Source organism: Hydrogenophaga sp. GW823-FHT04C09, from assembly GCF_058796355.1.
In genome coordinates this window covers 493775-547117 of the sequence record NZ_JBXAIO010000003.1, presented here as the reverse complement: position 1 = coordinate 547117, position 53343 = coordinate 493775, and the positions used below count along the sequence as shown (strand labels likewise).

Below are 53343 nucleotides of genomic sequence, written 5' to 3'. Positions count from 1 at the left end.
GCGTCCGTGTGGTACGCGGTCTTCGCCCCGGCCGGTGTGCCCGCGCCGATCGTGACGCAACTGCAGAACGCGTTCACGCACGCGCTGCGCCAGCCGTCGGTGACGACGCAGCTCGCGCAACTCGGCCTGACCACGCTGGCCTCGGACGCGGCGGCCACCAAGGCCTTCGTGCAGGCCGATGCCACCAAGTGGGGTGGCATCATCCGCTCGGCCGGCATCACGGCGGATTGAAGACTCAGCAGCATCAGCATCAGGAGCGGACCTCATGAATGACAAGGAACAGGCCGGCGGTCGCCTGGCGGGGCGCACCGCGCTGGTCACCGGCGCGGGCAAGGGGCTGGGCCGCGCGATCGCGCTGGGCTTTGCCGGCGCGGGGGCCGACGTGGTGCTGATGGCGCGCACGCGCGCCGACCTGGAGGCCGTGGCCCGCGAGGTCGAGGCGCTGGGCCGCCAAGCCCTGGTGGCCGTGGCCGACGCCACCGATTCGCGCCAGGTCGATGCGGTGGTGGAGCAGGCGGTGGCGCGCTTCGGCCGCATCGATGTGCTGGCCCACGCGGCCGGCGGCAGCCTGCGCAAGCCCAGCGTGGACGTGACCGACGAGGAGTGGGACGGCGTCATTTCGGCCAACCTCTCGTCCACCTTCAAGGTTTGCCGTGCCGTGGGCCGGCACATGCTGGCACAGGGCGGCGGCTCCATCATCAACCTCTCGTCCACCGCCGGCATGCGCGGCCGGGCCGGCAACGCGCCGTACTCGGCGGCCAAGGCGGCGGTCATCAACCTCTCGCGCGCGCTGGCGATGGAGTGGGCGCCGAAAGGGGTTCGCGTCAACGTGCTCGCGCCGGGGCGTTTCCTCACGCCGCTGACCGAGGCCGAGATGTCGGTGCCCGAGAAGTACGCGGCCTTCGTGCGCCAGGTGCCGCTGGGCCGCATCGGCCGGCCCGAGGAAATCCAGGACATCGCCGTGTGGCTGGCCTCGGACGCCTCGGCCTACGTGACCGGCAGCACCATCACGCTGGACGGCGGGCAGACGCTCGCCTGACCCCCGGCTTTTCCTTTTCGAATCCCGCGCCCCGGCGACCTGGCCGGGGCGGGAGCCTTCCTGTCGCTTCACCATGCCCTCCGCCCTCTCGAACATCCTCGCGCTCAAGGACTTCGCGCCGCTCGCGCAGCGCCGCCTGCCCCGGCCCATCCACGGTTATGTGGCGGGCGCGGCGGAGGACAACGTCTCGCTGCGCCGCAACCAGGACGCGATGAACGCCCATGGCTTCGTGCCGCGCGTGCTGGTGGACGTGTCGCGCCGCACGCAGCAGCAGCCGCTGTTCGGCACCACTTACGCGAGCCCCTTCGGCATCGCACCCATGGGCCTGGCCGCGCTTTCGGCCTACCGCGGCGACATCGCGCTGGCCCAGGCCGCGCGCGAGGCCGGCATTCCCGCGATCCTGAGCGGTTCGTCGCTCACGCCGCTGGAGGACGTGGCCCAGGCCGCGCCGGGCACCTGGTTCCAGGCCTACCTGCCGGGCGACGAGGCGCGCATCCTCGCGTTGCTGCAGCGCGTGCGCCACGCGGGCTACGAGACGCTGGTGGTCACGGTGGACATTCCCGTGAGCGCCAACCGCGAGAACAACGTGCGCAACGGTTTCTCCACGCCGCTGCGGCCCAGCCTGCGGCTGGCGTGGGAAGGGGTGTCACACCCGCGCTGGCTGCTCGGCACCTTCGCGAAGACGCTGTGGCGCCACGGCATGCCGCATTTCGAGAACTCGTTCGCCGAGCGCGGCGCCCCCATTCTGTCGAGCAATGTGCTGCGCGACTTCTCGCACCGCGACCACCTGGACTGGTCGTTCGTCGAGCGCATCCGCGCCTTCTGGCCCGGCCCACTGGTGATCAAGGGCATCCTCAGCGTGGCCGATGCGGTGAAGGCCAAGGCGCTCGGGGCCGACGGCATCGTGGTCTCCAACCACGGCGGGCGCCAGCTCGACGGCGCGGTGGCGCCCATGCAGGTGCTGGCGCGCATCGTGGACGGCGTGGGCGGCATGCCGGTGATGGTGGACGGAGGCTTCCACCGGGGCTCGGACGTGCTCAAGGCGCTCGCGCTTGGGGCGCGCTTCGTCTTCGTGGGTCGGCCGTTCAACCACGCGCTGGCGGTGGCGGGCCAGCGCGGCGTGGCGCACGCCATCGAACTGTTGCGCGCCGAGATCGACCGCAACATGGCCATGCTGGGCGTCACCGGCTGCGGGCAGCTCGACCGCGATCTGCTGCTGCCCACGCCGCCCTGAACGCGCTCACTTCGTCGAGGCAGGGCGCTGGTCCACCGAGACCTTGAGGTCCTGCGCGGCCTGCAGCTGCTCGCGCAGGGCCGGCAGGTGTTTGGAGGCGAAGGCCTTGACCTCCGGGTCGCGCGATTCGAGCGCGGTTTTTTCGTACAGGGGAATCGCGCTCTTGTACGCCTCCACACCCATCTGGTTGAGGTAGCGGCGGTCGAAGGTTTCGTCGCCCAGGCCGGCGATGATCATCTCCTTGCCTTTCTGCAGCATCGAGGGTTCGGTGGGCAGCTCCTGCTGCTTGGCGGCGGCGAGCGTGCGCAGCTCTTCGCCGACTTTGCTGTGTTCGTCGACCATGCGCTGCGCGAAGTCGCGCACCTTGGGGTTGCGCGCCTTGGTCAGGGCCAGGCGGCCGGCCGAGACCTCGGCGTGGCCGTTTTCGGCGGCCTGCTGCAGAAAGCTCTTGTCGATGGGCGCGAGGCCTTGCGCGAAGGCCGTGGTGCTCCACAGCAGGGCGGTGGTGAACGCCAGGGCGGTCAGGGGGCTTGCTCGGTGGTTCATGCGGGGGCTCCTTGAATCCGTTGGGGAGCCCGTCCACCGGCAAGTGGCATGCCCGTGCGGGCGCTGGCGGGGAGCGGGAGCGCCGTTTGCCCCTGGGAACGACCATGAGCCGCACCATTCGATTGCCACCATCCCCCCCGCCGCCGTCCGACGGCAGGAAGGCCGATGCCAGCGAGCTGCTGGCCTCGGTGGCGGGCGAGGAAGACCCGGGCGCGGCGCTGGACGCGCCGGTGCCGCCGCCGCGCGCCCCGCTCAGCGGGCCTGCTGCCGGCGGCTCACCAGGCGGGCCGCCGCCAGGTCCCAGCCGCCCCAGCCGCAGTTCTTGAAGAACACCGGGCCGCGCACCGGCCGGGGCGATGCGAGCCAGTCGGCCAGGGTGGGCACGGCGGTGACATCGATGCCGGCCTGCAGCAGGTCGCCGGCCTCGTGGTCGGCGTCGCGCGTGTCCACCACCAGCGTGCCGCGCGCGGCGAGGTCGCGGCAGACCTCGGGCGCCCACTCCACCATCTGTGGCGTGTAGGCGCCCACCGCGCTCACGAAGGCGTCGTCGCGCGGCGTGCCGCGCAGCGCCACCTGCCGGGCCGGCGTGGTGCTCACCACCAGCGGGCACTCGGCCAGCGCGGCGACGGCATCGTCCACGCGGCGCGCGTCCAGGCCCAGCGTGCGCGCGTGGGCCACCAGCGCGTCGGCGCTGGCCGGATTGCGCGAGGCAATGCGCACCTCGCGCACGCCCAGGCCGGCGGCAAAGGCTTCCAGGTGCGCGCGGCCCTGCACGCCCGCGCCGACGATGAGCAGCGGGCCGTCGCGGCGGGGCGCGAGCAGGCGCGCGCCCAGCAGCGACACGGCGGCGGTGCGGCGCGAGGTCACGGTGGGGCCGTCGAGCAGGGCGGTGCGCTGGCCGGTGGCGACATCGAACACCACGATGTCGCCCTGGATGCTGGGCAGGCCGCGCGCGGCGTTGTCCGGGATCAGGGTGATGAGTTTGGTGATGGCCACGCGCGCGTCGACGGCGGGCATCGCGAACAGGGTGCCGCCACCGGGCAGGGCCTGCACGATGCGCGCGGGGACCGCCACCGTGGGGTCGCTCAGCAGCGCCTCGATCTCGTCGGCCAGCTCGGGGTAGGGCAGCGCGGCGGCGGTGGCGCTGGGGTTCAGGGAGGACGTCATGCCCCACATCATCGGGTATCCGACGTCCCCCGGTTCAGATCACCCGCACGCGCAGTTCGCCCAGGCCATCGAAGCGCCCGCTCATCACGTCGCCGCGCCGCACCTCGCCCACGCCCTCGGGCGTGCCCGAGAAGATCAGGTCGCCGGGCTGAAGCTCGAACAGGCGCGAGAGCGTCGCGATGGTCTCGTCGACGTTCCAGATCAGTTGCGAGAGGTCGGCCCGCTGGCGCGTTTCGCCGTTGACGTGCAGCGAGAGCGCGCCGGTGTCGAGGTAGCCGGTGTCCTGCACCGCGTGGATGGGGCCCATGGGCGCCGAGGCGTCGAAGGCCTTGCCGGTCTCCCACGGCTGGCCGGCCTTGGCGGCGGCGCGCTGCAGGTCGCGGCGCGTCATGTCCAGGCCGATGGCGTAGCCGAAGATGTGGCGGCGCGCCTGGTCCTGCGGGATGTCGCGCCCGCCCTCGCCGATGGCGACCACGAGTTCGATCTCATGGTGGCAGTTGCTGGTTTCGCCGGGGTAGGGGAAGCGGCCTTCCTCGCCGTCGGCGACCTCGACCACCGCGTCCGCCGGCTTGCAGAAGAAGATCGGTGGCGAGCGGTCGGGGTCGTGGCCCATTTCGCGCACATGGGCTTCGTAGTTGCGGCCGACGCAGTACACGCGGCGCACCGGAAAGCGCTCGGCGCGCCCCTGGATGGCCACCGAGGTGGCGGGTGCGGGTTCGAAGGCGTATCGGGTCATCGGTTGTTCACTCCACCACGATGTTGCGTTCGCGCACGAGGGCGCCCCATTTCTCGCGGTCGGCCGCGACGACCTTGCGCATCTCGTCGGGCGTGCTCGTGGTGATGGCCGCGCCCCGGCCCACCATGGCCTTGCTCACCTCGTCGGAGCGGATGGCCTTGATGAGCTCTTCGTTCAGGCGTTTCTCGGTGGCGGGGGGCAGGCCGGCGGGCGCGATGAAGCCGAACCAGATGTTGTCCTCGAAACCCGGGATGGTCTTGCCGATGGGCGGGATGTCGGGCGCCTGCGAGGAACTGCTGGTGCTGGTCACGCCCAGGGCGCGCAGCTTGCCGGACTGGATCATGGGCAGGGCCACGGGCAGGTTCTCGAAAGCCATCTGGATGTTGCCGGCCACGAGGTCCTGCATGGCGGGCGCGCTGCCCTTGTAGGGGATGTGCATGATCTGCAGCTGCGCCGAGCGCGAGAGCAGCTCGCCGTTGAGGTGCGCGCTCGAACCGGTGCCCATGGAGCCATACGACACCTTGTTGCCCGCCCCCTTGAGGTAGGTGATCAGTTCCTGCATGTTCTGCGCCGGCACCGAGGGGTTGACCACCAGCACGTTGGGCAGGGTGATGGCCAGGGTGAGCGGCGTGATGTCGCGCAGGGTGTCGACGTTCATGTTCTTGTACAGCGCGGGGTTCACCGTCATCACGCTGGCGGGCACCATGCCGATGACCGAGCCGTCGGGCTTGGCGCGCGCGATGCCCTGCAGGCCCAGCACGCCGTTGGCGCCGGGCCGGTTCTCGACGATCACGGGCACGCCCATGTTCTGTCCCATCACCTTGCCGGTGAGGCGGGCCAGCGTGTCCGACAGGCCGCCCGGGGGGTAGGGCACGATGATGGTGATGGGGTCGGCGGCCTGCGCCGTGCAGGTGAGGGCCGCGGCGGCCAGCGCGACGAAGTGCCGGCGGGACAAGGGCAGTTTCATGGTGTTGTCTCCTGTGGTGTCGTGGGTCGGTGAGAGGTCAGGCGGCGGCGAGCGCGGTGGCCACCGTGTGCTGGTACAGCTCGCGCTCCGAGATCTGCAGGCTGCGCTCCCAGGGCCAGCGCTGCATCGGGGGCTGGGGCGTGCGGTCCACCGCCTGCCCGCCAAGGTAGATGGCCGAGAGCTTGCTGCGGTCCTGCAGGATGCGGATGTCGGCCAGGGGATCGCCGTCGACCACCAGCAGGTCGGCGAACTTGCCGGTCTGCAGCGTGCCGGTGTTTTCGCCGTCCACGGTGATGGACGCGTTGCGCGTGCCGCAGGTGATCGCCTCCAGCGGGCTCATGCCCAGCAGGGTCACGAACAGCTCGAGCTCGCGCGCATGCCATTCGCCGTACGGCGTGACGGCAAAGCCGCTGTCCGTGCCGCACATCATGGTCACGCCGTTGCGGTGCGCGTAGGTGAGGTTGGTGACGGCCTTTTCGAGGTCGCGCTTGAAGCGGTCGATGCGCGCCTGCGAGCAGCCGGCGATGTGGCCCCAGTCGGCCACGTTGGCGGTGAAGGTGAGGGCCGGACAGCAGGGGATGCCGCTCTCGGCCAGGCGGTCGGCCTGCTGCGGGTTCATGAAGTCGGCGTGCATGATCCAGTCGATGCCGGCGTCCACGCAGTCCATCACCGATTGCCCGCTGCGGGCGTGGGCGGTCACGCGGCGGCCCAGGCGATGGGCCTCCTGCACGATCACCTTGAGCTCGGCGGCGTTGAACGCCGGCACGCTGCCACCCCCTGGCGTGAGGATGGACGACTCGCCGCTGGCCGCGATCTTGATGAAGTCCACGCCGTTCTTCACCTGGTCGCGCACCTCGTTGACCATCTGGCTTTCGCCTTCGGTGAGGGCGCCCACGCCGGAGCGCGGCGTGCCCACCCACGAGGGGAAGTAGTCGGTCAGCGCCGCGTGTGTGCTGAGGTAGCGCGCGGCGGCCGAGATGCGCGGCCCGGGGAACAGACCCGCCTTGATCGCGTTGCGCACCGCGACCGCCACGAACCAGCTGCCGCCGGGATCGCTGAACGAGGTGACGCCCGATTGCAGCACCGTGCGCGCGTGGTACACGCCACGGATCGCGCGGTACTCGGCCGAGGCGAACAGGTCCTGCTCCTCGATGCCGCGCGCCACGCCGTAGCTGATGTGGCAGTGCGCGTCGACCAGGCCGGGCATCACGGTCTTGCCGGCCGCGTTCTCGACCACCTCGGCGTCGGGGGGCAGCGGGGCGCCCGGGCCTTCGCCGGCTTCGATGTGGACGATGCGCCCGCCCTCCATCGCCAGCCAGTGCAGCGGGCGCGGCGGGGCGCCGGTGCCGTCGATCAGGGTGCCGCCCACCAGGCAGTGCCGCGCCACCATCAGCTCCAGCGCACGCCGTCGCGTGGGGTCTGGCCCGCGCGCTCGGCGAGGAAGTCGACCAGCACGGCGTTGAAGTCGTCCGCGCGTTCGTAGTAGGCGGTGTGCGCGGCGTCGGCCAGCAGGGCCAGGCGGCTGTGGGGCAGCAGGGCCCGCACCTTCTCGCCCACGGCCGGGGGCACGGTCTTGTCCTGCTCTCCCCAGACCAGCAGCACGGGGAATGGGGCGCGCGCGAGCTGCTCGCCCACGACTTCCTTGTCCAGGTCGGTGGCGATGTACTGGCCGAGCGTGGCGAACGATTCGAGCGCGCCGGGCGAGTTGTTGATGCGCCATTCCTCTTCGAGCATCTCGGGCGTGACGAGCGCCGGGTCGAAGATCACGCGCTGCATCTTGGTGGCCACGCCGTCGCGGGTCTGGTTGTTGGCGCCGGCCTGGATGCGGCCGCGCGCCTCGTCGCCGATGGGCACCAGGCCCATGCTGCCCACCAGGGCGATGGCGCGCACGCGCTCGGGCTGTTCGCAGGCGTAGGACGCGACCACGTGCCCGCCGAGCGAGGTGCCCACGATGACGGGTTTCGCCGCGCCGATGGCGTCGATGAACCCGGCCAGGAAGGCGCGGTACGCCGGCACGGAGCACGCGACGCCCGGCCCCTTGGAGGCAAACCCATGGCCGGGCAGGTCCATGGCGTACACGTGGAAACCGGCGGCGGCGAGCGCGTCGACATTGCGGACCCAGCGGTCGGCGCGGCCGCCGGTGCCGTGCACGAGCACCACGACCTGGTCGCCGCTGCCGGCCTCGAGAACGCGGGTGGTGACGGCCCCCACGGCCATCGGATAGCTGATCATTCAAAACTCCTTTTATTCATAGGATGAATTACATATTCATTCCATGAGCGCCATTCTGTCGCGGGTGTCGGCGCCCGTGATTAGGGCATGTACGGAAGTTGAATGAATAGCCACCGGCGCGCTGCCGGGGCCGGGCGGATCACTCGCGCTCGAGCCGCTCGATCACCGGGCGCAGCTGCTGCGCGGCCTGCATCAGGGCCTGCCCGGCCTCGGCGCGCACCGAGAGGTCGGCGAACACCGGGGTGGCCGAGGTGCAGATCAGCACGAAGGGCGTGGTGCTGGCCGGCGAGGAGAGCGGGATGGACACGGTGGTCAGGCCGGGGAAGAACACGTCGACGTTGGTGACGTAGCCCTGCCTGGGGTATTCCGCGATGGCGGCGAGCGCCTGCTTCTCCACGCGGCGGTGCAGCGCGGGGTCGGCCTTGCGGCATTCCTGCATCACCTGCTTGCGCAGCTCCGGCTGCAGGCCGGCGAGGTAGCCCCAGCCGGTGCCCGAGCTGATGATGGGCACCTGCGAACCGGCGCGCACGTTGAGCTTGAGGAAGGCCTGCGGCGACTCCGTGCGCTGCACGTAGAGCATCGAGGTGCCTTCGCGCGTGGAGAGGCTGGCCGCGGCGTTGAAGCGCGCGGCGATTTCCTCCAGCATGGGGCGCGCGAGTTCGGCCAGTTCGAGCGTGTCGAGCGCGGAGTAGCCCAGGGTGAGGATGGCCAGGCCGGGCCGGAAGCGGGCGCCTTCCTGGTCGGCCGTGAGGTAGCCGCCGTGCTCCAGCGTCTTGCACAGGCGCCACACGGTGGGCTGCGGCAGGCCGGTCATGCGCGCGATCTCGCTGCTGCCCAGGCGTTCGCGCCCGTGGTCGAAGCAGCGCAGCACCGCCAGCCCGCGCAGCAGCGCGGTCACCAGGGGTTGCCCCGGCTTCTTGTCGCTCATCGCGTCATTTCATGCGGTAGCGGTACACCCCGTCCGCACCGGTTTCGCGCACGGCCTCGTCGCGCGCGAGCAGGTGGTTGAGGTGGGCCACGCCTTCGCCGGTGGCCATGCCCAGCAGTTCGCCGTTGCTGTCGATGGCGCGCGCGAACAGCGCGCCGAACACGTCCACCGTGCGCTTGGGTGATTCGCCCAGGCTGCGGCGCAGGCGCTGCAGGCCGCGCTCGTGGCCTTGCGCCAGGCGGTCCAGCCGCGCGTGCAGGCCGCGGAAGGGCTCGCCGTGCGCGGGCAGCACCAGCAGTTCGTCGCCCAGCGTGCGGCGCAGGTGCTCGATGCTGGCGATCCAGTCGCCCAGCGGGTCGGCATCGGGTTCGGTGGGGAACACGCTCACGTTGGACGAGATGCGGGGCAGCACCTGGTCGCCCGAGACCAGCACGCCGAGGTCGTCGCTGACCAGGCAGGCGTGCTCGGGCGAGTGGCCGCGGCCGACGATGACGCGCCAGCCGTGCGCGCCGATGCGCACGGTTTCGCCATCGCTCAGGCGGCGGAAGCTGTCGGGCAGCGTGTGCATGTACTTGCTGTAGCCGCCGAAGCGGGTGCGGTAGATGTCCAGCGCCTCTTCGTTCCAGCCCATCTGGCGGTAGAAGTCGATGGCGTCCTGCGGCGCTTCGCGCCCGGTGTCGGCCACCAGCGTGCGGCAGGTGAGGTACTCGAGCCGGGTCATCCACAGCCGGCACTGGAACTTGCGCGTGAGCCAGCCCGCCATGCCGACGTGGTCCGGGTGCATGTGGGTGCAGAACACGCGCGTGATGCGCGCGCCCTGCGGCGTGGCGGCCAGCGGGCCTTCGGGCGCGGTCAGCTGGCGCCAGGCGGCCAGCGCTTCGGGCGTCTTGGTGCCGGTGTCGATGACGGCCCAGCCCGTGCCCTGTTCGTCCTCGTCGGCCACGGCCCAGAGGTTGATGTGGTTGAGGGCGAACGGCAGCGGCATGCGCAGCCACAGCACACCGGGCGCGACCTCGCGCACCTGGCCGGGCGCGGGCGGCTCACCACACGGGTATTGCAGGGCGTAGGGGGTGTCGGGGGCGGTGGCCGGATCGTCCGGGCGGCCGTCGGAGGTGGGGGCTTCGGGCATCGGGGGATTATTTCAGAAGGCCCCCCGGCGCGCTGTCACCCCGGGTTTCAGACTTCGCGCGCGCCGGCCCACCAGCCGCTCATGAGGCTGGCGGGCTTGGTGCAGGCGCACACGCGCGCGCTGCATTCCCAGGCCTCCACCTGCACGTTCAGGCCGGCGAACACGCCGTAGCCGGCGCCGGCGCGGATGACCTCGTGGGCGCTGAGGCTCTCGCCCGCGCGGATCGCGCCCTCGGCCACGATGGAGCGGCCGGCCTTGATGCCCCAGCCGGCCTCCAGGTGCATGGCGCATTCGATGGTGCCGCCGGCCTGGATGCCGTCGCCCGCGCGGATGCTGTCGCGCGCCGTGAGCCGGCCGCCCACCACCAGGCTCTTGCCGCACTCGATCGGGCCCTGGGTGATCAGGTCCTGGCCCACGTGGGCGTTGCCGGCCACATGCAGCGGGCCGCCGCACCACAGGTCCCAGGCCGCGCGGATGTCGCCGCCGCAGCGCAACTGCTCGCGCGCGTCGATGCCCCAGGCGGCCTTGATGTGCCCGGTGGCCTCCAGCGAGCCGTCGCTGCGCACGCTGCCGCCGGCCTTGATGTCGTCGCCCGAGACCAGCGACTGGCCGACCACGATGCTGCCGCCGGCCTGGATGCCGCGCCCGGTGCGGATCAGGGTGTCGACCTCGATGTTGCCGCGCACCACCAGCGAGCCCGCGAACACCAGGGCCTCGGCGGCCACGGCGTCCACCTCCATCACGGCGTTGGTGGGGCCGAACTGCGAGAGCAGCCAGCAGGCGTCGCTCACGCGGCCGGCCTCCACCAGGGCGTCGAGCAGGTCCTGGTAGTTGCTGCCGTTCTCGTGGTGGCGCAGGAACCAGCGGAAACCGTCGGCGCAGGGTTGTTTGGTCTTGATGAACTGTTTGGTGAGGTCCATGGCCGGCGTCATCCCTGGCTCGCCATCACGGGCACGGGTTCGGCCAGGCCGTCGAAGGGCACCACCAGCACATCGCTCTCGGCCCATTTGGCCAGCCGCTGGGCCACGCTGCCGGTGAGAAAGCGCGCGAACGCGGAGGCGCGGCGCTTGCCGACCACCACCAGTTCGGCGCGGGTGGCCTGCTGCTGCACGGCGGTCTGGTACGCGGGGTCGCCGTTGCCCACGTCGAAGGCCATGGCGCTGCCGGCCATGCCCAGCGCGCGGGTGAGCTGCATCAGCCGCTCCTTGGCGTGCTGGCGCGAGTCGAGGCGATTCGCGCGGATGGCCTCGAAGGACACGTCGGCCGAGCGCAGCTTGGATTCCTCGATCGTGTCGATGGCGTGGAACAGCTGGAGCGCCGAGGGGCTGGCGAAGCGGCGCGCGTAGGCGATCAGGTCGCGCGAGCGCGGCGTGAGGTCCACCGCCACCAGCACCTGCTCGTAGGTGCGGCCGGCCGCCTGCTTGACCACCAGCACCGGGCAGGGGCTGTCGTGCACGAACTGGTCGAGCGTGGTGCCGCGGTAGAAGGTTTTCCAGCTGCGTTGCCACAGGGGGCCCATCACCAGCAGGCTGGCGTTGCGGCATTCCTGCATGACGTCGTCCAGGGTCACGGGGTTGCGCTCCAGGGCCACGGCCCGGATGCCATGGCGCCGGGTCAGCTGGCGCGCGCGCTGCGACAGGCGCGCGATCGGGTCGGAGAAGAAGCGGTGGGGTTCTTCCGCGAAATGGATGAGCCGCAAGGGCGTGTTGTGTTGGCCGGCGAGGAGCGCGGCCCGATCCAGTGCGTGCTCGGACTGTGTCGTGAAGTCGGTGAGGGCGAGAATGGAATCGAAGGTCATGGGACATCCTGGACGTGCGGGGGCCAACCCCATGGCGTGGGCCGATGGGAGCGTGACGAAGGGGGCGCGGCGCGGGCGCGAGGGAACTACGTGGTGTAGTCGCCGCTGGCCTCGGGCTGGAACAGCAGCTCGACGACCTCGGCCTCGCAGGCATCGCCGTTGGGCGTGCGCCAGCGCGCGATGGCGCCCACGCGCTGGCCGAGCAGGCTGGCGCCGACGGGCGAGAGCACGGAGATGAAGCCCAGGTGCGGCTCCGCATCGGCCGGGTAGCAGAGCGTGAGCTTCTGGCGTTTGCCCGTGGCGACGTCTTCGAGGATGACCTGCGAGTACATCGTGACGACATTGGCCGGCACCTCGCGCGAGGGCACGAGGTCCAGCGAGTCCAGCGTGTCCGCCAGCTCGGGCGGCATCTTGCCGCCGCGCAGGTTGTTCAGGCGCGTGAAATCGAGTTCGGTGAGCAGGCGTTCACCGGTCAGGGTCTTGTGCATGGAGCACTCCATCTGGTGCGGCCATGCTGCGGATGTGCAGCGGCCACGATCGCGCTGGGCTGGGGCCCGGCGATAGATGGTTTGCGCAAAAAGGAGGAGGGGGTATCGCCGGGCTTAGGAATGTGCGGCCGGCTGGCGCAGTCCCGCCGTGCCCATCAGCTTGCGACCGGCCACGGCCGAACCTGCCATCAGGGGCAGGCGCGTGTGCAGGTGGAAAGTGAGGGTGGACCGGGATGCCATGGGGGGTATTGTAGGCGCGGCGCCCATTCTGGCAAGGCTTGTGCGGTTGTTCTTCAGCGGCGCGGGTCCTTGCGCGGGGCGGTGGGCGAGGAGGGCGGCGCCTTCTGCGACGGGGACTTGCCGCCCGCGCCGGGCACGTAGCCGGCGCGCCGGCCCGCGTCCAGGCCGGGTGTGGCGCGCATGTCCGTGTCCACCTGGCCGTCCTGCAGGTCCTGGTGCGCCTGTTGCATGTCGGGGTCCGGCGCGCTGGCCGTGCTGTCGGTGGACTGGTCGCGTTCGTGCGGCAGCTCCAGGTGGTCGTCGGTTGCCTTGGCCGGTGTCGAGCCGGGGGCGTCGGGCGTGCGGCTCACCGGGTTCGAAGGGTCGCGTTGCGGCGCGCCGGAGGGTCGGTTGGGCGCATCTGCGCGGGGCTTGCTCATCTCGAATCTCCTGCTGCGTGGAGGTGTCCACCCGGCAGCAGCGGCAAGGCATGTGCCCGCGGACTGACGCGCGGCCGAGGCACAGGCACTCGACTTGCCCCCGTTTTCAGGCGCACGCCATCCTGCGTGCCTTCAGGAGATCACCATGAAACCTTTCACTTCATCCCGCATGGCGCTGGGCGTGGCGGCCGCCGCCGCCTCGCTGGTGCTGCTGGCCGGCTGCGACCGGCGCCCGACCGATGTGCCACCGCCCACGACGAACGAGACGCAGCGCGACCGCACCAACCCGCCCATGCCACCGAGCACGCCCGCGGTGCCCACGCCCGAGACCAGCCCGGCACCGCCGGCTGCCTCGCCCGCGACACCGGCGCCGGGCGGCACCACCCAGTAGATCCGGTTCGCCCTGCCTCAGTGGCGCTGGCGCTCCTTCGGAGCGGGCGGCGCCTTGCCGCCCGCTTGGCGCGCCTCCGACAGGCCAATGGCGATGGCCTGCTTGCGGCTGCGCACCTTGTCGCCTGAGCTGCTTTCCAGCTCACCTTCCTTGAACTCGTGCATCACCTTTTTCATCTTGCGCTCGGTGATGGCTTCGGATCGGCTTTTGGTGGAGGTGTTTGCCATGGTGAACTCCTGGTTGACGAACGGGGTGTGTGCCCGGGGCGAACGGCGTTCCCGATTCTTCTTGCGGCAAGACAGGCACACGCCTTGCCATACAGGGGCTTCTTTCTTCAGACACCCACAGACAGGAGTCCCCGAATGACCATGGTTCACGCTCATGTGCCCGACGTGCCCAAGCCCACGCCCCCGGTGCCGCCCCCGCCGCCACCGGGACAGCCCGACGTGCCGCCTGAAACGCCCACGCAGTTGCCGCCGGACATCCGCGAACCCGAGGTGCCGGACGAGCAGACGCCCCCGGCGGGCGACCCGCCGCGGCAGCCCACGCCCATCGTGTCCCTGCACTGACCAGGCCGGCCCGGAAAACCGGCGCGCGGCCGTGCGTGGGCCGGGCAAACGGTGGCATCATGGGCGCCGCTTCGATGCACGAACACGCCCGTGGGCGGGCGCAGACCAAGGAACCGCAAGAGATGACCCATGTCCTGATCGTGGACGACGACGTTGACGCTTCCGCGATGCTCGGCGAGCTGATCGCCATGCAGGGCCTGACCGTGGCCACCGCGAACACGCTGCGCGATGCGCGCAAACAGCTGGCCTTGCAGGCCCCCGATCTGGTGCTGCTGGACCTGCGCCTGCCCGATGGCAGCGGCATGGACCTGTTCGCCGACCCCGAGCTGCTCGCCAACTCCGAGGTGGTGCTGGTCACCGGGCACGCCAGCCTGGAGACCTCCATCCTCGCGCTGCGCCTGGGCGCGGTGGACTACATCGTCAAGCCGATCACGCCCAAACAATTGCAGGGCGTGCTCTCGCGCGTGAGCAAACCTTCCGTGTTCAAGGCCGAGGTGGCGGGGCTGACCGCCAAGGTCGCGAGCACCGGCCATTTCGGCCAGCTGTGGGGGCGCTCGCCCTCGATGCTGCAGGTGTACGAGCAGATCACCCGCGTGGCGGGCACCGGCGTGTCGGTGTTCATCACGGGCGAGAGCGGCACCGGCAAGGAGGTGGTGGCGCAGACCATCCACGAGCTCAGCCGTCGGCGCAAGATGCCTTTTCTGGGCGTCAACTGCGGCGCCATCTCGCCCAACCTGATCGAGAGCGAGATCTTCGGTCACGAGAAAGGCAGCTTCACCGGCGCGGACCGCCAGCACCAGGGCTTCTTCGAGCGCGCGGCGGGCGGCACGTTGTTCCTCGACGAGATCACCGAGATGCCGCTGGACCTGCAGGTCAAGCTCCTGCGCGTGCTCGAGACCGGCCGCTTCCTGCGCGTGGGCGCGACCCAGAGCCAGGAAACCGATGTGCGCATCATCGCGGCGACCAACCGCCAGCCCATGCAGGCCGTGGCCGACGGGCGCCTGCGCACGGACCTGATGTACCGCCTCAACGTGTTCCCGATCGACCTGCCGCCGCTGCGCGAGCGCCTGGACGATGTGCCCTTGCTGGCGAACCGTTTCCTGCGGCTCATCGGCGAGCAGGAGGGCAAGGAGAAGAGCTTCTCGCCCGAAGCGCTGGATCGGCTCACGGCCTATGCCTGGCCGGGCAACGTGCGCGAGCTGCGCAATGCGGTGCAGCGCGCCTACGTGATGACGTCTGGCGAGGCGATCGGCGCGCAGTGGCTGCCGAGCGCCTCCGAACCGCCGGTGGGCGCGGTCGCGCCAGCGCCGGCGCCGGCCGTGGCGAGCGCGCCGGCGACGGTGGGCGCCAGCCGCCCGGAAGGTTCGGTGGTGCTGCCGCTGGGCATTTCGCTCGCGCAGGCCGAGCAGACCCTGATCCTGGCGACGCTGCAGCACTACGGCCGCCAGAAGGAGCGCACCGCCGCGGCCCTGGGCATCAGCCTGAAGACGCTCTACAACCGCCTCAAGCAGTACGCGGCCGAAGACCCGGCCGACGGGCCCCAGCCCTAGGGCGCGCTCGGGGGCTGCGCAAGGCACGCCGCTTGCCGCGCGGGGGCAGGAGGTGACCCACCGGTCGCCGCCGCCACAGGAGTGCCCCATGTCCCATGTCACCGCCGCAGGCGAGAAGAAGCCATGTGTGCTGGAAATGGCCGATGCCAGCCCGGCCTCGCGCGCCGAATCTCCGCACGAACCGCGCCCGTGTGCCCTGCTGTGCGCGGATGCCACGGCCGACGGTGCGAACGCCCCCGGGGCTCCCCCACCACCGCCCGCGCCCACCCCCGCTCCCTCCGCCCCGCCGGAAGACGAAAGCGCCGACCCGGTGGGCGATGGGCACAGCGACGCGGAGTGGGCCGAGCGCCATCCCCAGGGCCGTTGAGGCCGCCGCGCGAAAAAAAGCCCGCGGCAAGCGCGGGCCAAGGGGGAGGATGGGGAGGTCAGTGGGTGGCGGCGGCCTTGTGCTGGTCGCGCAGCGCACGGATCTGGTCGTGGTTGCGCTGCACGCCTTGCATCTGGGCCTCGACCACGCTGCGGATGTCGGCGGGCAACTCGTCCTTCAGCGCGGAGCGGTAGCGCGCCAGGGCGGTGTCTTCGCCGCGCTCGGTCTCTTCGAGCATGGCCAGGTCGGTGTAGCCGGCCAGGGTGCCCTTGACGGCCACCCAGCCACGGTGGGCCGCACCGGTGGCGGTGCCGCTGTCTTCGGGTTTGCCACCTTGCTGCATCACGATGGTCTGCAGCTCCGCGGCGGCGCGCCGGCAGTCTTCCGCGCGGGTCATGAAGAGGGACTTGATCTGCGGGTCCACGGCATGGTCCGCGCTGGCCTTGAAGCCGTACTCACCGTCCTTGCAGGTCTCGATGAGGTTGTTGAGCGTGTTGATGGTGCGTGTGTCTTTCATGGCGTTCCTTCGAAGTTGTGAACAGGACGCCGAACCGGGGGACTGGAAGTCCCAACCCATCCGACGTCTGTTCATGGGCACATGGCGTACCCGTTGGGCGGTCTTTGTCAGAGGGGGCGCTGCGCGATGGCCGCTTCGATGGCGCCCGCCAGCACCTCGGGCGGGCAGGGTTTGCGCAGCAGGCGCACGCCCGGCGGGGGCGACGTGTCGCCGTGGTGGCCGCTGATCAGCACCACGGGCAGCTGCGGCAAGATTTGCCGCAAATGGTTCGCGAGCGCGACGCCGTCCATCTTGCCGGGCATCAGCACATCGGTGACCACCACATCGAAGCCCGGCGGGGTGTCGATCAGCCGCAGCGCGTCCTCCGCGCTGGCGGTGCACACCACGTCGCAGCCGTAGGAGCGGAGCACGGCGGCGGTGGCCTCGCACAGGGCCTCGTTGTCCTCGACGAGCAGCAGGCGGGTGCCGGCGATGGCGGCGGGCGAGACCGGCAGGGCGGCGCGCGCGTCGGCGGGCTCACCGGTGTGGGCGGGCAGCACCAGCGTGACCGTGGTGCCCAGGCCCGGCATGCTCTCCAGGCGCGCTCGGCCGCCGGCCTGCAAGCAGAAGCCATACACCTGGCTCAGGCCCAGCCCGGCGACTTCGTGCGGTTCCCGGGTGGAGAAAAAGGGCTCGAAGGCGCGGTGGGCGACGGTGTCGTCCATGCCATGGCCGTCATCGCGCAGGGTGATGCGCACATAGCTGCCGCTGGGCAGGCCCTCCAGATCGTCGGGCTCGGCCGCAGCGGCGCGCAGCCAGAGGTGGCCATGGGCAGGAATGGCCTCGCGCGCGTTCAGCGCCAGGTTGATGAGCGAGAGCTCCAGCTCGCTCGGGTCCAGCTGCACGGCGGGCGTGTTTTCGTCGACCTCGGTGGTCAGCGTGACGCGGCGGTCCAGCAGGGTGCGCAGCAGTTCGGCGGTCTCGGGCAGGAAGGTCTGGAGCTGCATCACGCGCGGGTGCACGGTCTGGCGGCCGGCAAAGCGCAGCAGGTGCTGGGTCAGGCGGCTGCCGGTGTCGACCGCGCTCAGCGTGGCGTCGATCGCGGGTTGGATGGCGGGGGCCGGGGCCAGGCGGCGCATCAGGTGCGCGCAATTGCTGATGATGCCCAGCAGGTTGTTGAACTCGTGAGCGATGCCGCCGGTGAGCCGGCCCAGGGCTTCCACGCGGTGGTTGTGCGAGGCCCGCTGCTCCAGCTTGCGGGTGCGTTCCACCGCATCGCTCACCTGGCGTTCCAGCTCGATGCGCGCGTGGCGGATGGCGTGCCCCGCATCGTGCAGCGCCAGCGCGACCTGGTCGCACTCCAGCAGGCCGGTGCGCGTGCGCCGCAGGGGGCGGCCTTCGCGCAGGTCCAGCGCCATCTGCTCGATGGTGTGGATGGGTTGGACGATGCGCCGCGCCACCCAGGCCGCCGCGATGAGCGAGACCACCAGCAGCGCCAGCATGGCGGCGGCCACCTGCAGCACGGCGCGCGGGACCGTGCCCTCGAACTGCTCGCGCGACATGCCCGTGACGTAGGTCCAGCCTTGCGGCGAGGTGTGGAAGTACAGGGTCACGGGATGGCCATCGAGCGAGACCGAGTGCATCAGGCCCTCGCGTTCGGCGTCCAGGTGGGCCTTGAGGTCCGCCGTGGCCGGCCGCCCGATGTGGACGCCGCCGCCGGGATGGCGGGCGACCACGCGGCCCTGGTTGTCGATGATGGCCGCCAGCCAGCCCGCAGGGAGGCGCTGTTCGTCGATGATGCGCTGGAACTCGTTCGGCAGCATCGTGAGCGACAGGTTGAGCACCGCCTGGCCCTCGCGCAGCACCGGCTGCACCAGCGCGGCGTACTGAATGCCCAGCGCCGCGTCCTGCCGCAGCGGCTGGATCATCGGGCGGTCGACCAGCGCAAGCCGGGGGCCCGCGCGCGGCCGGGTGCCGGGTGGCTGGCGGGTGTTGACCAGCACCTGGTCCGCGCTGCGCAGCTCCAGCCAGCCTTCCAGCCCGGTCAGCGTGCGCCGCGCCTGCTGGTCGAAATCGCGCAGGGCGGCGGGCGACAGCTGGGGTGCTGTGTCGAGCAGGCTGGAACTCGCGAGCGCGCGCACCACGACGGCCCGCTGGGTCAACTCGCGGTCGAGCACCATGGACAGCGCGCGGGTGGTCTCTTCGAGCACGTGTTCGCTGCTCTCGCGTTCCATGCGGTAGGTGAGGCTCAGCACCCAGGCGGCGGCGCACAGCGCGGGCAGCAGCACCGCCAGCACCAGGGCGATCAGGCGCGTCCGGATGGAGAAGCCTCGGGCCGACAGGGCACCCGGTTCGCGCTTCGAAGGAAGTAGGGAAAACATCGGATGCCTGGCCCAAGGGTGCCGCACTGTCACTGCACACATTCATGGCGCCCTGGAGGATGAGGGCAATCCATGTGCCCGTCCGCGGTTCGATGTCCGCCTGCGGGCACCTGGCATCCCGCTTGCCGTGGTGAAGTGCTGCATTCCCTTTCAGGCGCAGTGTTTCTCCAACCCACCAGGACTCCCCATGAACCGCTCACTTCACCATCTCAAGGCGTGGCCGCTGGCCGCGATCGGCCTGGCCGTTGCGTGCTCGGTCTCCGCGCAGTCGGGCACGCCGCCCACCCCTCTGGACACCACGGTGGTGGCCCAGGCAGGCACCACCAACACCACGGCGCAGCGGCGCGCCTACGCACCGGGCGAAGGCAACTTCTCCGTGATTCCGTACACCTCGCACGGCTACGTCGGCATCAACGTCGGCAAACCCGACTACGACCTGGGCTGCGTGGGGGGCTTCGCCTGTTCGGACAACAGCACCTCGTACCACCTGTACACCGGCGGGATGTTCAACCGCTACTTCGGTGCCGAACTGGGTTACGTGAACCTGGGCGACATGGAGCGTGGCGGCGGCAAGGCCGAGGCACACGGCATCAACCTGAGCCTGGTGGGACGCGTGCCGCTGGGCGTGGTGCACCTGTTCGGCAAGGTCGGCACCACCTATGGCCGCAGCGAGGTCTCGGCCAGCCCGGGCTCGGGCATCGCCACCGGCAAGGCCAGCGGGTGGGAAGGTTCCTACGGCGCGGGCATCGGCTTCGACCTGAGCCCGCGCTCCTCCATCGTGCTGGAGTGGAACCGCTACGACGTGCGCTTCGTGGGCATCGGCAAGCGCGAGGTGGACACCACCAGCATCGGCTACATGCACCGGTTCTGAGGCCGGTTTCGGCGCATTTTTCGGGATGCCGAGCCCCGGCATCCCTTTTTTTGCCTGGGGGAATCGAACCGGGCGCGCCGTTTGCCCTGTGTAGGCCTGATCCGACAACCCATGGAAAAAGAATGGTTCTTCAGACCACCGGCGCGGGCGAGCCAAGCATGTACGAGCCCCATCCATCGCCTGCGGGCAGCGGCCTGCGGCTGCTGGTCGCGGACGACAACCGAGACGCCGCCGAGTCACTGGCCCTGCTGATGGAGGTGGACGGCCACACCGTGCAGATCGCCAACGACGGGCGCGAAGCCCTGGAGATGGCGCAGCGGCTGCGGCCCGACGTCTGCATTCTCGACATCGGCATGCCCGGCATGGATGGCAACACGGTGGCGCGCTGCCTGCGCGATGCCTTGCCGGAGCAGCGCATGATGATCGTCGCCGTGACCGGTCGCTCGCAGCAGGACGACCGGGCACGCTCGATGGCCGCCGGGTTCGACCTGTATTTCACCAAGCCCATTCCGCTGGGCGCGCTCATGGGCAGCCTTGCCCAATGGCGGGACGAAGGCGCGGCGCTGTCGCCGTCCACGCCCCCGCAAGGCTGACCGCGATGTCCGTGCTGCAAACCATCTGGACCACGGTGCAGGCCGAGTTCGGCGACCTCGCCGATGTCGAGCGCATCACGCGCGCCACCTGGCGCATGGGCGAAGCCCTGCTGCTGGGCGCGGCCATCGGCTGGGACCGCGAGCGGCGGGATGCCGAGGCCGGGCTGCGCACCCACATGCTGGTGGCGCTGGGCGCGGCCCTGTTCGTGCTGGTGCCCCAGGCATCCGGCATGAACGAGGAGCAGCTCAGCCGCGTGGTGCAGGGCCTTGTCTCGGGCATCGGCTTTCTCGGCGCGGGCGCGGTGCTCAAGGACGAGAGCGAGGGGCGGATCCACGGGCTGACCACGGCCGCCACCATCTGGGCGACCGCCGCGATCGGCGTGGCCGCCGGGCTCGGCCAGACGGGCACCGCCGTGTTGGCCACGGCCTTCATCCTGCTGGTGCTTGTGTGGCTGCGCCGCTGGGGGCGTTCGATCCGCAAGGAGAAGGAGGCCGACCCCCCGACAGGCGGGGGACATTGAACGGTCGGTGGCTTTCGGGTGCAGAATGACGCGCGAGCCCTGAGCGCCGCTGTCGCCACCCACCTTCAAGGCCTACCGATGCCCCTGCATGGAAAAGAACTCATCGCGCTGGCGAACGAACTGACGCAAAGGCGTGAAGCCATTCTGCAGGCGTGGCGCGCCAGCGTCGCGGCGGACGCCACGCTGACCACCGGCGCCTCGCTGCCACACACGCAGCTCAACGACCACATCCCCGCCGTGCTGGAGGGCTTCGAGGAGCAACTGCGCGCACCCCGCGTGGAAACCGCGCACCTGGGCGACGCCGCCGCGCACGGCCTGCACCGCTGGCAGCAGGGCTTCGGCCTGGCCGAGGTGGTGCGGGAGCTCGGCCGGCTCAACGAATGCGTGGTCAACGCGCTGGAAGCGGTGGCCTCGGGCCACTCGGTGGCGGCGATGGCCATGGCGCGCGCGGTGTGGGCGCAGGTTTACAGCCTGGCCGTGAGCGCCAGCACCGCGCAGTACTTCAAGTTGCAGCAACTGGAGGCCACCGCCTACGCGCGTGGGCTGGAGCAGGCCCTGGAGGCCCTGCGCCATCTGGAGCAGCAGCGCGCCTTGCTCTGGCAGGAAGCCGCGCACGACCTGCGCGGCAACCTGGGTGTGGTGACCAACGCCACGGCCGGGTTGGGTGCGCGCCAGGCCGATCCGGCGGCACGCGAGACCTTCCTGCGCCTGCTGGGCCACAACGTGCAGGCGCTGCACAAGCTGCTGGACGATGTGACCACCCTGGCGCGGCTGCAAAGCGGGCAGGAGGAGCGCAACCTCGAGTCCATGGACGTCGCGCCGCCGCTGCGCGATCTGTGGGAGGCGCTGGAGGACCACGCGCAGCAGAAGGGCCTGACCTTCGGCCTGAACGGGCCGTCGCCCTTCGTGGTGCAGTCCGATGCGGTGAAGCTGCGACGCATCGTGCAGAACCTGGTGCTCAACGCGATCCGCTACACGCGCACCGGAGGCGTGGAGGTCACCTGGGCCGATGGCGGCGCCCAGGACCCGGATCGCTGGAAGCTGATCGTGAAAGACACGGGTCCGGGCATCCACCAGGCCAAGTCCTCGGAGCTGAAGGACGCGCTGGAGGTGGCCACCCAGCACGCAGAGCAGGTCGTGAGCGATACGCACGCGAACCAGATCACGCACATTCACGATGAGGACGCTGGCGTGCCCGCGCCGGGCGAGTCCACCGAGCACTACGTGCACGGCGAGGGCATCGGCCTGTCCATCGTCAAGCGCCTGTGCGAGGTGCTCGATGCCACGGTGCAGGTGGACTCGGACCACTCCGGCACGACCTTCCAGATCATGTTCCCGCTCGCCTACGACTGAGGCGGGGGTGGCGTCAGCGGGCGCCGGCGCCGGCCGCCCCGGGGGGTGTGGTGGGCGATGACGCGGTGCACCAGGTGCAGCTTGCGCACGGCGGGCCGCGACAGCACGAAGGGGTAGAAGTCGGCCACGCCCATGCTGCGCGAGATCTCGTTCAAAGCCACGGTGAGGTGCAGCCAGTGGTTGAGCCAGAGCAGGAATTGCTCGTCGGTGGCGTCCAGGGCCCCGTTGCCGTTGCCGTCCTCGCTCAGCACGTCGGGGCCGAAGGGTTCGCAGGCCAGTTCCACGCGGTCGCCCCGGATGCCGAAGCCGCGCGCCGTGCCCAGCGTGTCGCGCATGTGCAGGTAGTGCGCCCAGGTCTCGGCCCAGTCCTCCCAGGGATGGCAGCTGGCGTAGGCGGTGACGTGGCGCGAGCTCCAGTCCGCTGCCGCGCCGTGGTTGTAATGGTTCTGCAGCGCCAGGGCGTAGTCGGTGCGCTCGTCGCCGAACACGGCCCGGAACGGCTCCAGCCATTCCTTGCCATCGACCAGGCGCTGCCAGAAGTAGTGGCCCGATTCGTGGCGCAAGTGGCCCAGCAGCGTGCGGTAGGGCTCGCGCAGCGAGGTGCGTCGGTGCTCGCGCGTGGCGTCGTCCGCCTCGGCCGCGTCCAGGGTGATCACGCCCCCGGCATGGCCGGTGACCACGGGCGGCTGGCCGGGCTGCGAGACCAGGATGTCGAAGGCCAGCCCGCGCTGCGGGTCTTCGCCGCGCGGCACGATGGGCAGGCGCAGGGCGAGCAGCGAGGACACCATGCGCCGTTTGGCCTGTTCGATGCGGTGCCACCAGCCGGCGTGTTCCGGCACGTCGAGGTCGGGCAGCGTGCGCGTGAGCCGGCAGCACAGGCACAGCGAGGGCGTGTGCTCGCGTGGCTTGGCCGGCGGGATGAGCCAGTTGCACGCGGCCGGCGAGGACAGGTTCTCGCAGCGCTGGTAGGTGCGCTGGCGCGTGCCGGTCTCGCTGCTGCGCCACCAGCCGGGTTCGTCGGTGGGCTCCAGGGGCAGCAGCTTGCCGCGCGCGGCGTCGTAACCCAGCGCCCGGCCGCAGCCCAGGCACACGCTGTTGCGAAAGAAGATCGGTTGCCCGCAGATGCAGGTGAAAGCACGGTTCACGGCGCGGGGTCCTCGGTGGTGCGGTCGGCGGTCTGGTGCCGCAGGGTGAAGGCGCGCGTGAACTCCGCGCCGAGCAGGAACACCTGCGCCGAGTAGTACACCCAGAGCAGGAAGATGACCAGCGAGGAGGCCGCGCCGAACACCGAGGCGACGCCGCTGCGCCCGATGTAGGTGCCGATGACGGACTTGCCCACGGTGAGCAGCACGGCGGTGATCACGGCGCCGATCCACACATCGCCCCAGGCCAGCGGCACGCGCGGCATCCATTTGAAGATCATGGCGAACAGCACGCTGAGGAAGGCCAGGCTCAGGGCGAAGTCGACCGCGCCCGCGAGCATCGCCAGCTCGCCCAGCCAGGGCGCGGCCCACTTGCCCAGGGCCGCCAGGGCGGCGCTGAGCACCAGCGAGACCATGAGCAGGAAACCGATGGCCAGCACCAGCCCCAGCGAGACCAGGCGCGCGCGCAGCAGCTCGAGCACGCCGCCCCGTTTGGGATGCTCGGCGTTCGTGCGCCAGATGCGGTCCATGGCGTTGCGCAGCTCGGCGAACACGGTGGTGGCGCCGATGAGCAGCGCGCCCAGGCCCACCACCGTGCCCACGATGCCGGCGGCCGGGCGGTTCGCGTCTTCCACCAGGCTGTTGATGGTGAGCGCGCTGTCGCTGCCGACCAGTTGCGAGAGCTGCGCGAAGATCTCGCCGCGCGCGGCGGCCTCACCGAACCACAGGCCCGCAACCGAGATCACGATCAGCAGGATGGGCGCGACGGAAAACAGGGTGTAGAAGGCGAGGGCGGCGCCCATGCTGGGCGCGTCGTCGTCGATCCAGTTGACGACGGCGGCTTTCATCACGCGAAAGAGCATCGCGTGCCTTTCAGAGGCTTTCCCCGCCCCCGGCGGGGCCGCTGGCGACCGATTGGCCGGTGCGGGTCGGGCGGGCGGGCTCGGAAATGTCGGCCAGCGCGGCGCCGGCCTGCTGCACGTCGCCCTTGGCGGCCAGATCGCCCAGCGAGAGGATGCCCACCAGGCGCTTGTCGCGGTCGAGCACGGGCAGGCGGCGGATCTGCAGTTGCTGCATCTTGGCCGCGACCTCGGCCAGGCCTTCGTCCTCGAACACCCATTCGACTTGGGCGCTCATCACGTCCTCGAGCTTGGTCTTGCCGGGCGCGAGGTCCTGGGCGACGCCGCGCACCACGATGTCGCGGTCGGTCACCATGCCGAGGATGCGCTGGCCATCGCAGACCGGCAGCGCCCCGATGTCCAGTTCTTCCATGGCCTGGGCCGCGAGCACCACGCTGTCCTGGGGCCCGAGCGTGCGCACGCCACTGGTCATCACATCTTTCACTTGCTTCATGGGAAATCTCCTGCTGCGGTTGTGGCGTTGGCCCGCCGCATGCCGGCGGGTGGGACCTTGACAGGGCAGGTGCTGTGCCCGCGGCCACCGGGAGCGGGGATTGCCCCCGGCAGGTTCGAAGGAACTTCCTGCGACCACTCTAACGAGGAGCAACGCCATGATCAACATCATCCTCTGGTTGGCGGTCGGCGGCCTGTTGGGCAGGCTGGCCAGCGTGGTCCTGTCCACGGATGGGCGCCAGGGCATCGTGCGCAATGTCGTGGCCGGCATCGTGGGCGCCGCCATCGGTGGCTGGGTGCTCTCACCCCTGATGGGGGTGGACACCCTCAACGACAGCGTCTTCAACGTGGGCGCCATGCTCGTGTCGCTGATCGGCGCCATCATCCTGCTGGCGCTCATCAACCTCTTTCGACACGAATCGATGCACTAGTCCGCGCGGGCCGTTTCGGCAAATCTTGCCGCAAGATGTGCTCTTGCGCGGGTCGGCCTGAAGGGCGTTCCGATCGACTGTGTCTGAATGTTCGGGAAGGTGCGCACCGTGTCCCTCTGTGAGGGCCTGACGGTTACGTGGTTTTGTGGGAATTTGTGTCTTCCGCGCTCGTGCGGCATGGTGGTTGCATAGGGTGTTGGTCTGAGGCGGCCGCACCTCGCGACACCGCCGACCATGCCTTACCGGAGGAGAACCGCATGATCCAGATGGACGCCCGCGCCGACCAGCGCCAGAGCCAGACCCTGTCTCCCCGCTTGCAGCACGCCGTGCGCCTGCTGCAGATGTCCTCGCTGGATTTCGGCATCGTGGTGCGCGACGTGCTGGGGCGCAATCCGTTCCTGGAAGCGGAAGAGGGCGATGACGAGGACGAGCGCGAAGGCCTGCGGGATGGTGACATCGACAGCCGATCGGGCGAAGCGGCCGGCGAGGTGTACGACGGACCGCGCGAGACCGATCTGGCGGCGCCGGCGGAGGCCGAGGTCGACCGGTCCACCGCGTCCGACAGCGACCTGTGGCTCGCCGATGGCCTGACCCCGGCGCGCCAGGGACATGACGGGGATGTGTCCGCGCTCGATTTCATGATGGAGGAAACCCCGCTCAATGCCCACCTGCACGGGCAGCTCGGCACCATGGCCCTGTCGCCGCGCGACCTCGCGCTGGCCGGTGTGGTGGTCGAGTCGCTCGACGACGACGGCTACCTGCGCACGCCCCTGAACGAACTGCGCGAGGTAGCGGACGTGGTGCCCGCCGCGACGCTGGAAGACCTGCAGATCGCGCTCAAGCTGGTGCAGTCGCTGGAGCCGGCCGGTGTGGCCGCGCGCGATGTGGCGGAATGCCTCAGCCTGCAGCTGGGCGAGATCGAATGCCCCCACGTGCGCGCGATGGCGCGCGCCATCGTCAACGACCACATGGACAGCCTGGCGGCGCGCGATGTGCCTGCCCTGGCGCGGGCGCTGGACGCCTCGGTGGGCGAGGTCGAGGCGGTGTGTGACCGCATCCGCCACCTCGACCCGCGACCGGGCTGGCGCCTGAGTTCTTCCCGGGTGAACTACATCGTGCCCGACGTGATCGTGAAGAAGGACCGGGGCGCGTGGAACGTGCGGCTCAACGCCGCGGTCGTGCCCAAGGTGCGCATCAACGAGGTGTACGCCCAGCTGTTCCAGCGCCACCGCTGCGCCGAGAACGCCGAGATGGGCGCGCACCTGCAGGAGGCGCGCTGGACGCTGCGCAACGTCGAGCAGCGCTTCTCGACCATCCTCGACGTGTCGCAGGCCATCGTGCGGCGCCAGCGCCACTTCTTCGAATACGGCAGCATGGCGATGAAGCCGCTGGGCCTGCGCGAGATCGCCGACGAGGTCGGCATCCACGAATCCACGGTCTCGCGCGTCACCAACAACAAGTACATGGCCACGCCCACCGGCGTGTACGAGCTCAAGCACTTCTTCTCGCGCGCGATGGTGAGCGCCAATGGCAAGGCCTGCTCGGGCACCGCGATCCGGGGCTTGATCCAGGACATCATCGAAGCCGAGTCGACCGATCGGCCGCTGTCGGACGCCGAGATCACGCGCCAGCTCGCCCGGCAGGGCCTGACGGTGGCGCGGCGCACCGTCACCAAGTACCGTCAGATGCTGCGCATCGAGGCCGTGGGCCGGCGCAAGCGCCATGACGGCCTGGCCGTCTCGGCCTGAGGCTCAGGCCGGCGGGGCGCGGGGCGCTTCTGGCGGCTCGCTCAGCAGCCGCAGCAGCTGTTCGGGGTTCACCGGTTTGAGCAGGTGCTGATCGAAGCCGGCCAGGCGCGCGGCCTCGCGGTCGGCGTCGCGGCCCCAGCCGGTGATGGCCACGAGGCGGATGCCCTGCGTGGTGGCATCGGCGCGCAGCGCCCGCGCCACCTGGTGGCCGTCGAGGCCGGGCATGCCGATGTCGAGCAGCGCCACGTCCGGCACCTGCGCGCGCGCCGCGCGAACCGCCGCTTCGCCATCGTGCACGACCTCGACCAGGTGCCCATGTGAGGACAGCACGGCCGACAGGCTCACCGTCAGATCGACGTTGTCGTCCGCGATCAGGAGGCGCAGCGGGCGCGAGGGCTGGGCGTGGGACGGCGCCACGGTGGGGGGCTCGTCGCGCGGTGGCTCTCGATGCAGGCGGGGCAGCCGCACCGTGAAGCACGAGCCGCGGTGCAGGCCCTCGCTGTGCATGGACAGCGAACCGTCGTGCAGCTCGATGATCTGGCGCGAGAGCGTCAGCCCCACGCCCAGCCCGGCGCTGCCGCGCTGCATGGACTGGTCCGCCTGTTCGAACAGGTCGAAGATGCGTTCCTGCATGGCGGGCTCCACGCCGATGCCGGTGTCCACCACCGTCACCTCGACCGAGGATGGCGTCGAGGTGAGCGAGAGGTCCACGCGCCCGCCGTGCGGGGTGTAGCGGCAGGCGTTGTTCAGCAGGTTGGAGAACACCTGCGTCAGCCGCACCGCGTCGCCGTTCACATACAGCGCCGCATCGGGCAGGTGCAGCGTGAGCTGCAGGCCATGCTGTTGCGCCAGCGCCTGCGCGCCTTCGGTGGCGGTGTGCAGCAGCTCGCCGATGTTCACCGGCGCCGTGTCGAGCGACAGCTTGCCGGTGGCCACCCGGGAGGCGTCCAGCAGGTCGTTGACCAGGCGCACGATGTGCTGCAGCTGGCGCTCGAGCACCGCCAGCGCCTTCTCCCGCGCCTGCGGCGACACCTGCGGCATCTGCAGCAGGGCCACCGCGCTCGTCATGGGCGAGAGGGGGTTGCGCAATTCGTGGGCGAGGGTGGCCAGGAAGGTGTCCTTCTGGCGGTCGGCCTGGCGCAGTTCGCGTTCGACGCCCTGGCGCGTCACCATCTCGCGTTCGAGCTCGGTGGTGCGGATCTCGCACTCGGAGAGCATGCGGTTGAAGGCGTCGACCAGCACGTCCAGGTCCTTGTAGTCGGTGGCCGGTGCCCGCAGCGACCAGTTGTGGCTGCCGATCACGTCGCGCGCCACCGACGTCATCTTCTCCAGCGGCGCGGTGATGCGGCGCTGCAGGACCACGAACAGGTAGTAGGCCGCGACCAGGCTCACCGCGCTGACGGCCAGCACGATCAGCGCGAAGTCCACGAAACGCTGCCACACGCCGTGTTCGGCCTTGAGGTAGAGCATGCCGATGCGCGCGCCGTTGTGCTCGATGGGGCGGACCATCTCCAGCGACGAGCCGCTGAAGCGCGGGCCCCAGGCCTCCGATGTCAGCGGAATGCGGGCGCGCAGTTCGTTTTTCGCGGTGGTGGTGTGCGAGGCGATGAGCGCGCCGTCGCGGCCGTACACGGCGGCGGCGCGGATCTGGGGCTGCTGGCGCAGCAGATAGAGGTTTTCCCAGGCCGCCTGGGCGTCGCTCGATGCCAGCGCCGGGGCGGTGGAGCGCGCGATCAGATCGGCCTGGGTGCGCATGTCGGCGATGCCGACGCGGCGGTACACCATCAGCTCGTAGGTCAGCAAGGCGCCGGCGCTCAGCAGGATCGCCAGCAAGGTGGTGAGCATGGCCGCGCGCGTGAGTTGCTGGCGCAGCGAGGTGGGTTTCATGGTCTCCAGGGCACGTCGTGGTGAACAGCAAGCCACTTTAGCAGGCCAATTTCACGCACCGCAAGCCACACAGTCCGGCACAATTTGAGCCTGTTTCCGTCCTCCCACCCTTTCACGAGCGCGCATGGCCGAAGCTGTTCCCGAACCCCCGTCCACCATCGGGTGCGCAGCGTTTCCCCCGCAGCAGGAGGCGGGTTTGCCTTTCGAGGCCTTGTTCCTGGCCTCGCCGCTGGCCGCCATCGTCTCGCGCCTGAGCGATGGGCGCCTGCTGGCGGTCAATGACGCCTGGCTGGCGCTCACCGGCCAGCGCCGCGAGGACGTGATCGGCCGCACGACCGTGGAGCTCGGGCACTGGCCCAGCGCCGACGAACGCGCGCGCTTCGTGAACCAGCTGCCGTCGCCCGACACGGTGCAGCACCTGCGCCTGCGCGACGGCGTGATGCACCGGGTCCGCCTGCACACCACGGTGATGGACACGCTGCCCGAGCCCCTGGCGCTGGTCTACATCACCGAAGCCACCCGCGAGTTCGAGGCGACGGAAGCCCGGCTGCAGTCCGAGGCGGCCCTGCGCGAGGCGAACCTCGGGCTGCAGCAGCAGGTGGAGCTGCATGCCGCGATCGAGAAGCTGGCGCGCGTGGGCCACTGGACCAACGCCCAGCATTCCGACAGCGTGGTGTGGTCGCTGGGGCTGTTCGAGATCGCCGGCCTGGAGCCGCGCGACCTGATCGCGCGCGGCGACGGCCGCGCGGGCATCCACCCGGACGACTGGCCCGCCTGGCAGGCCGCGCGCGAGGCGATGGACGGGCGCCAGGTCGAGTTCCGCTGGCGGCTGCCCGATGGCCAGCAGCGCTGGTTCCGCACCCGCATCGGCCAGACCAGCGTGGCCGGCAACCCGCAGACCGATTTCGGCGTGGTGCAGGACATCACGGCCGAGCGCGAGGCCAGCGAGCGCCTGGCCGAACAGCTCAAGCTGCTGCAGAACATCGCGGCCCGGGTGCCCGGCATGATGTACCAGGCGCGCCTGCGGGCCGATGGCAAGAGCGTGATCTCGTATGTGAACGACGTGGTCCGCAGCATGCTCGAGATCGAGCCGGCCGAGCTGGAGGAGGATGCGGACGTGCTGTTCCGGCGGGTGCATCCCGATGACCGCGCGGAAATGATCGCCTCGCTGGCCACCTCGGCCCGGCATCTGGCGCCCTGGCGCCAGACCTACCGCGTGTGCCTGCCCAAGGCCGGCACCCGCTGGCACCACGTGGAGGCCATGCCCCAGCGCGAGACCGACGGCTCGGTGGTCTGGCACGGGTTCTCCACCGACGTGACCGAGGCGAGGCTGGCCACGCAGAAGCTGGAGCGGCAGCACCGCATGCTCGAGGCGGTGCGCCTGGCCCAGTCGGTCTTCATCGAGGCCGAGGACAAGCGCAAGGCCTTCGAGGGGTTGCTGCAGGCCTTCCTCTCGGTGACCGGCAGCGCCTACGGTTTCGTGGGCGAGGTGCTCTACAGCGACACCGGCGCACCCTACCTGCGCACCAGCGCCATCACCAACATCGCCTGGGACGAGGCGTCCCGCCTGATGTACGCCAGCCAGGCCGAGGCGGGCATGGCGTTCCGCAACCTCGACACCCTGTTCGGGCGCGCCATGCTCACCGGCGAGCCCCTGATCGCCAACCAGCCGGCCAGCCACCCGCACGCCGGGGGGCTGCCGGGCGGTCATCCGCCCATGGACGCCTTTCTGTGCGTGCCATTGGCCGTGGGCGACCGGCTCGTGGCCATGGTGGGTCTGGCCAACCAGCCCGGGGGCTACAGCGAAGACGACATCGAGTTCCTGCAGCCCTTGCTGGGCGCGGTGCGCCAGCTGGTGCTGGCCTGGCGCGGCCACATCGAGCGGCGCCGCACGCGCGAGCAGCTGGAGATCACCAGCGAGCTGCTGACCGAGAAGAGCCTGGACCTGCGGGCCACGCTGGAGAGCATCGAGCAGGGTCTGTGCCGGGTGGACGCGGACCACCGCATCACGGCCTACAACCACCGCCTGCTCGACATGCTGGACCTGCCCGAAGCCTTGTTGCAGGGGCAACCCACGCTGGAACAGGTGCGGCGCTTCCAGACCGAGCGCGGCGACTTCGGGCCCGGGCTGTCCTGGGTGGACCCGATCGCCCACGCCCACCTCATGCACGGACCGCCGGTGCCACCGCCCGAGAAGTACTGGCGCAAGACGCGCGATGGCCGCACGCTGGAGATGCGCTCCCGGATGCTGCCCGACGGGGGCATGGTGCGCACCTTCACCGACGTGAGTTCCTACATGCAGGCCCAGGAGGCGCTGCGCGAGCAGCGCCAGCGCCTGGCCTGGGTGCTGGAGGCCACGCGGCCGGGCATCTGGGAAAACAACATCGCCGACAACGTGCTCACGGTCAACGAACGCTGGGCCGAGATGCTGGGCTACACCCTGCGCGAGCTGCAGCCCATGCGCGCCGAGACCTGGGAGGCGCTGGTGCATCCCGACGACCTGAAGCGGGCCGACCAGATCCGCGACCAGCACATCGCGGGCATCCTGCCGTACTACGAGTGCGACATCCGCATGCGCCACAAGGCGGGCCACTGGATCTGGGTCAACACGCGCGGCCGGGTGCACAAGCGCGATGCGCAGGACCGCGCCACGTTCATGTCGGGCACGCACCTGGACATCACCGAGCGCGTGGCCGCGCAGGAGCAGGTGAAGGCGCTCAACGCCAGCCTGGAGCAGCGGGTGGGCGCGCGCACGGCCGAGCTGGAGCGCTCCATGCGCGACATGGAGGCCATCTCGTACTCGATCGCGCACGACCTGCGCGCGCCGCTGCGTTCGGTCAACGGTTTTGCGTCCATCGTGCTGGAGGACGAGGCCGACCGCCTGAGCCCGACCGGGCGCGACATGTTCGAGCGCATCGCGCGCTCGTCGCGCAACATGGGCCAGATGATCACCGACATGCTCGAGCTGTTGCGCGTGGTCCGCGTGGACCTCGAACCCGTGCCGGTGGACATGGCCGCTCTGGCGCAGTCGGTGGTGGAAACGCTCTCGCCGCAGACCAACCACGCGCGCATCGACATCCAGGCCATGCCGCAGGCGATGGGCGATGCCACCTTGCTGCGCCAGGTGTTGTCCAACCTGATCGACAACGGGCTCAAGTACTCGCGCCACCTGGCGCAACCCGAACTGGCGGTGGGTTTCGATTCGGGTCAGCGCGCGTATTTCGTGCGCGACAACGGCATGGGCTTCGACATGGCGCACGCCGAGAAGCTGTTCGGCCTGTTCCAGCGCCTGCACGCGGGCAGCAACGTGCCCGGCATGGGGGTGGGGCTGGCCATCGTGGCGCGCATCGTCGAGCGCCATGGCGGGCGCGTCTGGGCCGAATCCGCGCCCGGAGAGGGCGCGACCTTCTGGCTGCGCCTGCCGCTGGGCTGACGCCCTCGCGCGGCGCGGCTCAGTTCGCGGCGTCGGGGGCGGGGGTGGCGGCCGGGGCCGCGTCAGCGGCGCTGTCGGGCGCCTGGGCGGCCGTCTTGCGCGCCTGGCGCACCGCCGCCTTGTCGCCCGCGCTGGCGAACTTGCTGTACTTGCCGGTCAGGCCGACCAGCTGGCCGTAGATCTTGGGGTTGGCGGCCAGGCATTCCTTCTGTTCGAGGAAGTCGGACTCACCGGTGAAGTTGCCCACCAGACCGCCGGCTTCGGTGACCAGCAAGGCGCCGGCGGCCACGTCCCAGGGGGAGAGGCCCATTTCGAAGAAGCCGTCGGTGAAGCCCGCGGCCACATAGGCCAGGTCGAGCGCGGCCGAGCCGGGGCGGCGCACGCCGGCCACGCGCGGCATCACGTCGCCGAACATCTGCAGGTAGGTCTGGAAGGCGTCGCCCGGGCGGAACGGGAAGCCGGTGGAAATCAGGCAGTCGCGCAGCGTGGTGCGCTTGGCCACGCGGATGCGGCGGTCGTTCAGGTAGGCGCCGCGCCCGCGCGTGGCGCAGAAGAGGTCGTTGCGCGAGGGGTCGTAGACGACGGCCTGCTCCAGCCGGTTGCCCACCATGAGCGCGATGCTCACGCAGTAGACCGGGAAGCCGTGGATGAAGTTGGTGGTGCCGTCCAGCGGGTCGATGATCCAGACATGGTCTGCACCGCCATGTTTGCCCGGGCGCTTGCCCGACTCCTCGGCCCAGATGGCGTGGTCGGGGTAGGCGGTGAGCAGGGTGTCGATGATCGCGGCCTCGGCGGCCTGGTCGACCTCGGTCACGAAATCGTTGGTCTGTTTGACCGAGACCCGGACCGACTCCACGTCCAGCGCGGCGCGGTTGATGAGGGTGCCAGCGGTGCGTGCGGCCTTGATGGCCACGTTGAGCATGGGGTGGAGTGTGGACGACATGAATTGTGAACCTCGGCGCGCTCCGCAGGGGAGGGCGCGGCAGTGGTGGAAGAGCGGGTGACGAAGCCCGGCGATGCGGGCGGCGACAATACCCGGGATTTTACCGTCCCCGCCCTTTTTCGCATGCGCACCCGTTTTGTCCTGATCCAGACCAGCCACGCCGGCAATGTGGGCGGTGTCGCCCGCGCCATGAAAGTCATGGGTTTCGACGACCTGGTGCTGGTGCAGCCGCGCTGGGCCAACGTGCTGCGGCGCGAGGAAACCATCCAGCGCGCCAGCGGGGCCAACGACGTGCTGGCCCAGGCGCGCATCGTGGACACGCTGGACGAGGCGCTGGAAGGCATGAGCCACCTCTGCGCCACCGCCATGACCCCGCGCGACTTCGGCCCGCCCACGCGCGCGCCGCGCGAGCACTTCACGGGGCTGCTGGGCGCGGGCGATCCGCCGTCAGGGGTGGCCTTCCTGTTCGGGTCCGAGCGTTTCGGCATGCGCAACGAAGACGTGTACCGCTGCCATGTGGCGCTGAGCATCCCCACCGCGCCGACCTTCGGCTCGCTCAACCTCGCCGCGGCGGTGCAGCTGATCGCCTACGACTGGCGCCAGGCGCTCGGCGGCTTCGGGGCGCCACCGGTGGTGGCCGAGCGGCCGCAGGCCGATGCCCAGGCCCTGGGCGGCATGCTCGACCACCTGGAGCGCGCCTTGGTGGCGGTGGACTTTCTCGACCCCGAGGCGCCCAAGAAGCTCATGCCGCGCCTGAACCAGCTTTTCAACCGGGCCGCGCCCAGCGACGAGGAAATCCACATTCTTCGAGGTGTCGCCAAGGCCATGCTGCAAGCCGCCGAGAAGGCGAAGCGATAGACTGCCGGCTTATGTTCGACCGCATCCGCTCCGACATCCAGTGCGTGCTTGACCGCGACCCGGCCGCGCGCAGCACCTGGGAGGTGATCACCTGCTACCCCGGGCTGCACGCCGTCTGGCTGCACCGCCCGGCGCACTGGTGCTGGAACCACGGCTTCAAGTGGCTGGGTCGCTTCATCTCGCACATTTCGCGCTGGTTCACGGGCATCGAGATCCACCCGGGCGCCAAGCTGGGCGAACGCGTGTTTTTCGATCACGCCATGGGCGTGGTGGTGGGCGAGACCGCCGAGATCGGTGACGGCTGCACGATCTACCAGGGCGTGACGCTGGGCGGTACCTCGCTCTACAAAGGCACCAAGCGCCACCCGACGCTGGGCCGCGACGTGGTGGTGAGCGCGGGCGCCAAAGTGCTGGGCGGTTTTGTCGTCGGCGACGGCGCCAAGATCGGCAGCAACGCGGTGGTGATCAAGCCGGTGCCCGCAGGGGCGACGGCGGTGGGCATTCCGGCCCGCATCATCCCGAGCAAGACCGGCGAGAGCGCCGATGTGACCGAGCAGGGCCAGAAGTTCCAGGCCTACGGCATCACGCAGGACGACGATCCCTTGTCGCAGGCCATGCGCGGCCTGATCGACAACGCCGCCGGGCAGGAGCACCAGATCGCGCTGCTCTGGCAGGCCATCGAGACCCTGGCCGAGACGAAGAAGCGCGATTGCGTGCCGCAGGACGCGGCGCGCGAGGAATGCTTCGAGGCCGAAAAGCTCAATCAGCTGGTCGGGAAGTGACGCGCAGCGCCGGGTGGCCGGCTCCGCTCATGTCCCCCGGCGGCCTTCGGCCGCCTCCTCCTTCACTTCGCTGCGCCGGCCACCCGGCGCTGCGCGTCACGCGTGGTGGTGCGCGGCGAAGCCTCGCTCAGTGATGGTGGCCGTGCGCGCCATGCGCGTGGCCATGGGCGATCTCTTCGGCTGATGCGGCCTTCACGTCGATCACGTTCAGCGTGAACGTCAGGTCCTGGCCGGCCAGCGGGTGGTTGCCGTCGAGCATCACCGTGTCGCCCTTGATCTTGGTGACGGTGAAGATCTGGCGGTTGCCATCCGCATCGCTGCCTTCGAGCTGGCCGCCCACCTTCACGCCGGGCGGGAAATCCTTCTTCGGGATGGAGGTCACCAGGCTTTCGTCGCGCTCGCCGAAGGCCAGGGCCGGCAGCAGCTTCACGGTGGTCTTGAAGCCCTTCTCCTGGCCTTCCAGGGCCATCTCGACGCCCGGCAGCGTGTTGCCGTAACCGCCGTGCAGGTAGGCGCGCGGCTCCTTGCCGTCTTCGAGCACTTTGCCCTTGGCGTCGACGGCGCGGAAGGTGAGGGTGACGATGGTGTCTTTGGTGATCTTCATGGCGGGTCGCTGGAATGGGTTAGCGGGCGGGGCGCACGGCGGACTTCGGGCGGAAGGCCTTGCAGACGTCGTCGTGCGTTTCAAGATAGGGGCCGCCGATCAGGTCGATGCAGTAGGGCACGGCGGCGAAGATGCCGTTGATGCGCTGCGTGCCGTCGGCGTTTTTCAGACCTTCGAGCGTCTCGGCAATGGCCTTGGGCTGGCCGGGCAGGTTGATGATGAGGCTCTGGCTGCGGATCACCGCCACCTGGCGCGAGAGGATGGCGGTGGGCACGAAGGCCAGGCTGATCTGGCGCATCTGCTCGCCAAAACCCGGCATTTCCTTGTGCGCCACGGCCAGCGTGGCCTCGGGCGTCACGTCGCGCAGCGCCGGGCCGGTGCCACCGGTGGTGAGCACCAGCGAGCAGCCGGCGTGCACCAGTTCGATCAGCGTGGCGCTGATGCGCGCCTGCTCGTCGGGGATGAGGCGCGGTTCGAAGGTGATCGGGTTCCTGAGCGCGCGCGTGAGCCAGTCCTGCAGCGCGGGCAGGCCCTTGTCTTCGTACACGCCGGTGCTGGCGCGGTCGCTGATGGACACGATGCCGATGCGCACCGGGTCGGCGGAGGAGGGCGTGGTGGTCTCGCTCATGGCTGGTCTGGTTCGTCGGTGGGGGCGCCGTCGTCGTCCTCGCCCTGGTTCAGCGTGGCCTTGACGATCTGGAAGATCTCCCGGTAGGCCTTGCCGTGGCGCACGGCCTCGCCCGGGCGCTCCTGTGCCTGCGTGGCCTGGGCGTCCTTGCGCGCCTGGCGGATCAGCGCGCGCAGGTGCTGCACGTCGGCGCCCGCGTCGAGCTGCAGCCACTGGGTGAGCGCGTCGTCGTCGGCGATCAGGCGGTCGCGCCATTGTTCGGCCAGGTGCAGCGAGAGCGTGCCCTTGGCCGAGCCCTTGTTCTGCTCGTCGAGCGCGGCTTCCACCGCGGCGATGGTGTCTTCGTCCAGCGCACGCATCAGCTTGCCGATGAACTGCATCTGGCGGCGGCGGCCTTCGAAGTTGGTGATGCGCTTGGCCTCGGCCACCGCGTCCAGCAGTTTTTCCGGCAGGTCGAGCTTCTGCGTCAGGTCGGCGCGCAGGGTGAGCAGGTTCTCGCCGAGCGCCTGGAGGCGGTCGCTCTCCCGTTTCAGGTCGGTCTTGCTCATTTCGGCGTCACCCTTGAGCTCGCGCTTGAGCTCCAGGTCCAGCTCGCTGCCCAGGGCGACGAACTGGCCACGAACGAAATAGCCTTTGGTGGGTTTGCGGGACATGTGGATCGTTGAATAGGCCTTCTGCGCGAATGGCAGCGGCCGGAAGGGGCGGCAAGTATCATAGCCGTCGACATGAAAAACCCCTCCCAAGCCCCTGCGGCAGCCCCCCGTTCCCCCCTTTCCGGTTTCCAGTACGCCCGCAGCCAGTTCGAGGAACTGGTCGATCTGGCCCTGGGCCACGCGAAACAGCTCGGTGCTGTGGACGCGGCGGCCGAGGTGTCCGAGGGCGCCGGCCTGAGCGTTTCGGTGCGCAAGGGCGAGCTGGAGAACGTGGAGCGCAACCGCGACAAGTCGCTGGGTGTCACGGTCTACCTGGGACAGAAGCGCGGCAATGCCTCCACCTCCGATTTCTCCGCCGCCGCCGTGCGCCAGACGGTGCAGGCCGCCTACGACATCGCCCGCTTCACCGCCGAAGACCCGGTGGCCGGCCTGCCCGACGCCCAGGACGTGGCCGACAGCTACCCCGACCTGGACCTGTTCCACCCCTGGTCGCTCGATTCGGAAGAGGCCGCGCGCATCGCCCTGGCCTGTGAGGCGGCCGCTTTCGCCACCAGCAGGAAGATCAACAACAGCGAAGGGGCCGGCGTGTCGGCCCAGCAGTCGCACTTCTTCACCGCGCACCTGCGCGGCGGCGAGCGTGGCAAGCCCGGCATCTTCAGCGGGGGCTACGCCAGTTCGCGCCACAGCCTGTCGGTGGCGCCGATCGCGGGCAAGGGCGCGAACATGCAGCGCGACTACTGGTACAGCTCCATGCGCTCGCCCGGCGAGCTGGCCACGCCCGAGGCGGTGGGCCGCTACGCCGCCGAGCGCACGCTGGCGCGCCTCAACGGCCGCAAGATCGCCACCACCGAATGCCCGGTGCTGTTCGAGTCGCCCCTGGCGGCCGGTCTGCTGGGCAGCTACGTGCAGGCCACCAGCGGCGGCGCGCTGTACCGCAACACCACCTTCCTGCACGACAGCCTGGGCAAGCGCGTGACGGCCAAGCACCTGGACATCCAGGAAGACCCGCACGTGCGCAATGGCAAGGGCAGCGCGCCGTTCGACGACGAAGGCGTTCGCACGGCCAAGCGCAAGGTGCTCTCGGGCGGGCGGGTGCAGGGCTATTTCCTCTCCACCTACTCGGCGCGCAAGCTGGGCATGCGCACCACCGGCAACGCCGGCGGCTCGCACAACCTCACGCTCACCAGCCGGCTCACGCAGCCGGGCGACGACCTGCGCGCCATGCTGAAGAAACTCGGGCGCGGCCTGTTCGTCACCGAGCTCATGGGCCAGGGCGTGAACTACGTGACCGGCGACTACTCGCGCGGCGCCTCGGGCTACTGGGTGGAAAACGGCGAGATCGCCTACCCGGTGCACGAGATCACCATCGCCGGCAACCTCAAGGACATGCTGCTGGGCATCGAGGCCATCGGGGCCGATGCCTACAACTACGGTGCGAAAACGACGGGTTCGATCCTGATCAACCGGATGAAGGTGGCCGGGAGCTGACCCACCCCCGCGCCGCGCCTGCGGCGCGTCACCCCCTCAAGGGGGCAATGCCTGTGGCCTGGCAAAGCCAGTTCCACGGCATTCTGGATGGGCTGCTCAGTTGGACAGCGCGGCCTTCACGGCGGCCGACACCTGGCCCATGTCGGCCTTGCCGGCCAGGCGCGATTTCACTGCGCCCATGACCTTGCCCATATCGCCCGGGCCCTTGGCGCCGAGTTCGGCCACGATGGCCTTGACTTCGGCGGCCACTTCATCGGCCGACAGGCGCGCGGGCAGGTAGCCCTGCAGCACGGCCATTTCGGCGGCTTCCTTGTCCACCAGGTCCTGGCGCGCGGCCTTGGAGAAGGCCTCGATGCTGTCCTTGCGCTGCTTGACCAGCTTGTCCACGATGGCGATGACCATGGCGTCGTCCAGCTCCACGCGCTCGTCCACTTCCTTCTGCTTCATCGCGGCGGTGAGCAGGCGGATGGTGCCCAGGCGCTCGCTGTCCTTGGCGCGCATGGCGGCTTTCATGTCTTCGGTGATCTGGTCTTTCAGGCTCATGGAGGCTCCTGGGGTGGTCGAGAGAGGAATCGGAAACAAAAAAGCCCGCCTGAGCGTCCTCCAGCGGGCTTGTTCGCGACCGGGCGGCAGGGCCCGGTGGCTCGTGCTCAGTACAGCTTCTTGGGCAGCTGCATCGAGCGCACACGCTTGTAGTGGCGCTTGACGGCGGCGGCCTTCTTGCGCTTGCGCTCGGCGGTCGGCTTTTCGTAGAACTCGCGGGCGCGCAGATCGGTCAGCAGGCCGAGCTTTTCGATGGTGCGCTTGAAACGGCGCAGGGCGACGTCAAAGGGCTCGTTGTCTTTTACACGGATGGTCGTCATTGGCGAAGGATGTCCAGAATGCGCGGAAAGAGGATGAACGGGAAGATCGGGCCCGGGCGTCGTTTCCGCAAAATGTCCCGTCATTAACTAGTATTGGCCGACGGGGATTTGCCAGCAAAGCCCTGGATTATAGCCATTTTCATGGGGTTGGCTACCGCAGTGGCGCAGCGTGGGGGTCACAGCGCCTGTGCACAGGCGTGGGCGCTGGCCCAGGCCCACTGGAAGTTGTAGCCGCCCAGCCAGCCGGTCACGTCCACCACCTCCCCGATGAAATACAGGCCCGGCTGCTTCGATTCCAGGGTCTGGGACGAGAGATCGCGGGTGTCCACGCCGCCCAGCGTGACCTCGGCCTTGCGGTAGCCCTCGGTGCCGGTGGGCGTGAGTTCCCAGCGCGAGAGGCGCTCGGCCAGCCGGGCCAGGGCCTTGTCCGAGGCTTCGGCCACCGGGCGCTGCCAGTCGGCGTCCTGCTGCACCCAGGCCTCGGCCAGGCGGCTGGGCACCAGGCTGGCGAGTTCGTTGCCCAGCAGCTTGCGCGAGCTGGCCTTGGCGCGCGCCAGGGCGGCGGGCAGTTCGGTCTCGGGGGCCAGGTTCAGGCGGATCGGCGTGCCTTCCTGCCAGTAGCTGGAAATCTGCAGCACGGCCGGGCCGGACAGGCCACGGTGGGTGAACAGCAGGTCTTCCAGGAAAGCCATGCGGCCCTTTTTCTCGCCGGTCTCGATGCGCACCGGCAACGCGAGCCCGGCCAGGCCAGCGTAGGGCGCCCAGCCATCGCCGTCGAAGGTGAGCGGCACCAGGCCCGGGCGCTGCGCCACCAGGCGCAGGCCGAACTGGCTGGCGATGCGGTAGCCGAAGTCGCTCGCACCGATCTTGGGGATGGACAGGCCACCGGTGGCGATCACCACCGCGCGGCCGCGCACCGGGCCCCGGTCGGTGTCGAGCTCGTACACGCCGTCACCGCCCTGGCGCACGGCCTTCACGCCGCAGGGCTGCCAGCGCTGCACGCCGCCCGCGTCGCATTCGCGCAGCAGCATCTGGATCAGGTCGTCGGCCGAGTGGTCGCAGAACAGCTGGCCCTTGTGCTTTTCGTGGAAGGCGATGCCGTGGCGCTGCACCAGGCCGATGAAGTCGGTCGGCGTGTAGCGCGAGAGCGCCGAGCGGCAGAAATGCGGGTTGGCGCTCAGGAAGTGCTTGTGCGGCGCCTGCGGGTCGAGTTCGCGGTTGGTGAAGTTGGCGCGCCCGCCGCCGGAGATGCGGATCTTCTCCGCGACCTTGTCGCTGTGGTCGAGCACCAGCACGCGCTGGCCCCGCTGGCCGGCGATGCCGGCGCAAAAAAGACCGGCCGCGCCCGCGCCGATGACGATGGCGTCGAAATCTTGCATGGCGGGCAGTGTAGGCGCAGCGCGCCTTCAGCCTGCGTGCTGACTTCTTTCGGCGAGGATCGCGGCCTTGCGCGTGAGACCGTCGATCTCGCCCGTGATGTCCGAGAGCACGTTGGCGACCACGGCGAACTCGCGGCCGTGTTGCCCGGCCCGCGCGGCCACCACCTGCGCGTTGAAGCTCACCACCTTGGCCTCCTTGGCCACGCTTTGGATGTCGCCGACGATGCCCGTGAGCTCCTTCATCATCGCGTCGGCGCGCGCCTTGGCGACCTCGTCGAAGGCGGTGGTCGCGGTGTTGAGGGCGTCGAGGATGCGGTCGGTGTGGTCCACCAGCTCGGCCAGGGTGGTGGGCACGCGCGGGCTGTAGGCCTCGATCTGTTCGAGCGCGCTGTGCATGAGCTGCATGAAGGCCTGCACCACCGGCCCGACCCCGCGCGTGCCGTGGTAGGTCTCCTGGATCTGGCGGGCGCCCTGTGCCTCGAGCTGGTCCACCGTGCCCAGCAGGTGTTGCTGGCTTTCGCTGAACATCTGCAGGCTGCGCTGCGCGGCCTGCAGTCGCCCGGCCTCGCCGTTGGCGGCGAGCACGGTCTGCAGGATCATGCGTTGCGAGAGCATGCGCTGGCGCGCGGCGAGGTTGACCAGCGAGAGGCCCGCGATGTGGGCGGGCGTGTCGCGGCGAACGGGGCGGGTGGGGGCGAGGGATGTCATGGGGCTGACATCAAGCAATCGCCGGGCCATGGTGGCCCGGGCGGCGTTCAGGCGGCGCGCGCGACCGCCTCGGGCGCCTGCACGGCCGCGATGCCGCGGACCACGTCACCGACCACGATCACGGCCGGGCTGCCCAGGCCTTCGCGCTCGATGGTGGCGCTCAATTGCCCCAGTGTGGTGAGCGCGTGCCGTTGTTGGGGCAGCGTGGCGTGCTGGATCACGGCCAGGGGCGTGTCGGCCGGCAGGCTGGTGAGCAAGTCCTGCTCGATCTGCGCGGCGCTGGACACGCCCATGTAGATCACGAGCGTGAGCTTGGCGTCGCGCGCGGTGGCGGCCAGGGCCTGCCAGTCGGTGCCGGCATCGCCCGGCTTGGCGTGGCCGGTGACGAAGACCACGCCGTGCGCGTGTTCGCGGTGGGTGAGCGGCACGCCCAGCGAGGTGAGGCCGGCCAGTCCGGCCGTGATGCCATTGACCACCTGCACCTCGATGCCGGCGGCGCGCAGGTGCTCCACCTCTTCGCCGCCCCGGCCGAAGATGAAGGGGTCGCCGCCCTTGAGCCGCACCACCATTTCGCCTTCCTGGGCCGCCATCACCATGAGCTTCTCGATGAAGGCCTGCGGCGTGCTCTTGCAGCCGCCGCGTTTGCCCACGTGCACGATGCGCGCGCGCGGCGACGCGTGGGCGAGCACGCCGTCGCTCACGAGGTCGTCGACCAGCAGCACGGTGGCCGCGCTGATGGCCTTGACGGCCTTGAGCGTGAGCAGTTCGGGGTCGCCGGGGCCGGCGCCCACCAGGGCCACGGTACCGGGCAGGAACTCAGACGGCGAGGGCATGGGTTGCGGTTTCATGTTGCACGACCTCTCGCAAGATGTGTTCCACCTGCAGGGCAATCGGTGTGGGGATGGGCTCCGTGCCATCGAGCACGGCGCGGATGTAAGCGGCGGTGTGCGAGGCGTCCACCGCGGGCAGCGACGGCAGCCTGGCCAGCGGCCCGTCCTGCTGGGCCTGCACCTCGGTGCGCTCGCCGTCGCGGAACACTTCCATGCGCGGTGTGCGGCGTGCGTCGGCCACGGGTTCGCCTTCGGTGCCGCGCAGCAGCAGCGCATGAGCGCCGGTGAGCGCCCAGGTGGCGGCCATGGAGGTCGCGTATTCGGGGTGGGTGTAGCTGCCGACGATGAAGGCCTTGCCTTCGCACGGGTTCATGAGTTTCACCAGGCTGTGCGCGGGGTTGCGCAGGCCCACCGCGCGGCGCACGTCCAGCAGGCGCTTGAGGCCGGGGCTGAGCACCTCGGTGGGCACGAAGGCGACCTCGCCCGCGCCGAGCGTGGGCACCGCGCTGGCCGAAGGCACGCCGAGTGTTTCGAACACCTGGGAGGCGAACACGCGCTGGTTCTCGGTGGCGGTGCCATGCACCAGCACCGCCGCGCCCCGGCGCGCCAGCAGCAGGGCCAGCAGCGGGGTGAGCACCGGCAGCTTGCGCGCGCCGTTGTAGCTGGGCAGCACGACGGTGGCCAGGCCGTTGTCGGGCAGGCGGCGCAGGCGCGCGTGGGTGGCATCGAGGAAGCCGGCCATCTCGTCGGGCGTTTCGCCCTTGATGCGCATGGCCAGGCAGAAGCCGCCAACCTCCAGGTCGGTCACGGTGCCGTCCAGCACCTGGCCGAGCAGGTCGGTGGCCTGCTCGCGCGTGAGCGAGCGGGCGCCGTCCTTGCCCCGACCGATTTCCTTGATGTATTGACTGATGGCCATGACTTGCAAATTTCGGCGAATTGTCAGGCAAGTTTGATGACTTATCGTTATATGGGCGTTCTGGCCGCTCAGGCGGGCTGGGCCAGGGGCGCGCTGGCGCGCACCAGCCGCCTGAGTTCGGGTACGCAGGAGCCGCAGTGGGTGCCGCATTGCAGGCTGGCCTGCAGGGCGGCCAGGCGCTGGTCGTCGCTGCCTTCACAGCTGGCCAGCCGGGCCTGGATGGCGTCTTCACCCACGTTGAAGCACGTGCACACCTGCCGGCCCTTGGCCACCACGGCCACGGGGGCCTTGGCGCCCGGCATCAGCAGCAGGCGGCCGTACGCGGCGGCGGGCAGCCCGTCCTGCAGCAGGGGCTTGATCCAGACCTCAGCGCGCGTGTCGCCGGCCAGCACGAAGGCCTCGAGCCGGGTGGTGTCGCCCTCGCGCACCAGGCGCGCGGTGCGGCGCTGGCCCAGGCGCTTGTCCACGTAGCGCAGCGCATCGGCCGTCTGCAGGCCCAGCAGGGCTTCGATGCGTTCGATCAGTCCGGGCTCGGGTGCATCGTGCGCGGCGGCGCGGAACAGGACGCCGGTGCGTTCGCGGCCGAAGGGCACGCACGAGGCGAACGGAAACTCCGCCATCAGCGCGCGCAGGCCTTCCCGCGCTTCCAGTGCCTGGGTGTCGGGCAGCCAGCCCAAGGCCAGCAGCGTCCAGGGCAGTTCGGCCTTGAGCACCTTCACCGCCGCGTGCTTGAGCTCGGGCTGTTTGGAGGTGGGGCAGTAGGCCGAGGTGGTCAGCGCGTTGACGCCGGCCAGCGGCTCGCCGGTGCTGCTCAGGCCGCTGAGGTATTCCGCGCCCCAGTGCATGGCGATGAAGGCCTGCGACAGGCCGATCTCGTCGGACGCCATGGCGGGCACCAGGATGGAGCCGCGCTTGCTGGTCACGTGCACCAGGTCGCCGTCCTTCAGGCCGCGGCGTTCCATGTCTTGCGGGTGCAGTTGCACCGAGGGTTCGGCGACGTGGCCGAACAGGCGGCCCAACGTGCCGGTGCGGGTCATGCCGTGCCACTGGTCGCGCAGGCGGCCGGTGGTGAGCGAGAACGGGTAACGCGACTCGCGCGGCTCGGCCAGCGGCACGAAGGGCAGGGCGGCGAAGCGGGCCTTGCCGTCGGGCGTGGCGAACACACCGTCTTCGTAAAGGCGCTGGCGGCCCTGCGATTCGCCGGCCTTGAGGGGCCATTGCTGCGGCCCCTGCTGCTGCAGCATGGCGTAGCTCAGGCCGGTGATGTCGAGGTCGCGCCCGCGCGTGGATTCGCGGTGCTCCAGCCACAGGCTTTCGGCATCGGGGTAGGGGAACAGCGTGGGCTGGCCGGGGCGCCAGCGGGCTTCGAGGCGCTGCGCGACGTCGACCACGATGCGCCAGTCGTGCCGCGCCTGGCCGTGCGCGGGCACGGCGGCGCGCACGCGGCTGATGCGGCGCTCGCTGTTGGTGACGGTGCCGTCCTTCTCGCCCCAGGTGGTGGCGGGCAGCAGCAGGTCGGCGTATTCGCAGGTGGCGGCGGTGGCGTAGGCCTCCTGCACCACGACGAATTCGGCGCGCGCCAGCGCGCGGCGCACGGTGGCCTGGTCGGGCATGGACTGGGCCGGGTTGGTGCAGGCGATCCAGAGCGCCTTCACCTGGCCGTCGGCGGCCGCCTCGAACAGCTCGACCGCGCTCAGGCCGGGCTTCTCGGGCACCGAAGGCAGGCCCCAGAGCGCGGCCACTTCGGCGCGGTGCGCGGGGTTGGCCAGGTCGCGGTGCGCGCTCAGCAGGTTGGCCAGGCCGCCGACCTCGCGCCCGCCCATGGCGTTGGGCTGGCCGGTGAGCGAGAACGGGCCGGCGCCGGGTTGGCCGATCTGGCCCGTGGCCAGGTGCAGGTTGATCAGGGTGGCGTTCTTGGCCGTGCCGCTGCTGCTCTGGTTCAGGCCCTGGCAGTAGAGGCTGAGCGTGGCGGGCGAGGTCGCGAACCACTTGGCGGCGGTGAACAGGTCTTCGCGCCGCAGGCCGCAGACCTGGGCCACGCGCTCGGGCGTGTGTTCGCGCACCAGGGCCTTGAGTGCGTCGAAGCCGGTGGTGTGCGCGGCGATGTAGCCGCTGTCGATCCAGCCTTCCCACAGCATGATGTGCAGCAGGCCGTGGAACAGCATCACGTCGCTGCCCGGCTGCAGAGGGAGGTAGAGGTCGGCGAAACCGGCGGTGTCGGTGCGGCGCGGGTCGGCCACGATCACCTTCATGGCCGGGTTGTTCTTGCGCGCTTCCTCGATGCGGCGGAACAGCACCGGGTGCGCGAAGGCCGCGTTGCTGCCGACGATGAAAAGGCATTGCGCGTGGTTCACGTCGTCGTAGCAGGTGGGCGGCGCGTCGGCGCCCAGCGTGAGCTTGTAGCCGGCCACCGCGCTGCTCATGCACAGGCGCGAGTTGGTGTCGACGTTGTTGGTGCCGATCAGGCCTTTGGCGAGCTTGTTGAAGGCGTAGTAGTCCTCGGTGAGCAGTTGTCCGCTGATGTAGAAGCCGACCGCGTCCGGGCCGTGCCGCTCGACCACCGAGGCGAAGCGCTCGGCGGCGAGGTCGAGCGCCGCGTCCCAGGCCAGGGGCGACGCGGGCGCGCCGCGTTGCGCGCGCTGCATGGGGTGCAGCAGGCGTGTCTGCTGGGCGATCGCGGGCGACGCGGTGAGGTGCAGGGTCTGGCCCTTGGTGCAGAGGCGGCCGAAGTTCGCCGGGTGCTGCGGGTCGCCGCGCACGCCGGTGATCTGGCTGCCCACGCTTTCGATCAACACCCCGCAGCCCACGCCGCAGTAGGGGCAGGTGGAGCGGGTGGTGATCGGGCTCATGCGGGGACGGTGGCCGCCGCGCCGGGCCGCCCCAAGCCAGGCCGCTCCCCCTCGGGGGGCAGCGACCCGCGCAGCGGCGGAGCGTGGGGGTCGGTTGCCCTGCGCTGAGGGCCGGCCACGGGCCGCGTGAGATCGGTCGCCTGGGTCGCGAGTTCGTGCGCGTCCAGGTGCACCACGCCGTCCTGCACCTTCACCGCGAAGCGCGGCGTGCAGCCTTCGTCCGGCTCCTTGGCGCAGCCGCTGTCCAGGCCGATGGTCCAGTTGTGCATCGGGCAGGCCACGTGGGTGCCGAAGACGATGCCCTGGCTCAGCGGGCCGCCCTTGTGCGGGCAGCGGTCGAGCAGGGCGAAGACCTCGTCGCGGTCATTGCGGAACACGGCCACGTCCAGGCCCTTGTCGCGTTGCACGCAGCGCGAGCCGAGTACGGGGATGTCGTCCAGGCGGGCGATCGGAATCCAGCTGCTCATGCCGCGCTCCCTTCCAGTGCCACCGCTTGGATGGGAATGAACTGGCGCGTGTCCACCGCCGCCTTCTGGTGCTCGAACCACGGATCGGGCTCGCCGTCGAGCGCGAACTGCAGCTGTTCCCACAGCGCCTTGCGGCCTTCGGCGTCGTCGAGGATCTTCTTCTTCACGTGATCCAGGCCCACGCGGTTCACGTAGTGCACCGTGCGCTCCAGGTACCAGCCTTCGAGGCGGTAGAGCTGCATGAAGGCGCCGGTGTACTCCAGCACTTCCTCGGCGGTCTTGAGCTTGGTGAAGAACTCGGCCACCTCGGTCTTGATGCCGCCGTTGCCGGCGATGTACATCTCCCAGCCCGAGTCCACGCCGATGATGCCCACGTCCTTGATGCCGGCCTCGGCGCAGTTGCGCGGGCAGCCGCTGACCGCGAACTTCACCTTGTGCGGCGCGTACATGCGCCACATCGCGCGCTCCAGGTCCTTGCCCATCTGCGTGCTGTCCTGCGTGCCCATGCGGCACCACTCGCTGCCCACGCAGGTCTTCACCGTGCGCAGGGCCTTGGCATAGGCGTGGCCGCTGGGCATGCCGATGTCCTTCCAGACGTTGACCAGGTCTTCCTTCTTCACGCCCAGCAGGTCGATGCGCTGGCCGCCGGTGACCTTCACGGTGGGGATCTTGTATTTGTCCACCGCGTCGGCGATGCGGCGCAGCTCGTCGGCCGTGGTCTCGCCGCCCCACATGCGCGGGATCACGCTGTAGGTGCCGTCCTTCTGGATGTTGGCGTGCGCGCGCTCGTTGATGAAGCGGCTCTGCGGGTCGTCCCTGGCCTCCTTGGGCCAGGTGCTGATGAGGTAGTAGTTGACGGCCGGGCGGCAGGTGGCGCAGCCGTTGGGCGTGCGCCAGCCCAGGCCTTCGAACACGGCGCCGATGCTCAGCAGCCGGCTGTCGCGGATGGCGTCGCGCACGGCCTGGTGGCCGTGGTCGGTGCAGGCGCACATGGCTTTCAGCTTGGGCGTGGCGGAGTAGTCGCCGCCGGCGGTGAACATCAGGATCTGTTCCACCAGGCCGGTGCACGAGCCGCAGGAGGCGCTGGCCTTGGTGAGCTTGCGCACCTCCTCCAGCGTGAACAGGCCCTTGTCCTTGATGGCCTTGCAGATGCTGCCCTTGGTCACGCCGTTGCAGCCGCAGACCTCGTCGCTGTCGGCCATGGCGGCGGCCTTGCTGTGGCCCTGGTGGCCCACGTCGCCGATGTTGGATTCGCCGAACATCAGGCGGTCGCGGATGTCGGCCACGCTGCGGCCATCGCGCAGCAGCTTGAAGTACCAGCTGCCGTCCACCGTGTCGCCGTACAGGCAGGCGCCCACCAGCTTGTCGCCCTGGATCACCAGCTTCTTGTAGACACCGCCCGAGGGGTCGCTCATCACGATCTCTTCGGTGTGCTCGCCGCCCATGAAGTTGCCGGCGGAGAAGAGGTCGATGCCGGTGACCTTGAGCTTGGTGGAGGTGAGCGAGCCAATGTAGCGGCCGATGCCGAATTCGGCCAGGTGCGTGGCCAGCACCTTGCCCTGTTCGAACAGCGGCGCCACCAGGCCGTAGGCGATGCCGCGGTGCGCCGCGCACTCGCCCACCGCGTAGATGCGCGGGTCGGTCACGGTCTGCAGCGTGTCGCTGACCACGATGCCCTTGTTCACGTGCAGGTTCATGGACTCCGCCAGCGCGGTGTTGGGGCGGATGCCCACCGCCATCACCACCAGGTCGGCCGGCAGCTCGGTGCCGTCCTTGAAGCGGATCGCCTTCACGCGGCCAGCCTCGTTGCCCACCAGTTCCTGCGTCTGCGCGCCGATCAGGAAGCGCATGCCGCGCTGCTCCAGCGACTGCTGCAGCAGCTTGCCGGCCACGTCGTCGAGCTGGCGTTCCATGAGCCAGGGCGCGACGTGCACCACGCTCACCGCCATGCCGCGCTTCATCAGGCCATTGGCCGCTTCCAGGCCGAGCAGGCCGCCGCCGATGACGATCGCATGCTGGTACTGCGTGGCCGCGTCGATCATGGCCTGGGTGTCGGCGATGTCGCGGTAGGCCAGCACGCCCTGCAGGTCCTTGCCCGGGATGGGCAGCATGAAGGGGTTGGAGCCGGTGGCCATGATGAGGCGGTCGTAGGGCGCCTCGATCACGCCGCCCTGGCCGTCGCTGGCGCGCACGACGCGCCTGACGCGATCCACCTCGGTCACGGTCTTGCCCGCGTGCAGGGTGATGCCGTGCTCCTGGTACCAGGCCCAGTCGTTGAGCACGATCTCGTCCAGCGTCTGCTCGCCCGCCAGCACCGGCGAGAGCAGGATGCGGTTGTAGTTGGGGTGGGGCTCCGAGCCGAACACCGTGATGTCGTAGAGCTCGGGCGCGATCTTGAGCAGCTCTTCGAGCGTGCGCACGCCGGCCATGCCGTTGCCGACCATGACCAGTTTCAGGCGTTGCGAGGGGGGCAGGCGCATGTCCATGGGGTTCTCCTGGGCGGCCGGTCAGGCCAGCTTCTCCACGTGGGTCTGGCGGGTGTAGAGGAAGTCGATCACTTCCTTGCGGCATTGCTGGTAGGTCGGGTTGTCGGCCAGCGCCACGCGCTGGCGCGGGCGCGGCAGGTCCACGCGCAGCACCTCGCCGATGGTGGCGGCCGGGCCGTTGGTGAGCATCACGATGCGGTCGCTCAGCAGCACGGCCTCGTCCACGTCGTGCGTGACCATCACCACGGTGCTGTGCGTGCGCGCCACGATCTCCAGCAGCTCGTCCTGCAGCTTGGCGCGGGTGAGCGCGTCGAGCGCGCCGAAGGGTTCGTCCATGAGCAGCACCTTGGGTTCCATCGACAGGGCGCGCGCGATGCCCACGCGCTGCTTCATGCCGCCGGAGATTTCGCCGGGGCGCTTCTGCGCGGCGGCGGTGAGGCCCACCAGGGCCAGCGCGGCTTCGGTGCGCGCCTTGAGCTGCGCTTTGTTTTCGTTGGCGCCGAAGACGCGTTCGACCGCGAGATGCGCGTTCTCGAAGCAGGTCAGCCAGGGCAGCAGCGAGTGGTTCTGGAACACCACCGCGCGCTCGGGGCCGGGGCCGGCGATCTCCTTGTCGGCGCACAGCAGCACGCCGCTGGTGGGCGTGGTCAGGCCGGCGATGAGGTTGAGCAGCGTGGACTTGCCGCAGCCCGAGTGGCCGATCAGCGTGACGAACTCGCCCTTGGCGACGGTGAGGTCGATCTGGCGCAGCGCGGGGAAGAGGCCCTTGCGGGTCTTGAAGGTCTGCTCGACGCCCTGGATCTCGATGTACTTGGCGGCGCTCATGACTTCACCTCTTCGAACGTGAACAGGGTGGCCAGCTTGATGAGGCCGAACTCGAGCACCAGGCCGACGATGCCGATCACGAAGATGGCGATGATGATGCTGGCGACGTTGAGGTTGTTCCACTCGTCCCAGATCCAGAAGCCGATGCCCACGCCGCCGGTCAGCATCTCGGCGGCCACGATCACCAGCCAGGCCGTGCCCACCGCCAGCCGCACGCCGGTCAGCAGGTAGGGCAGCACGGCGGGGAACAGGATCTTGGTGAAGATCTTCCACTCGCTCAGGTTGAGCACGCGCGCCACGTTCATGTAGTCCTGCGGCACGCGCTGCACGCCCACGGCGGTGTTGATGATCATGGGCCAGATCGAGCAGATGAAGATGGTCCAGATCGCGGCCGGGTTGGCGCCCTTGAACACCAGCAGGCCGATCGGCAGCCAGGCCAGCGGCGAGACCGGGCGCAGCAGGCTGATGAGCGGGTTGAACATGCGGCTGAGGAAATCGAAACGGCCGATGGCGAAGCCGGCCGGAATGCCCACCAGCGCGGCCAGGCCGAAGCCCACGGCCACGCGCTGCAGCGACATGAGCACGTTCCAGCCCACGCCCTGGTCGTTCGGGCCGGCCTGGTAGAACGGGTCGGAGAACACGCCCACGGCCTGCGCCCAGGTGGCCAGCGGCGTGGGGATGCCGCTGTCGCTGCCGCCGGCCACCAGCGACCAGACCAGCACGAGGAAGCCCAGGCCGAGCAGCGGCGGCAGCACGCCGCGGAAGAAGCCCGCGGCGCGCTCGCGCCAGGGCGAAGGCGAGGCCGGCCGGGCGGGCTCGACGGCGGCCGGCGCGAGCGGCGCGGCCACCGAAGGCTTGGGGTGGGGCACGGCGGCCACCGCGGGGGCGGCGGGCGCCACGGCCTCCAGGGGGGTGTGAAAAACGGCACTGACCATGGTGGTGTTCCTCGGGTGCGGCGGGCCGGGTCAGGCCGCCTTCATCTTGAAGCTGTCGGCGTACTTGGCCGGGTCCTTGCCGTCCCACACCACGCCGTCGATGAACCTGGCGCTGCGCAGGTCGGACTTGGGCAGCGGCGTCCTGGTGGCGGACGCGGCTTCCTTGTAGATGTCGATGCGGTTGACCTGCCTGGCCACGGCCAGGTAGTCGGGGTGCGACTTGAGCAGGCCCCAGCGCTTGTGCTGGGTGAGGAACCACATGCCGTCGCTCAGGTAGGGGTAGTTGGCCGCCCCGTCGTTGTAGAACTTCATGTGGTTGGGGTCGTCCCAGGTCTTGCCCAGGCCGTTCTGGTAGCGGCCCAGGATGCGCTGGTTGATCGCGTCCACGCCGGTGTTCACGTAGGAGCGCTGGGCGATGGTCTCGGCCATCTTGTTCTTGTTCTGCAGGCCGGCGTCGATCCACTTGCCGGCTTCCAGGATGGCCGCCGTCACGGCGCGCGCGGTGTTGGGGTTCTTCTGCACGAACTCGGCCGTGGTGCCCAGCACCTTCTCGGGGTGGTCCTTCCAGATGTCCTGCGTGGTGTTGGCCGTGATGCCGATGCCGTCCATGATGGCGCGGTGGTTCCAGGGCTCGCCGACGCAGAAGCCGTCCATGTTGCCTACGCGCATGTTGGCCACCATCTGCGGCGGCGGCACCACGATGGCGCGCGCGTCCTTGAAAGGGTCGATGCCGGCCGCCGCCAGCCAGTAGTAGAGCCACATGGCGTGGGTGCCGGTGGGGAAGGTCTGGGCGAAGGTGTATTCGCGCTTTTCGGTGGCCATCAGCTTGGCCAGCGTTGGGCCGTCCACCGCGCCTTTTTCGGCCAGCTTCTTCGACAGCGTGATGGCCTGGCCGTTCTGCTGCAGGTTCATCAGGATGGCCATGTCCTTCTTCGGCCCGGCGGTGCCCAGTTGCAGGCCATAGATCAGGCCGTAGAGCACATGGGCGAAATCCAGTTCGCCGTTGACCAGCTTGTCGCGCACGCCGGCCCAGCTGGCTTCCTTGGTCGGGACGATCTTGACGCCGTGCTTCTTGTCCAGGCCGAGTTCGGCGGCCATGACCACGCTGGCGCAGTCGGTCAGGGGAATGAAGCCGATCTTGACTTCGGTTTTTTCAGGTGCGTCGGAGCCGGCGGCCCAGACCCCGTGGTGGCCCAGCGTGGAGAAGAGGGCGGCCGTGCCGACGGCGCTGCCCTTCTTGATGAACTCGCGGCGCGAGGCGGTGGGGCCGTCGGCTGGGGTGGGGATGTCTGCGTTCATGTCCAACTCCTTGCTGATGAAAAAAAGCGGTGCCCCAAAGCACAACGGCGCCCATTTCCGTGCCTGCGCTGAGCGGGCGGGAAATGGACGCCGTTGTCCGTGTCTGGGAAGACTGTCTGGAACTCAGGCCGCCATTGGCCCGGTTTCCTTTGCCTGGATCAAAGCAGTTAGCGTGCCAGCCTCAGGGTTGTCCCGGGGTCGCGTGGGAAGCGCTTGATTTCCAAGGAAAAAACCCGACGGCCGGTGGGGCGGCATCCGGGTGGTGGGCTTCAAACTGGTGCGAGCCGATCCGGCGGGCACGCTATTTGTGCACCGCAGCACCGGGCCGCGTGTCAGTGGGGCCGGGCGGGCAGCACGTCGGCCATGGCCAGCACGGCCTCGGCCACCTCGATCAGCCGGCGGTTCTGGTTCATGGCCATCTGGCGCATGGTCTTGTGCGCTTCTTCCTCGCTGAGCTGGCGGTGCGCCATCAGCAGGCCCTTGGCGCGCTCGATCAGCTTGCGCTCGTTCAGGCTGGCGCGCACCGTGTCCAGCTCCTCGCCCATGGTCTGCAGGCGGCGCGCCTGGTCCTGCACCAGCTCGAGGATGGAGCGATCCAGCTGCAGGCCATAGCCCTGGGCGGCGGCGCCGAAGCCGGCGGGCACGGCCGCGGAAGGTGCGTCCTGGAAGAAGGAGAGGGCGTTGGCCTCGCGCGGGGCGGTGGTGCTGAGGGCCTGGTAGGCCTCCAGCTCGGTCCGGGCGGCGCCGATCTTGTCCTCGCAGGCGCGCAGCAGGTCGAGCGCGAGCCGGTCCTCGACCGCCTTCATGCGGTCCATGCGCTGGCTGCAGCAGTCGAACCAGACCTGGCTGAGCTGCACGTTGAGCGGCGCGCCCTGCGCGGCGGTGCAGAGCACGCGGCGCAGGCGCTCCAGTTCGGCCAGCGTGGCGCTGGCCTGGCTGGCCGCCCACAGGTCCACCGCTTTCGGGTTGGCGAACTCGGCGAACACCTGCAGGCAGCGCTCCTGCGACTCGATCAGGTGCAGCAGGCGCTGCTGCTCGATCGCCTCGGCGCGGCCGCTGACGAACAGGGCCGAGCCGGCGGCGCGTTCCTGGCCCGCGAACTCCTTGCCCTGCATGAAGTTGAACAGCGCCACCAGCAGGCGCGAGACCTCGGGGTCGCTCGCGCTGTCGGCGGCCTCGAACACCACCGCCAGCAGGCCCGCGATCAGGCGCACGTAGGCGTCGGTGGCCTGGCGGGTGGTCCAGGCCAGCGAGGCCACGCGCTCGCGCAGGTCTTCGAGCGCGTTCAGGCCGTGCAGCACGTAGGCGATGCGGCTGAACAGGCGCGCGCCATGGCCGACGCGGGCGGACTCGGTGTCCAGGCTGTCGAAACAGGCGCGCAGCTCGGCCTCGGTCTGGCGGCATTCCTCGATCTGGCGGGCGCGCATGTCGGTGAAACGCGCGCCCTGGGAGCCGATGTGCAGGTTGGACAGGCCGCGCTCGCGTTGAAGACCGTGCACGAGCCGGCCGGTGACATTCACCAGTGCGCTGGTCAGCGCGAGCTCCTGCAGCTCGGCGATTTCGCAGCGCTTGGCAGCGACAAGGAAACTCAGGCCCGATTTCATGGGGGATGTTCGTGGGGTAGGGGGCATGCCCCTGCCACGGAGCAACAACCATGCCGCCCCGTACACTTCCCGCATGCGGATTTTGGGAATCGAGTCGTCCTGCGACGAAACCGGCGTGGCCCTGGTCGATGCCAGCGGCAGCGCCACCCCCCGGCTGCTGGGGCATGCCCTGCACAGCCAGATTGAAATGCACCAGGCCTATGGCGGCGTGGTGCCCG

The 53343-nt window shown here is 69.9% G+C and carries 54 protein-coding genes and 1 pseudogene (2 of these 55 only partly in view); 18 read left to right on the top strand and 37 right to left on the bottom strand.

Features of this window, described 5'->3' with window-relative positions; genetic code table 11:
- The 3 genes from AC1Q9M_RS11695 to AC1Q9M_RS11685 form a co-directional block, all read left to right on the top strand.
- Positions 1-231: the final stretch of a Bug family tripartite tricarboxylate transporter substrate binding protein gene (locus tag AC1Q9M_RS11695; protein WP_382320867.1), read on the top strand. It extends 741 nt beyond the left edge of the window; the window shows 231 of its 972 coding nt (coding positions 742-972); its start codon lies beyond the left edge, outside the window; it ends in the stop codon at positions 229-231.
- 34 nt (positions 232-265) lie between these two features.
- Positions 266-1039, top strand: a complete 774-nt coding sequence (locus AC1Q9M_RS11690; RefSeq protein WP_492433871.1) for an SDR family NAD(P)-dependent oxidoreductase — start codon at positions 266-268, stop codon at positions 1037-1039.
- Positions 1040-1112: 73 nt separating this feature from the next.
- On the top strand, positions 1113-2273 hold the full coding sequence (locus AC1Q9M_RS11685; RefSeq protein WP_492433869.1) for an alpha-hydroxy acid oxidase: 1161 nt from the start codon (positions 1113-1115) through the stop codon (positions 2271-2273).
- Between the two features lie 6 nt (positions 2274-2279).
- Here AC1Q9M_RS11685 and AC1Q9M_RS11680 read toward each other — a convergent pair whose 3' ends face one another.
- The 13 genes from AC1Q9M_RS11680 to AC1Q9M_RS11620 all read right to left on the bottom strand — a co-directional run bounded on the left by AC1Q9M_RS11680 (position 2280) and on the right by AC1Q9M_RS11620 (position 12923).
- Positions 2280-2819, bottom strand: coding sequence for a DUF4142 domain-containing protein (locus tag AC1Q9M_RS11680; RefSeq protein WP_382320862.1), 540 nt, complete (start codon positions 2817-2819; stop codon positions 2280-2282).
- A gap of 252 nt (positions 2820-3071) precedes the next feature.
- On the bottom strand, positions 3072-3986 hold the full coding sequence (locus AC1Q9M_RS11675) for a delta(1)-pyrroline-2-carboxylate reductase family protein (RefSeq protein ID WP_492433867.1): 915 nt from the start codon (positions 3984-3986) through the stop codon (positions 3072-3074).
- 34 nt (positions 3987-4020) lie between these two features.
- The gene (locus AC1Q9M_RS11670) at positions 4021-4722 is read right to left on the bottom strand and encodes a fumarylacetoacetate hydrolase family protein (RefSeq protein WP_382156415.1); all 702 of its coding nucleotides are present in this window, start codon (positions 4720-4722) and stop codon (positions 4021-4023) included.
- 7 nt (positions 4723-4729) lie between these two features.
- The gene (locus AC1Q9M_RS11665; RefSeq protein WP_492433865.1) at positions 4730-5689 is read right to left on the bottom strand and encodes a Bug family tripartite tricarboxylate transporter substrate binding protein; all 960 of its coding nucleotides are present in this window, start codon (positions 5687-5689) and stop codon (positions 4730-4732) included.
- Positions 5690-5726: 37 nt separating this feature from the next.
- The gene (locus tag AC1Q9M_RS11660; RefSeq protein WP_492433863.1) at positions 5727-7079 is read right to left on the bottom strand and encodes a metal-dependent hydrolase family protein; all 1353 of its coding nucleotides are present in this window, start codon (positions 7077-7079) and stop codon (positions 5727-5729) included.
- A complete protein-coding gene (locus tag AC1Q9M_RS11655; RefSeq protein WP_444686992.1) occupies positions 7079-7921 on the bottom strand; it encodes an alpha/beta fold hydrolase in 843 nt (280 codons plus the stop codon). The genes AC1Q9M_RS11660 and AC1Q9M_RS11655 overlap by 1 nt, the downstream gene beginning before the upstream one ends.
- 139 nt (positions 7922-8060) lie before the next feature.
- Positions 8061-8849, bottom strand: a complete 789-nt coding sequence (locus AC1Q9M_RS11650) for an IclR family transcriptional regulator (RefSeq protein WP_444686991.1) — start codon at positions 8847-8849, stop codon at positions 8061-8063.
- 4 nt (positions 8850-8853) lie between these two features.
- Positions 8854-9978 carry an MBL fold metallo-hydrolase gene (locus tag AC1Q9M_RS11645; protein ID WP_444686990.1) on the bottom strand — a complete coding sequence of 375 codons (1125 nt, stop codon included), beginning with the start codon at positions 9976-9978 and terminating at the stop codon, positions 8854-8856.
- Between the two features lie 47 nt (positions 9979-10025).
- Positions 10026-10898, bottom strand: a complete 873-nt coding sequence (locus AC1Q9M_RS11640) for a hypothetical protein (RefSeq protein WP_382320846.1) — start codon at positions 10896-10898, stop codon at positions 10026-10028.
- A gap of 8 nt (positions 10899-10906) precedes the next feature.
- Positions 10907-11776, bottom strand: a complete 870-nt coding sequence (locus AC1Q9M_RS11635) for a universal stress protein (RefSeq protein WP_382320844.1) — start codon at positions 11774-11776, stop codon at positions 10907-10909.
- 86 nt (positions 11777-11862) lie between these two features.
- The gene (locus AC1Q9M_RS11630) at positions 11863-12264 is read right to left on the bottom strand and encodes a GreA/GreB family elongation factor (RefSeq protein ID WP_291115847.1); all 402 of its coding nucleotides are present in this window, start codon (positions 12262-12264) and stop codon (positions 11863-11865) included.
- Positions 12265-12378: 114 nt separating this feature from the next.
- Positions 12379-12504: a hypothetical protein gene (locus AC1Q9M_RS11625; protein ID WP_291115850.1), complete on the bottom strand. Its 126-nt coding sequence runs from the start codon at positions 12502-12504 to the stop codon at positions 12379-12381.
- A 53-nt stretch (positions 12505-12557) separates the two neighbouring features.
- Entirely contained in the window at positions 12558-12923 is a 366-nt protein-coding gene (locus tag AC1Q9M_RS11620) for a hypothetical protein (RefSeq protein WP_444686989.1), read from the bottom strand.
- 145 nt (positions 12924-13068) lie between these two features.
- Here AC1Q9M_RS11620 and AC1Q9M_RS11615 point away from each other — a divergent pair, with 145 nt between their 5' ends.
- Positions 13069-13314 carry a hypothetical protein gene (locus AC1Q9M_RS11615; protein WP_444686988.1) on the top strand — a complete coding sequence of 82 codons (246 nt, stop codon included), beginning with the start codon at positions 13069-13071 and terminating at the stop codon, positions 13312-13314.
- 17 nt (positions 13315-13331) lie between these two features.
- Here AC1Q9M_RS11615 and AC1Q9M_RS11610 read toward each other — a convergent pair whose 3' ends face one another.
- Positions 13332-13541: a DUF6496 domain-containing protein gene (locus AC1Q9M_RS11610; protein WP_382320840.1), complete on the bottom strand. Its 210-nt coding sequence runs from the start codon at positions 13539-13541 to the stop codon at positions 13332-13334.
- A gap of 135 nt (positions 13542-13676) precedes the next feature.
- On the opposite strand from AC1Q9M_RS11610, the gene AC1Q9M_RS11605 reads away from it, so the two are divergent.
- The 3 genes from AC1Q9M_RS11605 (at position 13677) to AC1Q9M_RS11595 (ending at position 15800) form a co-directional block, all read left to right on the top strand.
- On the top strand, positions 13677-13883 hold the full coding sequence (locus AC1Q9M_RS11605; protein ID WP_382320838.1) for a hypothetical protein: 207 nt from the start codon (positions 13677-13679) through the stop codon (positions 13881-13883).
- Positions 13884-14005: 122 nt separating this feature from the next.
- Positions 14006-15433, top strand: coding sequence for a sigma-54-dependent transcriptional regulator (locus tag AC1Q9M_RS11600; protein ID WP_444686986.1), 1428 nt, complete (start codon positions 14006-14008; stop codon positions 15431-15433).
- Between the two features lie 88 nt (positions 15434-15521).
- Entirely contained in the window at positions 15522-15800 is a 279-nt protein-coding gene (locus AC1Q9M_RS11595) for a hypothetical protein (protein ID WP_492433857.1), read from the top strand.
- A 58-nt stretch (positions 15801-15858) separates the two neighbouring features.
- On the opposite strand, the gene AC1Q9M_RS11590 is transcribed toward AC1Q9M_RS11595, so the two are convergent.
- Positions 15859-16317 (bottom strand): PA2169 family four-helix-bundle protein, encoded by a 459-nt coding sequence (locus AC1Q9M_RS11590; protein WP_382156442.1) that lies wholly within the window; start codon positions 16315-16317, stop codon positions 15859-15861.
- A gap of 107 nt (positions 16318-16424) precedes the next feature.
- Complete coding sequence (locus tag AC1Q9M_RS11585) at positions 16425-18677, bottom strand: response regulator (RefSeq protein ID WP_444691553.1); 2253 nt, start codon at positions 18675-18677, stop codon at positions 16425-16427.
- A gap of 187 nt (positions 18678-18864) precedes the next feature.
- Here AC1Q9M_RS11585 and AC1Q9M_RS11580 point away from each other — a divergent pair, with 187 nt between their 5' ends.
- The 4 genes from AC1Q9M_RS11580 to AC1Q9M_RS11565 all read left to right on the top strand — a co-directional run bounded on the left by AC1Q9M_RS11580 (position 18865) and on the right by AC1Q9M_RS11565 (position 22015).
- Positions 18865-19548 carry an outer membrane beta-barrel protein gene (locus AC1Q9M_RS11580; protein ID WP_382320828.1) on the top strand — a complete coding sequence of 228 codons (684 nt, stop codon included), beginning with the start codon at positions 18865-18867 and terminating at the stop codon, positions 19546-19548.
- Positions 19549-19670: 122 nt separating this feature from the next.
- Positions 19671-20141: a response regulator gene (locus AC1Q9M_RS11575; protein ID WP_382320826.1), complete on the top strand. Its 471-nt coding sequence runs from the start codon at positions 19671-19673 to the stop codon at positions 20139-20141.
- 5 nt (positions 20142-20146) lie between these two features.
- Positions 20147-20662, top strand: coding sequence for an MgtC/SapB family protein (locus AC1Q9M_RS11570; RefSeq protein ID WP_382320824.1), 516 nt, complete (start codon positions 20147-20149; stop codon positions 20660-20662).
- Between the two features lie 78 nt (positions 20663-20740).
- Positions 20741-22015, top strand: a complete 1275-nt coding sequence (locus AC1Q9M_RS11565; RefSeq protein WP_492433853.1) for an ATP-binding protein — start codon at positions 20741-20743, stop codon at positions 22013-22015.
- On the opposite strand, the gene AC1Q9M_RS11560 is transcribed toward AC1Q9M_RS11565, so the two are convergent.
- The 3 genes from AC1Q9M_RS11560 to AC1Q9M_RS11550 are packed head-to-tail and all read right to left on the bottom strand — an operon-like array spanning position 22006 to position 24510.
- On the bottom strand, positions 22006-23160 hold the full coding sequence (locus AC1Q9M_RS11560) for a zinc-binding metallopeptidase family protein (RefSeq protein ID WP_492433851.1): 1155 nt from the start codon (positions 23158-23160) through the stop codon (positions 22006-22008). The genes AC1Q9M_RS11565 and AC1Q9M_RS11560 overlap by 10 nt on opposite strands.
- On the bottom strand, positions 23157-24005 hold the full coding sequence (locus tag AC1Q9M_RS11555; RefSeq protein WP_444692212.1) for a YihY/virulence factor BrkB family protein: 849 nt from the start codon (positions 24003-24005) through the stop codon (positions 23157-23159). Before AC1Q9M_RS11555 ends, AC1Q9M_RS11560 begins: the two co-directional genes overlap by 4 nt.
- A gap of 25 nt (positions 24006-24030) precedes the next feature.
- Complete coding sequence (locus AC1Q9M_RS11550) at positions 24031-24510, bottom strand: CBS domain-containing protein (RefSeq protein ID WP_382156458.1); 480 nt, start codon at positions 24508-24510, stop codon at positions 24031-24033.
- A 157-nt stretch (positions 24511-24667) separates the two neighbouring features.
- Here AC1Q9M_RS11550 and AC1Q9M_RS11545 point away from each other — a divergent pair, with 157 nt between their 5' ends.
- On the top strand, positions 24668-24940 hold the full coding sequence (locus AC1Q9M_RS11545; protein ID WP_382320814.1) for a GlsB/YeaQ/YmgE family stress response membrane protein: 273 nt from the start codon (positions 24668-24670) through the stop codon (positions 24938-24940).
- A gap of 257 nt (positions 24941-25197) precedes the next feature.
- The gene (rpoN, locus tag AC1Q9M_RS11540) at positions 25198-26688 is read left to right on the top strand and encodes an RNA polymerase factor sigma-54 (protein ID WP_444686980.1); all 1491 of its coding nucleotides are present in this window, start codon (positions 25198-25200) and stop codon (positions 26686-26688) included.
- 3 nt (positions 26689-26691) lie between these two features.
- Here rpoN and AC1Q9M_RS11535 read toward each other — a convergent pair whose 3' ends face one another.
- Positions 26692-28575: a sensor histidine kinase, YfiR-like protein-associated gene (locus AC1Q9M_RS11535; protein WP_492433847.1), complete on the bottom strand. Its 1884-nt coding sequence runs from the start codon at positions 28573-28575 to the stop codon at positions 26692-26694.
- A 124-nt stretch (positions 28576-28699) separates the two neighbouring features.
- Between AC1Q9M_RS11535 and AC1Q9M_RS11530 the strand changes: the two genes are divergently transcribed.
- Complete coding sequence (locus AC1Q9M_RS11530; RefSeq protein ID WP_492433845.1) at positions 28700-32008, top strand: PAS domain-containing protein; 3309 nt, start codon at positions 28700-28702, stop codon at positions 32006-32008.
- Positions 32009-32027: 19 nt separating this feature from the next.
- Here the strand turns inward: AC1Q9M_RS11530 and AC1Q9M_RS11525 are convergent, their stop codons facing one another.
- Positions 32028-32951 carry an inositol monophosphatase family protein gene (locus AC1Q9M_RS11525; protein WP_492433843.1) on the bottom strand — a complete coding sequence of 308 codons (924 nt, stop codon included), beginning with the start codon at positions 32949-32951 and terminating at the stop codon, positions 32028-32030.
- 123 nt (positions 32952-33074) lie between these two features.
- Between AC1Q9M_RS11525 and AC1Q9M_RS11520 the strand changes: the two genes are divergently transcribed.
- Together AC1Q9M_RS11520 and cysE are read left to right on the top strand one after the other, a co-directional pair.
- Positions 33075-33809, top strand: a complete 735-nt coding sequence (locus tag AC1Q9M_RS11520) for an RNA methyltransferase (RefSeq protein WP_382156472.1) — start codon at positions 33075-33077, stop codon at positions 33807-33809.
- Between the two features lie 11 nt (positions 33810-33820).
- Positions 33821-34591, top strand: coding sequence for a serine O-acetyltransferase (gene cysE / locus AC1Q9M_RS11515; RefSeq protein ID WP_382320808.1), 771 nt, complete (start codon positions 33821-33823; stop codon positions 34589-34591).
- A gap of 127 nt (positions 34592-34718) precedes the next feature.
- Here the strand turns inward: cysE and AC1Q9M_RS11510 are convergent, their stop codons facing one another.
- The 3 genes from AC1Q9M_RS11510 to yjgA are packed head-to-tail and all read right to left on the bottom strand — an operon-like array spanning position 34719 to position 36476.
- Positions 34719-35195, bottom strand: a complete 477-nt coding sequence (locus tag AC1Q9M_RS11510; protein ID WP_382320806.1) for an FKBP-type peptidyl-prolyl cis-trans isomerase — start codon at positions 35193-35195, stop codon at positions 34719-34721.
- Between the two features lie 19 nt (positions 35196-35214).
- Positions 35215-35823, bottom strand: coding sequence for a molybdopterin adenylyltransferase (gene mog, locus AC1Q9M_RS11505; protein WP_382325665.1), 609 nt, complete (start codon positions 35821-35823; stop codon positions 35215-35217).
- Positions 35820-36476: a ribosome biogenesis factor YjgA gene (yjgA, locus tag AC1Q9M_RS11500; RefSeq protein ID WP_382328535.1), complete on the bottom strand. Its 657-nt coding sequence runs from the start codon at positions 36474-36476 to the stop codon at positions 35820-35822. The genes mog and yjgA overlap by 4 nt, the downstream gene beginning before the upstream one ends.
- A gap of 72 nt (positions 36477-36548) precedes the next feature.
- Here yjgA and pmbA point away from each other — a divergent pair, with 72 nt between their 5' ends.
- On the top strand, positions 36549-37964 hold the full coding sequence (gene pmbA, locus AC1Q9M_RS11495) for a metalloprotease PmbA (protein ID WP_492433839.1): 1416 nt from the start codon (positions 36549-36551) through the stop codon (positions 37962-37964).
- A 96-nt stretch (positions 37965-38060) separates the two neighbouring features.
- On the opposite strand, the gene AC1Q9M_RS11490 is transcribed toward pmbA, so the two are convergent.
- The 13 genes and pseudogenes from AC1Q9M_RS11490 to AC1Q9M_RS11430 form a co-directional block, all read right to left on the bottom strand.
- Positions 38061-38507 (bottom strand): GatB/YqeY domain-containing protein, encoded by a 447-nt coding sequence (locus tag AC1Q9M_RS11490; RefSeq protein ID WP_492433837.1) that lies wholly within the window; start codon positions 38505-38507, stop codon positions 38061-38063.
- A 107-nt stretch (positions 38508-38614) separates the two neighbouring features.
- On the bottom strand, positions 38615-38827 hold the full coding sequence (gene rpsU, locus AC1Q9M_RS11485) for a 30S ribosomal protein S21 (protein WP_056273869.1): 213 nt from the start codon (positions 38825-38827) through the stop codon (positions 38615-38617).
- 176 nt (positions 38828-39003) lie between these two features.
- Complete coding sequence (locus AC1Q9M_RS11480) at positions 39004-40206, bottom strand: BaiN/RdsA family NAD(P)/FAD-dependent oxidoreductase (RefSeq protein ID WP_492433834.1); 1203 nt, start codon at positions 40204-40206, stop codon at positions 39004-39006.
- A gap of 27 nt (positions 40207-40233) precedes the next feature.
- On the bottom strand, positions 40234-40914 hold the full coding sequence (locus AC1Q9M_RS11475) for a methyl-accepting chemotaxis protein (RefSeq protein WP_444686975.1): 681 nt from the start codon (positions 40912-40914) through the stop codon (positions 40234-40236).
- A 47-nt stretch (positions 40915-40961) separates the two neighbouring features.
- On the bottom strand, positions 40962-41747 hold the full coding sequence (gene cobA, locus AC1Q9M_RS11470; RefSeq protein WP_492433831.1) for a uroporphyrinogen-III C-methyltransferase: 786 nt from the start codon (positions 41745-41747) through the stop codon (positions 40962-40964).
- A complete protein-coding gene (gene ybiB, locus AC1Q9M_RS11465) occupies positions 41731-42660 on the bottom strand; it encodes a DNA-binding protein YbiB (RefSeq protein WP_492433829.1) in 930 nt (309 codons plus the stop codon). The genes cobA and ybiB overlap by 17 nt, the downstream gene beginning before the upstream one ends.
- Before the next feature lie 68 nt (positions 42661-42728).
- On the bottom strand, positions 42729-45509 hold the full coding sequence (locus AC1Q9M_RS11460; RefSeq protein ID WP_492433827.1) for a nitrate reductase: 2781 nt from the start codon (positions 45507-45509) through the stop codon (positions 42729-42731).
- A 95-nt stretch (positions 45510-45604) separates the two neighbouring features.
- Positions 45605-45976: pseudogene (gene nirD / locus AC1Q9M_RS11455) on the bottom strand (nitrite reductase small subunit NirD); the annotation flags it as partial.
- Complete coding sequence (gene nirB / locus AC1Q9M_RS11450) at positions 45973-48462, bottom strand: nitrite reductase large subunit NirB (RefSeq protein ID WP_492433825.1); 2490 nt, start codon at positions 48460-48462, stop codon at positions 45973-45975. The pseudogene nirD and the gene nirB, both read right to left, overlap by 4 nt.
- 21 nt (positions 48463-48483) lie before the next feature.
- Positions 48484-49287 carry an ABC transporter ATP-binding protein gene (locus AC1Q9M_RS11445; RefSeq protein ID WP_492433823.1) on the bottom strand — a complete coding sequence of 268 codons (804 nt, stop codon included), beginning with the start codon at positions 49285-49287 and terminating at the stop codon, positions 48484-48486.
- A complete protein-coding gene (gene ntrB / locus AC1Q9M_RS11440; RefSeq protein WP_492433821.1) occupies positions 49284-50222 on the bottom strand; it encodes a nitrate ABC transporter permease in 939 nt (312 codons plus the stop codon). The genes AC1Q9M_RS11445 and ntrB overlap by 4 nt, the downstream gene beginning before the upstream one ends.
- A 30-nt stretch (positions 50223-50252) precedes the next feature.
- Positions 50253-51521, bottom strand: coding sequence for a CmpA/NrtA family ABC transporter substrate-binding protein (locus AC1Q9M_RS11435; protein ID WP_492433819.1), 1269 nt, complete (start codon positions 51519-51521; stop codon positions 50253-50255).
- 332 nt (positions 51522-51853) lie between these two features.
- Positions 51854-53125, bottom strand: a complete 1272-nt coding sequence (locus AC1Q9M_RS11430; protein ID WP_492433817.1) for a nitrate- and nitrite sensing domain-containing protein — start codon at positions 53123-53125, stop codon at positions 51854-51856.
- A 73-nt stretch (positions 53126-53198) separates the two neighbouring features.
- Here AC1Q9M_RS11430 and tsaD point away from each other — a divergent pair, with 73 nt between their 5' ends.
- Positions 53199-53343, top strand: partial view of a tRNA (adenosine(37)-N6)-threonylcarbamoyltransferase complex transferase subunit TsaD gene (tsaD, locus tag AC1Q9M_RS11425; RefSeq protein ID WP_444686966.1) — the beginning only. Its footprint extends 959 nt past the window's final position; only the first 145 of its 1104 coding nucleotides appear in the window; its start codon is at positions 53199-53201; its stop codon lies beyond the right edge, outside the window.

Bases quoted from the DNA above. Each gene is read 5' to 3' on its own strand.
- AC1Q9M_RS11690 (WP_492433871.1), top strand. From the start codon at position 266: ATGAATGACAAGGAACAGGCCGGCGGTCGCCTGGCGGGGCGCACCGCG.
- AC1Q9M_RS11685 (WP_492433869.1), top strand. From the start codon at position 1,113: ATGCCCTCCGCCCTCTCGAACATCCTCGCGCTCAAGGACTTCGCGCCG.
- AC1Q9M_RS11680 (WP_382320862.1), bottom strand. From the start codon at position 2,819: ATGAACCACCGAGCAAGCCCCCTGACCGCCCTGGCGTTCACCACCGCC.
- AC1Q9M_RS11675 (WP_492433867.1), bottom strand. From the start codon at position 3,986: ATGACGTCCTCCCTGAACCCCAGCGCCACCGCCGCCGCGCTGCCCTAC.
- AC1Q9M_RS11670 (WP_382156415.1), bottom strand. From the start codon at position 4,722: ATGACCCGATACGCCTTCGAACCCGCACCCGCCACCTCGGTGGCCATC.
- AC1Q9M_RS11665 (WP_492433865.1), bottom strand. From the start codon at position 5,689: ATGAAACTGCCCTTGTCCCGCCGGCACTTCGTCGCGCTGGCCGCCGCG.
- AC1Q9M_RS11660 (WP_492433863.1), bottom strand. From the start codon at position 7,079: ATGGTGGCGCGGCACTGCCTGGTGGGCGGCACCCTGATCGACGGCACC.
- AC1Q9M_RS11655 (WP_444686992.1), bottom strand. From the start codon at position 7,921: ATGATCAGCTATCCGATGGCCGTGGGGGCCGTCACCACCCGCGTTCTC.
- AC1Q9M_RS11650 (WP_444686991.1), bottom strand. From the start codon at position 8,849: ATGAGCGACAAGAAGCCGGGGCAACCCCTGGTGACCGCGCTGCTGCGC.
- AC1Q9M_RS11645 (WP_444686990.1), bottom strand. From the start codon at position 9,978: ATGCCCGAAGCCCCCACCTCCGACGGCCGCCCGGACGATCCGGCCACC.
- AC1Q9M_RS11640 (WP_382320846.1), bottom strand. From the start codon at position 10,898: ATGGACCTCACCAAACAGTTCATCAAGACCAAACAACCCTGCGCCGAC.
- AC1Q9M_RS11635 (WP_382320844.1), bottom strand. From the start codon at position 11,776: ATGACCTTCGATTCCATTCTCGCCCTCACCGACTTCACGACACAGTCC.
- AC1Q9M_RS11630 (WP_291115847.1), bottom strand. From the start codon at position 12,264: ATGCACAAGACCCTGACCGGTGAACGCCTGCTCACCGAACTCGATTTC.
- AC1Q9M_RS11625 (WP_291115850.1), bottom strand. From the start codon at position 12,504: ATGGCATCCCGGTCCACCCTCACTTTCCACCTGCACACGCGCCTGCCC.
- AC1Q9M_RS11620 (WP_444686989.1), bottom strand. From the start codon at position 12,923: ATGAGCAAGCCCCGCGCAGATGCGCCCAACCGACCCTCCGGCGCGCCG.
- AC1Q9M_RS11615 (WP_444686988.1), top strand. From the start codon at position 13,069: ATGAAACCTTTCACTTCATCCCGCATGGCGCTGGGCGTGGCGGCCGCC.
- AC1Q9M_RS11610 (WP_382320840.1), bottom strand. From the start codon at position 13,541: ATGGCAAACACCTCCACCAAAAGCCGATCCGAAGCCATCACCGAGCGC.
- AC1Q9M_RS11605 (WP_382320838.1), top strand. From the start codon at position 13,677: ATGACCATGGTTCACGCTCATGTGCCCGACGTGCCCAAGCCCACGCCC.
- AC1Q9M_RS11600 (WP_444686986.1), top strand. From the start codon at position 14,006: ATGACCCATGTCCTGATCGTGGACGACGACGTTGACGCTTCCGCGATG.
- AC1Q9M_RS11595 (WP_492433857.1), top strand. From the start codon at position 15,522: ATGTCCCATGTCACCGCCGCAGGCGAGAAGAAGCCATGTGTGCTGGAA.
- AC1Q9M_RS11590 (WP_382156442.1), bottom strand. From the start codon at position 16,317: ATGAAAGACACACGCACCATCAACACGCTCAACAACCTCATCGAGACC.
- AC1Q9M_RS11585 (WP_444691553.1), bottom strand. From the start codon at position 18,677: ATGTTTTCCCTACTTCCTTCGAAGCGCGAACCGGGTGCCCTGTCGGCC.
- AC1Q9M_RS11580 (WP_382320828.1), top strand. From the start codon at position 18,865: ATGAACCGCTCACTTCACCATCTCAAGGCGTGGCCGCTGGCCGCGATC.
- AC1Q9M_RS11575 (WP_382320826.1), top strand. From the start codon at position 19,671: ATGGTTCTTCAGACCACCGGCGCGGGCGAGCCAAGCATGTACGAGCCC.
- AC1Q9M_RS11570 (WP_382320824.1), top strand. From the start codon at position 20,147: ATGTCCGTGCTGCAAACCATCTGGACCACGGTGCAGGCCGAGTTCGGC.
- AC1Q9M_RS11565 (WP_492433853.1), top strand. From the start codon at position 20,741: ATGCCCCTGCATGGAAAAGAACTCATCGCGCTGGCGAACGAACTGACG.
- AC1Q9M_RS11555 (WP_444692212.1), bottom strand. From the start codon at position 24,005: ATGAAAGCCGCCGTCGTCAACTGGATCGACGACGACGCGCCCAGCATG.
- AC1Q9M_RS11550 (WP_382156458.1), bottom strand. From the start codon at position 24,510: ATGAAGCAAGTGAAAGATGTGATGACCAGTGGCGTGCGCACGCTCGGG.
- AC1Q9M_RS11545 (WP_382320814.1), top strand. From the start codon at position 24,668: ATGATCAACATCATCCTCTGGTTGGCGGTCGGCGGCCTGTTGGGCAGG.
- rpoN (WP_444686980.1), top strand. From the start codon at position 25,198: ATGATCCAGATGGACGCCCGCGCCGACCAGCGCCAGAGCCAGACCCTG.
- AC1Q9M_RS11535 (WP_492433847.1), bottom strand. From the start codon at position 28,575: ATGAAACCCACCTCGCTGCGCCAGCAACTCACGCGCGCGGCCATGCTC.
- AC1Q9M_RS11530 (WP_492433845.1), top strand. From the start codon at position 28,700: ATGGCCGAAGCTGTTCCCGAACCCCCGTCCACCATCGGGTGCGCAGCG.
- AC1Q9M_RS11525 (WP_492433843.1), bottom strand. From the start codon at position 32,951: ATGTCGTCCACACTCCACCCCATGCTCAACGTGGCCATCAAGGCCGCA.
- AC1Q9M_RS11520 (WP_382156472.1), top strand. From the start codon at position 33,075: ATGCGCACCCGTTTTGTCCTGATCCAGACCAGCCACGCCGGCAATGTG.
- cysE (WP_382320808.1), top strand. From the start codon at position 33,821: ATGTTCGACCGCATCCGCTCCGACATCCAGTGCGTGCTTGACCGCGAC.
- AC1Q9M_RS11510 (WP_382320806.1), bottom strand. From the start codon at position 35,195: ATGAAGATCACCAAAGACACCATCGTCACCCTCACCTTCCGCGCCGTC.
- mog (WP_382325665.1), bottom strand. From the start codon at position 35,823: ATGAGCGAGACCACCACGCCCTCCTCCGCCGACCCGGTGCGCATCGGC.
- yjgA (WP_382328535.1), bottom strand. From the start codon at position 36,476: ATGTCCCGCAAACCCACCAAAGGCTATTTCGTTCGTGGCCAGTTCGTC.
- pmbA (WP_492433839.1), top strand. From the start codon at position 36,549: ATGAAAAACCCCTCCCAAGCCCCTGCGGCAGCCCCCCGTTCCCCCCTT.
- AC1Q9M_RS11490 (WP_492433837.1), bottom strand. From the start codon at position 38,507: ATGAGCCTGAAAGACCAGATCACCGAAGACATGAAAGCCGCCATGCGC.
- rpsU (WP_056273869.1), bottom strand. From the start codon at position 38,827: ATGACGACCATCCGTGTAAAAGACAACGAGCCCTTTGACGTCGCCCTG.
- AC1Q9M_RS11480 (WP_492433834.1), bottom strand. From the start codon at position 40,206: ATGCAAGATTTCGACGCCATCGTCATCGGCGCGGGCGCGGCCGGTCTT.
- AC1Q9M_RS11475 (WP_444686975.1), bottom strand. From the start codon at position 40,914: ATGACATCCCTCGCCCCCACCCGCCCCGTTCGCCGCGACACGCCCGCC.
- cobA (WP_492433831.1), bottom strand. From the start codon at position 41,747: ATGCCCTCGCCGTCTGAGTTCCTGCCCGGTACCGTGGCCCTGGTGGGC.
- ybiB (WP_492433829.1), bottom strand. From the start codon at position 42,660: ATGGCCATCAGTCAATACATCAAGGAAATCGGTCGGGGCAAGGACGGC.
- AC1Q9M_RS11460 (WP_492433827.1), bottom strand. From the start codon at position 45,509: ATGAGCCCGATCACCACCCGCTCCACCTGCCCCTACTGCGGCGTGGGC.
- nirB (WP_492433825.1), bottom strand. From the start codon at position 48,462: ATGGACATGCGCCTGCCCCCCTCGCAACGCCTGAAACTGGTCATGGTC.
- AC1Q9M_RS11445 (WP_492433823.1), bottom strand. From the start codon at position 49,287: ATGAGCGCCGCCAAGTACATCGAGATCCAGGGCGTCGAGCAGACCTTC.
- ntrB (WP_492433821.1), bottom strand. From the start codon at position 50,222: ATGGTCAGTGCCGTTTTTCACACCCCCCTGGAGGCCGTGGCGCCCGCC.
- AC1Q9M_RS11435 (WP_492433819.1), bottom strand. From the start codon at position 51,521: ATGAACGCAGACATCCCCACCCCAGCCGACGGCCCCACCGCCTCGCGC.
- AC1Q9M_RS11430 (WP_492433817.1), bottom strand. From the start codon at position 53,125: ATGAAATCGGGCCTGAGTTTCCTTGTCGCTGCCAAGCGCTGCGAAATC.